A 47,514-nucleotide genomic window follows, 5' to 3' on the forward strand; every position below is an offset into this window, starting at 1 on the left:
TGCCTGGGCAATCACCAACCGTGGCGAGACGTACCGGGAGATGGAGCGGTATGACGAGGCGCTGGCCGATTTCAGCCGTGCGATCGAGCTCGACCCTGAAGCCGTTTGGACCATCGCCAACCGTGGCATGACGTACCGGTTGATGGAGCGGTATGACGAGGCGCTGGCCGATTTCAGCCGTGCGATCGAGCTCGACCCTGAAGCCGTTTGGACCATCACCAACCGTGGCATGACGTACCGGTTGATGGAGCGGTATGACGAGGCTTTGGCTGACTTCAGCCGTGCGATCGAGCTCGACCCTGAAGCCGTTTGGACCATCGCCAACCGTGGTGTGACGTACCGGTTGATGGAGCGGTATGACGAGGCGCTGGCCGATTTCAGCCGTGCCGTCGAGCTCGACCCCGCTAGTGCCTGGACCATCAACAGCCGTGGTGTGACGTACCGGTTGATGGAGCGGTATGACGAGGCTTTGGCTGACTTCAGCCATGCGGTCGAGCTCGACCCCGCTTATGTTTCGGCCATCACCAACCGTGGCATGACGCGCCGGGAGATGGAGCGGTATGACGAGGCGCTGGCCGACTTCAACCGCGCCATCCAAGTTAAGCCCAAAGCCGTCTGGGCTATTGTTGGACGTGGTGAGACTCATCTAGCCGTGGAGCGCTATGGCGAAGCGCTCGCTGACTTCAGCCGTGCGATCGAGCTCGACCCTGAAGCCGTCTGGGCCATCGCCAACCGTGGTGTGACGTACCGGTTGATGGAGCGGTATGACGAGGCGCTGGCCGATTTCAGCCGTGCGATCGAGCACGACTCCGCTGATGCCTGGATCATCACCAACCGTGGCATGACGTACGGGGAGATGGAGCGGTATGACGAGGCGCTGGCCGATTTCAGCCGTGCGATCGAGCTCGACCCTGAAGCCGTTTGGACCATCGCCAACCGTGGTGTGACGTACCGGTTGATGGAGCGGTATGACGAGGCGCTGGCCGATTTCAGCCGTGCGATCGAGCACGACTCCGCTGATGCCTGGATCATCACCAACCGTGGCATGACGTACGGGGAGATGGAGCGGTATGACGAGGCGCTGGCCGACTTCAACCGCGCCATCCAAGTTAAGCCCAAAGCCGTCTGGGCTATTGTTGGACGTGGTGAGACTCATCTAGCCGTGGAGCGCTATGACGAAGCGCTCGCTGACTTCAGTCGTGCGATCGAGCACGACCCTGAAGCCGTCTGGGCCATCGCCAACCGTGGTGTGACGTACCGGTTGATGGAGCGGTATGACGAGGCGCTAGCCGACTTCGATCATGCCATCCAACTCAATCCTGACCGGGCACAGTTCTTCGCCGGCCGAGCTGAAATCCAACAGGCGATGGAGTGTTATCGCGAGGCGCTGGCCGACTGCAACCGTGCCATCCAACTCGACCCGACCGATGAAGATTTCCAAGAGATGCGGGAACGACTTTTAGGCGATTTGCGCAAAAATTGAGGCGCGCTGCCGCACCGGGCAGTGCCCTGCTGATGGATAAGCTCTCATGCTTGCCTCGATCATGCATGTCTGGGCCTCACAACAGAACTGCGACGTGTCAGGGCGACGCCAGCCAGGGCCACGGCCATGCCACCTAGCGAAAGAAGAGTAGGCACTTCAGCGAGCACCAACCAGCCAAGAACCACGGCAACGATCGGGAGGAGGTAGGTCACGGTCGAAGCGAGCACGGGGCCGTCATCTTGGATGATCCTGTAATTAAGCACGTACGCCGCTCCAGTACCCAGGATGCCAAGAATGGCAATGGCGACCAGTACTTCCAGACGGGGCTTGGTCGCCTGCAGGCCCTCGAACGGCAGTGCCAGCACCATGAGGCTTGAGGCTGCGATCAGTTGGCTGGCTGCAAGCACCAACGGGGGGAACCCTCGATTGACGAGGAAACGGTCCATGTACAGGTAGCTGATCGCATAGCACAGAGAGGCGCCGAGACAGGCCAGGCCACCCAACGAGACAACCTGGTTGCCCGAGGACCATGGAGCAAAGATTAGTAGCGTACCCACAAAGCCCGTAAGCAGGCCGAGAAGTCGAGTTGTACCGAGCTTCCGATCATGACCTGAGGCATAAGCAAGCAGCATGGTCCACAAGGGTGTGGTGCAGTTGATGATGCCCGCCACCGAGGATGAGACTGTCTGCTCACCTAAGGCGAACAGCCAGTAGGGAGCCGCATTGGCAAAGAGGGCAGCTATGGCAAGATGACCCCAGAGTCTCCGCCCAGATGCCAGTCTTTGCCGTTGGCCATAGATGATCGCTGCAAGCACGATCGTTCCCAAAAGCAGTCTGGTCAGCGTGATCTGCGTGGGAGAGAGGCCTCCCAGAGCGATTTTGATCCATAGGAAGCCTGACCCCCACAGCAGGGCAAGCGCCACCACACGTGCGACGCCCCCAACGCCGACACGAGTCATTCGACCGGTACGTCGTAGAGCAAGCCAGACATGTCCGCCCGCATGACGAACCGGGTCACCTCGTAAGCCTTCCCTTGCTCGTCAACGCTGGTGTGCAGCACATCGATTACCGGTACGCCCGGGGGTACTCGCATATGTCGCGCCTCGTCTGCTCGTGGCATTCGCGCATTGATCTCCTCACGGATGCGGGCCATAACGTGGCCCTGGTCTTCCAACACTCCATGGATGCCGTACTGATGAGGGACCTCTTCTTGTAGTAGTCCCGTGCCCTTAGCGATTGCCCATGGGATGTAGGTGGTCACTCGCTGGACGGGGTCATCGTCCGCCCAGAAGATGTTTTCGCGTTGTAGAACAGACTTGGTCTTGTCGGAGACGTCGAGCCGGTTTGCCACCTCGATCGTCGGTGTGGCGCGTTCGATGCCCAACACCTCGAAGCGGCCCGTCTTACCCTGCTTGGCGCATTCCAGCAAGAAGGGCGATAGTCCAGTCGCGCGGTACTTCGGCGAGTAGCGGTCGTTGCCCAGCCGGATAAGGGTTTGAGGCCGGCGCACGTAGGCGCCCCGACCGTGTTCGGCGATCACAAGCCCTGCGTCGATCAGGATCCTGACCGCCTCTCGCGCCGTGTTGCGTGCAGTGCCGTACTGTGCGGCCAAATCTCGTTCGGACGGCAGCTTGGCGCCCGGTGCCATGTCGCCAGAGTCGATGGCCTGGCGAAGCTCATCCGCGATCCGCTTACTCGGCGGGCGGCGCACATTCCCAGGTTCCTCGTGATCGACCATCAAGGGTCCCCTCGCGGTTACGCAGAGCCATTTGCCCTGGCTTACGCCACTTAGCTTACTGGCTTAGACCACTGTTGCCGAACTTCTGCGTCGAAGCACTTGACCAACTGGCTTGAGCCAGTTCTAATCAAACATAAGCAACTGGCTCAAGCCAGTTGAGGCACAGCCGGAAGATCTGGGAAGGCGGCACGAGCCGCACGCCGACGGGCTGGAGCACACGTCACTCGACAACTGCATAAAGGGCCACCGCCTCCCACCGAAAAAGGCGGTCCATGCAGGGGAAACGCCCCTGCCGTCGATCTCTGCTTCAGGAGACGACATGAGTTTCTTCGCTCACACCCTCGCCGACGCCGACCACCTGAGTCAGACCGACCTGGAGGATTTCCCGTCCTTCATGGAGCCGGACCAGGCCACGGCGTTCCTGAGCGAGGTCAACACCATCCGCAACCAAAAGTTAGCTCATCCGCCCTGATGGTCGCAGGCAGGGTTCGACTCCCTGCCGGGGCGCTTCGGCCTTTGGAGATGCCGAGGTCACCCGCCACCACCAACCGAAGGAATCCACATGACCGCGCACCTGACGTTCACACACCCCGACGTGTTCAGCCGAGGCGTCCGTGAAGGCTGGGCGGACCCGCAATCCGACCCTGCGCGGATCGACTGGACCACCCGCCAGACCGCCGCCGCGATCCCGTACATGGTGATCGACGGTCGCCCGGTCAACCCGTGCGAACAGACGGGCATCCGCTACGGCCGCAACGAGCTTGGCCACTGGGGCGAACAGTTAGCGGCCGACGCCATCGTCACCGCCGACACCGAGGCCGGCCGCTGGCTGGTCATGGTCGAGCGCTCGGACGGTCACGGCTGGGCCGTCCCCGGCGGCTACGTGGAGCCCGGAGAAGACCCGGAGTCAGCGGCGGTTCGCGAGCTGGAAGAAGAGACCGGCCTGAACCTGGAGAGCGCGTCGCGCCAGGTACTTCCGGCGCGGTACGTGCCCGATCCCCGCGCCAGCGATGAGGCGTGGATGGTTACCGTGCCCGTCACGTTCGACCTCGGCATCATGCCCCACGCCGAGCTACCCGCCGTGGTGGGCGCCGATGATGCCAAGCGCGCCGTCTGGGTCCGCGCCGACAGCTACGACGCCCTGGCCTCCGACCTCAGCGCCGTCTATGGCGGCGAGGTGTTTCGCGCCCATAAGGCCATGCTGCGTGACTTGCTCGGCTGACCTCCGTGCTACCGCCCCGATGGTCGCAGGCAGGGTTCGACTCCCTGGCGGGGCACTCCGGTCGTCGTGCCGGCAATCCAGCGAGGGGAGTTGCCCACATGCAGCCCGTCAAGAGCGTCGGCCGGTTCCTGCCGACGCTGTTCCTGATCTGCATCGTCTTCTACATCTTCACCGACCCGCAGGGCGCCGCCGTGGCGTTCAAGTGGGCCTTCGAGACCGCCGCGGCCGGTGCGCAGCACTTCGCCGAGTTCATCGGCGCCGTGGCCAAGTGACCACCTCACCTACCCGGGGGCGGCCCGCATCCGCCAAGACATGAGCCGCCCCCTTCTCGACTCCCGAAGGAGTAGCACCATCATGGTTCGTTCCGATGTTCCGATCCACCCGTCGCGCATGCTGTCCGACCATCTGGCTGTGGCGTGGCGGCTCACCGACCCGCCGGCCATCGAGTGCGCTTACGACCCCGACCTGCACACCGCCGACTCGGAGGGTGTCGAGTCGGAGCAAGAGCGCGCGGCTCGCGTGGAGGTGGCCCGGCAGGTGTGCCTCACCTGCCCGTTGCTGCTGCGCTGCGCCCGCTACGCCGCCGAGGTTCGTCCCGTGAGCGGTGTGTGGGCCGGCCGCGACACCGCCGAGGCCGGCACCGACCCCGTACGGGAAGGGCTGGTCAGCCACACCATCACGGTTGAGCGGCTGGACCCGGTCACCGCCCACGAGATCGGCCGGCCCGAGGCCGCCTGCCAGCTCACGGTAGTGGAGCGCTACGACGGTCGCATCGGCAAGATCTGCGCCGTCCAGGCCGACCTGTGGGGTCCGGTCACCATCGAACAGTGCGCCCGGGGCATTGCCCGCACTTACGGCGCGCACTACGTGCCCGTCACACCGGCGCTCGTTGGACAGGCGGTGGCGTGATGACCAGCCAAGTTGCTGTCTTCGCCGCTGTGTTCGCGGCGCTGTATGCCGCGCACAGCTTCGGTGACCATTGGGTGCAGACCCACCGTCAGGCGTGCGCCAAGGCCGCGCCCGACCGCTCGGGACGGCTGGCCTGCGCTGGGCACGTCGCCACGCTGACGTTGACCAAGGCCGCCGCCGTGGGCGTGGTCATCGTGGTGACCGGGCTGCCGCTGTCGCCATTGGCGCTCTTGCTGGGGCTGGCCGTGGATGCCGTCTCGCACTACTGGGCCGACCGCCGTGTCACTCTTGCCCGTCTCGCCGAGGTCATCGGCAAGGGCGACTTCTACCGGATGGGTGCGCCCCGCCCCGGCGCCGACGACGCCCCACATCTCGGCACCGGCGCCTACGCCCTGGACCAGTCCTGGCACCACCTGTGGCTGTTCATCGCCGCCCTGATTATCGCTTCCTGAACGGAGGAACACTGCGATGTCTCGCATCCGCGCTGCTTTCTGGGACCCCGCCGGCGAGCGCCACGGCATCCCCACCTACCCATGGCGGTTGGCGCCGCCGCACCTGCTCACGCTGCGACAGCTCAGCGCCGAAGGGCTGCGGCCCGGCGGTCAGGGCGTGCAGGCGCAGGTGTTGTGGCGCTCGCGTCGCTACGGCGCGCCCGGCGTGCGCGCCGCCTACCTGTATGACGTGCGGTTCGCGCTGCCCAAGCGCACCGCCACCGCGCGTCAGCGCGTCGCCCTCGGCAAGGCTAACGCCGCCCGCCGCACCTGCCCCGAGTGCCTGCGCGATGTCGGCTACGTGCTGCCGCGCCACCTCGGCACCTGCCTGGACTGCGCTGAGGAGGTCGCCGCATGACCGCGCCCGAGAGGTACGCCCCCGGTAGCAAGGTCCGCTATCACGGTTCCCTCACCGACCAGCACGGCGAGTACGTCATCCTCGACCTCTGCGAATGCGGCGCCTGCGAAGAGGCCGACGATTGGGCAGCGTTCACCCGCGTGCCCCGCCAGCCCCGTTACGTCCTGGCTACCAGGCACGGCGAGCGTGAGCACCTTGCCCATGTCCGTCACGCGAGCGTGACGCCGTGAACGGCCTCATGTCCCATCCGCTCGCCGAGGCTGCTGCCGCGCCTCGGCTGTCGGTGGTGTCCGCTGCGCCCGTGCTGGTGTCCGACCCGGCCGGCCTGTTCGCCGAGCTGGCACTCCTGGCCCTGCCGCTCGGCGAGTACGTGGTGTGCGGCAGCGCCGCCCTGTACGTGCGTGGCCTGCGCGCCCGGATGGGAGACCTGGACGTGGTGGCGCGCGGCCCGGCATGGGCCAAGGTGCTTTCGCTCGGCGTGCCGCCGAGCGTGGCCTTGTCCGGTCATGGCCTGGTCGTCAACCACCCGCGCGCCGCCATCGAGTTCGTCGATCGGTGGACGCCCGGTTGGCCGACCGACTACCTGATCGCCTCCGCCGACCTGATCGACGGCATCCCGTTCATGCGTCTGGGCGATGTCCTGGCCTGGAAACAGCGCGCCCGCCGCGCCAAGGATTTGCCCGACATCGCCGCCGTGCACCGGCTCCGCCGGCTGTGGAACGACGACCCCACCCCCGCCCGTACCGACAAGACCGATTGGAGGAAAGCAGCATGAACATCGCCACCCCGAACCCCGAGCCCGGACCGGAGGACTTCTCCCGCACCCTGGCCGAGATCGAACACCACCTGGCCGACCAGGCGCCCGCTCACCCGCCGCCCGACACCCCGCCGCCTGATGACCTGGACGCCGCGGGGGAGACCCGGCGCGTACGGCAGTTGCGCGCCGAGGTCGCCGAGGCCCGCCATCTGGCCGCCCTGCAAATCGACGACACGCCGCTTCTGCTGGACACGGCCAAGGTGCGCAAGCGCCGTAGGAAGGCCCACGAGGCGGCCCGGCTTCACCTGCTCGGGCAGGATCCGGCCATGCGCGCCTGGCAGGCCGGCCGGATGCGGCGCACCCTGGTGACCGCGCTCATGGTCGCTTTGGTGTTGGCGCTGGCCTGGTCCACCGCCGGCGTGCAGCACTTCGCCGCCGAGGGCGCCGAGGCGTGGTCACCCTCGTGGATGTTCGCGTGGCTGGTCGAGCCGTTCATGTCGATCGCCTTGCTGGGCGTCGTCGGGGCTCGCGCCTACCTCGGCACCCAGGGCCGGCCGCTCAACGACCGCAAGCTGATCCGCATCGAGTACCTGTTCCTCGCTCTGACCCTCGGCATGAACGCCTGGCCTTACCTGCCGTGGGCGCTGGAGGAGGGACAGCACTTCTCTGTCTCCCGGTTGGTGCTGCACGTGCTGGGGCCGATCGTGGCGGTCGCGATCGTCATCGCGCTGCCGATCATCTTGGCCGCGTTCTCCCAACTGGACTACACCCGCGCCGATGACGGGCTTACCGGCCTTTCGTACAGCACGAACACCGGTGATCGGGTAAGGCGGACCGCCGCCGAGGTGGCCCCGCTGATCGAACGCGCGCAGGTGCTCATCACGGCCGGAGACCTGCCCCCGCACCCGAGCGCCTACAAGATTCAGCGGGCGCTGCGCTGCGGCATGGACGACGCCCGCGCCGTCCGCGACGCGCTCGCTCCCGAGGCCGCATGACCGCCCGCCCATTGAACCTCCACCGACCGACACCCGACAAGGCAAAGGGAATCCGCCCCGTGAACAGACAGATCACTTTGACCCGGCACGTCGCCGCGCTGCTGTCGTGGCTGAACACCGCGAACCCGCCCACCGAGCACGAGATCGCCATGCGCATCATGAAGATCGGCGAAGAGTTCGGTGAGGTGGTTGCGGCTTACATCGGCGTGACCGGCCAGAACCCGCGCAAGGGCGTCAGCGCCACCCGCGCCGAGCTGACCGGCGAACTGTGCGACGTCATCATCGCGGCCATGACCGCGCTGGCCACCGTCGCCGGCGACGTCGAGCAGGCCGACCGGGTCCTGCACGAGCACCTGACCGCCCGTCACCCGCGGCTGCCGGCCCTGGTCCGCGCCGGCGCCGCCTGACAAAGGAGACACGCCCATGTTCACCTTCGCGTTCATCGTCACCCTGCTCTGCCTGGCCGTACCGGTGGCCATCTACCTGCGGATGCTCATCACCGGCCCGGCCGAACGCGCCCGCATCCACACCCACATGGCCGCCCACCGGCGCGGCCCCGAGCAGGACACGGCCCCCAGTCGCCAAACCGAAGCCGTGCCCTGCCACCCCATCGCCCAAGAAGCATCCGAGGTGTCTTCATCATGACCGAGCGCCCGACCGACTTCGACACTCTCACCGACCCGCCGCCGCCCGAACACCCCGACACCGCCCCCGGCGCCGACGTCGGGCAGGGTGCGCAGGTGGTGAACCTGGACACGGCCCGCGCCGACCTGCTGCCATACGGGACGCTGCTGCCCCCCACCCCCGGCCTGCTCGATGACCCGCGACAGGCCGTCCGTGACACCTCTTATGAGGTCGAACTGGACGCCCCCCCGGACGAGGCCGACGACGCCGGGACGGCACCGGTTCCGGTGGATCCGCCCGCGCCCGTCCTGCTGGAGTCCGAGCAGGGCGACAAGCGCCGCCCGATCATCCCGCCCGGTCTTCGCCGGGGCAGTCTGCCCGGCACCGTCCGCAAGACGGCAGAGCGGGTGGCGTACGTGGCCGGCTTCCACGCCGCCCGCGCCCCCTGGTACACCGTCCAAGCGCTGTGGTGGGCGATCGTCGGTGTGTTCCGGCTGATCGGCCGGCAACTGCGCTGGTGGTGGGTCATCGAGCAGTACACGCTGTTGCAGAACAGCGCCAGTGACAACGACCCGGCGATGTGGCTCAAGCTGCACCGGGAAGGCAAGGCCACCCGCCGTTGGCGCGGTATCGCCCTGTTCTTCGAGGTCATCGCCCTCGGCATCGTGGTCCTGATCGCCGTGGGCGCCGACCTTGCGCCCCTGTGGTGGGCGGGTATCACCGCGGCGCTGGTGCCGGTGCTGGCCCTCTACGGGCGTCCGGCCGGACGGCAGATCATCCCGACCGCCGTGGTCAGCAACCGCTACCGGCTGCTGAACAGTGATGTCGTGCTCCGGGCGTACTACGCCGCCGGCCTCGGTCACCCGGACAAGTCCAACCAGCAGGTCAAGTTCGGCTCCCGGATGTCGCGCGACAACGCCGGGATCGGCTCCGAGGTGCTGGTGGACCTGCCTTACGGGAAGACGTTCGAGGATGCGGTCAAGGCCCGCGGCGCCATCGCCTCCGGCCTGGACGTCACCGTCCAGCAGGTCTACCTGACCCGCGATGCCACCTCCAACCGGCGGCACATGCTGTTCGTGGCCGACCGTGACCCGCTCGCGGTCCCCGCCGGCCGCACGCCGCTGCTGGACGGCAAGCCGCGCAACATCTGGCAGCCTGCCCCGTTCGGGCTGGACGAGCGCGGTCGCAAGGTCGAGCTGCTGCTGTTGTGGATCTCGATTCTGGTCGGTGCGCAGCCACGTAAGGGCAAGACGTTCGCGGCCCGATTGCTGGCCCTGTACGCGGCGATGGACCCGTACGTAAGGCTTACCGTGGTCGATGGTAAGGACAGCCCGGACTGGCGCAAGTTCGCGCTGATCGCGCACCGCATCATCTTCGGCACCATGCCCAACCGCGACGGTGACCCCGTCGAGATGCTGTTGGACGCGCTGCGGGAGATCAAGGCGCACATTCAGCAGGTCAACCAGTTCCTTTCCACGCTGCCCGTCACCGAATGCCCGGACGGCAAGCTGACCGAGGAACTGTCGCGCAAGTACCCCAACCTGCGGGTGTGGGTCTTGGTGATGGAGGAGTTCCAGGTCTACTACGAGCTGGACGACCAGGAGACGAACAAGGAGATCGCCTCCCTGCTCAGCTTCATCATGGCGGTCGGCCCGTCCGCCGGCGTCATCATCCTGTCCAGCTCCCAGAAGCCCGGCGGGGTCGGCGCCGGTGACGTGCAGCGGTTGTTCAACCGCTACCGCGACAACCACGCCGTGCGCTTCGCGCTCAAATGCGGTAACCGCAACGTCTCCGACGCCATCCTCGGCGGTGACGCCTACTCCGAGGGATTCGACGCATCCTCGCTGCCGATCGGCAAGCAGTATCGCGGAGTCGGCTACCTGTACGGCGCATCGGACGACACCCCGACCGTGCGGACCTACCTGGCCGACGCCGCCGACGCCGAGAAGATCCTGACCACCGCTCGCGCCCTGCGTGAGCGCGCCGGGACGCTGACCGGTTACGCCGCCGGGCAGGTCATGGCCCGCGATGTGCGGGACGTGCTGGCCGACGCCCTGTCGGTCTTCCAGGGCAGTGAGACCGGCCAGCCCTGGACGGTGCTGGCCGCCCGGCTGGCCGAGCGCATCCCCGAGCACTACGCCGACCTGAATTCCGATGCCATCTCCGCTCAGCTTCGTGCCCTCGGCGTGCCGAGCGTGGACGTCAAGCGGGACGGCAAAGCACTCAAGGGAGCCAAGAAGACGGCCATCACCGCCGCCATCGACCGCCGCCAAAACAGCGCCGGATAGCCCCGCCAGCGCGCCCGGCGGACCCCGCTCGACGGGTTCGCCGGGTCGCGGAACGCCCGCGACCGGTCGCGGTGGCGCGACCCGCCCCGCGACCGTCTAAACACCGCCTGACCAGCCCGAATATCCGCAGGTCGCGGGTAGCGGGCTTGGCTTCCCACGCCCTGATACCGGCTCTGGAGACCTGCCATGACCCCTCTGGCCGCGACCGCGACCACCCACCTCGCGACCACCGTCGCAACCCCGACCCTGGCCTCATTCCTTGCTGTGCTGGCCCTGCTGTGGCTGCTCGGCTACGCCGCCGTCTGCGCCGCCGACCCCTTCGGCTGCTGCCGTCGCTGCAAAGGGCCCGGCAAGACGCTCAAGCCCAACGGGCGCGTCAAGCGCTGGTGCCGCCGCTGCGACGGCACCGGCCTACGTCTGCGCATCGGCCGGCGCCTGTTCAACTACCTGCGCCGGCTGCACCGCGACGCCGCCCGCTGACCGCCGCGCCTCACTCCTCCGATACCGCGAGGCCGGCCACCCGCCCATCCCGGACATCGGCCAGCGCTTGGAGATATCCGGTTTCGACCGCGCGCTGCACGATGTTGGAGATCGGCTCGGGCATGTCCATCCAGCCGCCCCACGCCGAGCACAGATTCGCGGTCGCCTCCCGCGCCTGCCGCGCGTCGCTCGCATCCTCACGCGGACCCTCGCGCAGCACGTTCACCGACCACTCCCACGCCGCCAGGTCAGCGCTGCTGTAGCTCTCCTCAGCCATACGCCTGACGGTACGCGCCGGCACCTGCCCGCGCCCCTGCATCACCACCATTCCAACCGAATTCCCGAAGGGAAACCGCCATGTCCGGCGAGACCACCATCACCATCATCGGCAACCTGACCGCCGACCCCGACATGCATTACACCCAGACCGGCGCCGCGGTGGCGAGCTTCACCGTCGCCTCCAGCGCCCGCACCTACAACAAGCAGGTCGAGCAGTGGCAGGACGGCGAAGTCCTGTTCATGCGCTGCTCGGCATGGCGCGACCTCGGCGAGCACGTCGCCGAATCGCTCACCCGCGGCACCCGCGTCATCGCCTCCGGACGGCTCCGCCAGCGCACGTTCGACACCAGCGACGGCGACAAGCGCACCGTCATGGAGATGACCGTGGACGAGATCGGCCCCTCGCTGCGGTTCGCCACCGCCCGACCCGTCAAGGCCGCCCGCGACAACGGCCAGCACACCAACAACGGCAACAGCAACGGAGCCGCGCCGCGCGGTGGGTTCGACGACCCGTGGGCCTCCCAGTCCGCCCCCGCCGGCGCGCCCGGTGACGAGCCGCCGTTCTAACCCTCCTCCCGCATCCGCCTCGGAGCGGCGCCGCCGTCACGCCGTGACCCGCCGCTCCGAGGCACCACCCCCGCCAACCTGGAAGGACTCGCACATCCCATGCCAGCAACCACCGCGACCACGAAGCCCGCCGATGACCAGGCGTCGCTGTTCGCCCTCACCGCCTCGGACGGTGCCGAGGGCGCGGTGTCGGGCGTGCGGTTCATCGCCGCCGACCCGACCGCCAGTGACGCCGCGCTGATCGGTGACGGCTACGGCTGGCTGGCCGCCGCGCTGCCCGCCCCGCGACCGCCCACCTGCCCGGCCTGCCACCGCCCGACCGTGCTGCCCGCCGCCGCGCCGGTGCTGTGGACCTGCCCGCGCTGCCACCCCACGGAGACCCGATGACCACCACACCCACCACCTGCTACGTGCGCGAGCACGACGGACACCGCATGACCGTCCACAGCCCCGCCGGGTTCGAGCCGGCCGCGTTCGCCCGGTTCACCGCCGCCGAACCGATGCTCGGGCTGGACGTGGAGACCAGCGCCATCGACGACAAAGGCCCGCGCCAGTTCGACCCCGCGTTCACGGTCCGGCTGGTCCAGTTCGGCTCACCTACCGAGGCGTGGGTCCTGGACCCGACCGACCCCGACCAGCATGCCGCGATTCGGACGACGCTGGCCGACCCCGCACGCCGGTTCGTCACCCACACCACCTACGACCCGCTCGCGGTCTGGGCCGCATTCGGCATCGCGCTCGGGCAGCGCGTCATCGACACGCACCTGATCTCCAAGCTGATCGACCCCGACGAACGCGCGGGCCATGGACTCAAGGAGCTGACCGGCCGCCACCTGGACGACGGGCTCCAGCACGCCGAGGCCGCGTTGCACGCCCGGATGCGCGCCCTGGCGCCGACCGGACACCGCGCCGGCAACTCCTGGCGCACCTGGGGATGGAACCACCTACCCACCTCCGAAGAGGCATACGTCGTCTACGCCGGGCTGGACGCCGTCTACGTGCGCCTCCTGCTGCCGGTGCTGCTACGGCACTGCCTGGACTTCACCCACCTGGTACGGATGGAGCAATGGTTGGCCGCCCGCGCCACCGCCATCACCATCCGCGGCCTGCTGCTGGACCGCCCCTACACCACCGCCCTACTGGAGGAGATCCAGCGTGAGCACCACACCGCCGAGACCCGCATCCAACAGGCCCTCGGCTTCCCCGGCGGCTCACCCCGCTTCGCCACCTGGCTGGACGGCCACCTGTCCGAGGCCGGCGTCAGCGCCGCCGATCTGCCGCGCACCCCGACCGGCCGCCTGAAGGTCACCGCCGACACCCTCACCACCCTGACCGACCAGCACGCCACCGCGCTGCCTGAGCAGGTGCGCGAACTGCTGGCCGCCCGGCGAGTGATGGCCGCCACCTCCAACCTGATCGCCAACCTGACCGCGTTCCTGCGCGCCGCCGACCCCGCCGGCCGCGTGCATCCGCAGATCAACACCCTGCGCGCCAAGACCGCCCGTATGAGTGTCACCGGCCCGGCGTTGCAGACGCTCAAGAAACATGACCCGCGGCTACGGCACTGCTTCCGCGCCGACGCCGGCCACGTGCTCATCTCCTGCGACTTCTCCCAAGTAGAGGTCAGAGTGGCCGCTGCCCTGTCCGGTGACCCGACCCTGAAACGAGTGATCGCCTCCGGGACCGACATCCACGACGCCACCGCCGCCCTGATGTACGGCGACGCCTACACGCCCGAACAGCGCACCATCTCCAAGCGCTGCACCTTCGGCACCCTGTACGGCGGTGGCGCCACCGCGCTGGCCGGCCAGACCGGCGTCACACCTGAGGTGGCCCGGCAGGTCATCGACCGCTGGCAGTCCACCTACCCGCGCGTGATCGCCTACACCAAACAACTGGCCGGCCAAAGCGTGGTGACCACGCCGAGCGGCCGGCGCATCCCCGCCGACCCCGCCCGCGGCTACGCCAACGGCAACTACATGGTCCAATCCACCGCCCGTGACCTGCTGCTGGCCGCCGTCTACACCTTCGCCACCACCCACCCCGAGGCCAAGCTGTGGCTATTCGTCCATGACGAAGTCATCATCCAAGCCCCCGAACGCGACGCCGAACACCTGTGCGCCGCCCTTCGGCAGGCCATGACCACCACCTTCCAGGGCGTGCCGATCGTGGCCGACGCCGACATCCTCGGCACCCACTGGGGCCACCTCCCCGACCCAACCACCGCCGAGGCGCACCAGGAGGCGGCATGACCACCACGGGCACGGCTCCCATGCCGACCAATCGCGATTCGTCGCGTGCCGCCGGCGCAACGCGACGCGTCGCCTACGACGTCCAGCCCGACGCGTCGCGTACGGCGGCCGCTCTACACGACGCGTCGCGTTCCACCACGGCGCAACACGACGCCTCACCTCCAGGCAACGACGCGCAACGGCTCTGCGCCTGGTGCTCAGGCCCGATCCCCGCCACCGCCCGGCGAGATGCGGTGTGCTGCTCGGTGCGCTGCCGACAGGCGCGCCACCGCTTCACCCGCACCGTGGGCGCCGGCGCCGCTGAAGGCGTCGCGACTGGCCACCCGCTACGGCTGGCCTACGCCGACCCGCCCTATCCAGGTAACGCGCGCCTGTACCGCGGACATCGCGACTACGCCGGCGAGGTTGACCATGAGGCGCTGATTGGGCGCCTGATGGCCTACGACGGATGGGCGCTGTCCACCTCAGCCGCCGCTTTGCCGGCGGTGCTGGCGCTGTGCCCGCCCGAGGTGCGTGTCGCAGCCTGGCACCGCGGCGAACGGCCCACCGTCAGCCGATGGCCGCTGAGCGCCTGGGAACCGGTCATCTATACCGGAGGCCGCCCTTCCGACCCGTCGCGCCGACCAGGTGCGCGACGGGTGGACTCCCTGGTGCACGGCGTTTCGGCGATGACCACCTTGCCGGGCAGGGTCATCGGTGCCAAACCGGCCGCCTTCTGTCGGTGGCTGTTCGACCTGCTCGGCGCCGTACCCGGTGACAGCTTCGATGACCTGTTCCCCGGCTCTGGTGCCGTCAGCCGCGCCTGGGCTGTCTTCGCCGGCGCCCCTGTCCCGTCGCCTGCGGCCGAAAGCGACGCGTCGCCTGCAGCTGGACACGACGGGTCGTCTCCGCCGGCGCGCACGACGCCTGACCCCGTCCCCCAATTGGTGGCTCTACCAGCTATCCGACAAGGCCACCAGTTGGGGGGAAGCCGGTCCCGATCAAGCATGTGACCTGATCAAAGGAGAGGTTTCAACATGACCGACCTGCTCACCGCCACCGGCGCCGCCCGACGTGGCTGGCGCGTCTTCCCGCTCACCCCGCGCGGCAAGTACCCCGCCCGCGGCTTCACCGATTGGGAGCGCAACGCCACCACTGACCCCGACCGACTGGCCGCCTGGTGGCGACACGCGCCCTTCAACGTGGGCATCGCCTGTGGACCCTCTGACCTGTTGGTCATCGACTTGGACCTGCCCAAACCCGGCGAGCACCCGCCCGCCGCATGGGCACAACGTGGCATCGCATCCGGTGAGCAGGTCTTCCGCCATCTGTGCGCTGAGCACGGCCAGCCCTACCCCGACGACACCCGCACCGTGACGACCCGCCGCGGCGGCCTGCACCTGTACTTCAGCGCCCCGCCTGGCAGGCATCTCGGCAACACCTCGGGAGCGCGCGGCAAGGGGCTGGGTTGGCTCATCGACACCCGCGGCGCCGGCGGCTACGTCGTCGCGCCGGGCAGTTACGTGGCCGCCCGCGACGGCACCGGCCCCTACACCCTCACCCGCGATCAACCGCCCGCCCCGCTACCCGACTGGCTGACCGCCGCACTCATCCCGCCACCGCCGCAACCCGCATCGACGACCTCGGTCGCCGAGCTGCTGGCCGGCCTGCCCGCCCGGCGACTGTCCACCTACGGCCACGCGGCCCTGACCGGCGAGATCGAGCGCGTCACCACCGCGCCGGACGGAGGCCGCAACCGCGCGTTGAACCTGGCCGCCTGGAAACTCGGCAAGCTCATCGCCCGCGGCGCGCTACCCCGCGATCTGGTCGAACACGCCCTGCAAGCCGCCGCCGAGACCGCCAACGGCCACAGCCGCGACCCGCGCCCGCCCCACGCTCTGGCCGCCGTCATCAGCTACGGCATCAACGCCGGCATACACGCCGCATGAACCCGACCACCAGGGAGACACCATGCCCCAACCACATCCGCCCACCGGCGCCGCCCTACTCAACCAGCTCCACGCCGCCCTGACCCGGTACGTGATCCTGCCCCGCGTCGAGGCCGCCGACGCGGTCACACTGTGGATCGCCACGACCCACGCTCAACCCGCGCTCGCGCACGCGCCGCGCCTGGTCATCCGCGGCCCGGAAAAGCGATGCGGCAAGTCCCGCCTACTCGACATCGTGGAGGCCACCTGCCACGACCCGTTCATCACCGTCAACTCCAGCTCGGCGGCCATCTACCGCTCCATCTCCGACGACCCGCCGACCATCCTGGTCGATGAGGCCGACACCATTTTCGGCGCCAAAGCAGACGGCCACGAAGACCTACGCGGCCTGCTCAACGCCGGCCACCAGCGCAACCGGCCCGCAAAACGGTACGACGCCAACGCCAACCGAGTGGAATCCATCCCGACCTTCGCCATGGCCGCACTCGCCGGCATCGGCTCCATGCCCGACACCATCGAAGACCGCGCCGTCGTCATCCGCATGCGCCGCCGCGCCCCCGGCGAAAGCGCCGCCCCCTACCGGCACAAACGCGACCGCCTACCCCTGCGCCGTCTGGCCGCCGAACTGGCCGCCTGGCTCCGCCCCGACCTGGCCACCCTGGAGGAAGCCGAACCCGCCATGCCCGTCGAAGACCGCGCCGCTGACACCTGGGAACCCCTGGTCATCATCGCCGACCATGCCGGCGGCACCTGGCCCGACCGCGCCCGAGCCGCCGCCCTGGCCTTGACCGCCGAGGCCGACGACAACGGCCACACCTCACCACGCCTACGTCTGCTCACCGACTGCCGCACCGCGTTCGGCGAACAGACCGCCCTGCCCACCGCCGTCCTGCTGGAACGGCTCAAGGCCGACCCCGACAGCGAATGGGCCGAACACGGACCCGCCGGCCTGACCGCGATGAAGTTCGGCAGCCTGCTGCGCGAATACGACATCCGCTCGACCACGATCCGCTTCCCGCCCCCGACCGGTCAGGCCAAGGGCTACCAGCGCGCGGATTTCGCCGACGCCTGGGCGCGCTACTGCCCGGCTCCCGACCCCGCCCCGGACGGCGACAGACCGCCCCACGAGCCCGCCCGAGACGGCGACGTCGTGCCAATCGCCAGGGGAAGCCGTACCAGCCGTACCAGCCTCAATTCCGCAGGTCAAAGCGGTACGGCTTACATCCCTGGTACGGCTTAAGCCGTACCACCAAAAAAGCCGTACCAGCCCTGACCAGCAAAAACGAGGCTGGTACGGCTGGTACGGCTACCCCCCTCAAACCGGCCCCCGCGCACCCGCCACGGCCCCGGCAAAGCCGCTAACACGACGCCCAAGCCCCCCGTTCCCACACCGATTCACCCGCCTGGAAGGAACGCGCCAACATGGCCGCTACCGTCACCCGCCTGCACGCGATGCTCACCGTCGCCGAGGTCTGCACCGAACTCCAGATCTCCCGATCCACCTTCTACGACTGGCGCCAGAAAGGCCGCGCCCCCCGCTGCATCGCCCTGCCCAACGGCTCACTCCGCGTACGCCGCACCGACCTCGAAAGATGGCTCAACGCCCGAGAGGACGCGGCCTGATGGAGAACACCACCTACCGCGTTCGCGTTCACAAGACCGAGGTCCGCAAGAACGTCGCGGGCAAGGTCACCTCCTACCGCGTCCAATGGTCCACGGATGGCAAGCCGTGGAAACGGACCTTTCAGAAGAGTGCGCAGGCAGATGCTTACCGAAGCAAGCTGCTCACCGCTGCTCGGGAGGGCGAGCCTTTCAGCCTGGTCACTGGCGAGCCGGTGAAGTGGAGCCGCGTTGAGCGGCCAGAGATGACCTGGTACGACTTCGCTTGCAAGTTCGCTGACTTCAAGTGGAAAGCTGCCTCGGCGAAGTATCGCCAAGACATCGCCCGCGCCCTCACCGCAGCCACACCGGCCATGCTCACCAACAGCAAGGACAAGCCGTCTGACCTTGACCTCCGAACCGCCATGCGCCGATGGGGGTTCAACACCAAACAGCGCGCCGGCGCGTCTGAAGAAGTGGCTGAGGTGCTGGCGTGGCTGGCCAAGAACACCCGTCCCATATCCGCGCTGACCGAGGCGGCCACCGTCCGTGCCTTGCTCGACGCCGCCACCTCACGCCTGAACGGGAAGACCGCCGCCACAAGCACGATTCGCCGGCACAAGACCATTCTGCAGAACGCAATGGACTACGCCGTAGAGCTGAAGCTCTTGGATTCCAATCCGATCAAGGCTCTGAAGTGGAAGCCGCCGAGGGTCACCTACGAAGTGGACAGGCGTAGTGTCGTCAATCACTCTCAAGCGCGCCGTCTTCTTGCCGCGGTGGAAGCACAACAGCCCAGCGGGAAGCGACTTGTCGCGTTCTTCGCCGTCATCTACTACGCGGGACTACGTCCCGAGGAAGTTGTACGGCTCGGCGAGGACAACATCATCCTTCCCGACTTGGTAAGGAATCCCGAAACGGGAGAGCTCCAGGAACCGGCAGACGAGTGGGGTGAGCTCCGCTTCGCTGGCGCCGCGCCGTTCGCCGGCCGTGAGTGGACGGACGACGGCAGGCTGCGGGAAGAACGCGCCCTCAAGCACCGTGCCGAAGGCGAAGCGCGCGTCGTTCCCTGTCCTCCCGCTCTTGTCCGGATTTTCCGCGCGCACCTTGTGGAGTTCGGCACCGGCCCCGGAGGGCGGTTGTTCACCGGGGTCCGCGGTGGCGAGCTGGCCGGCATCACGTGCCGGCGCGTGTGGGCCAAGGCAAGAGAACAGGCCCTGACCACAAAGGAGGCACAGTCACCGCTGGCCAAGCGCATCTACGACCTGCGCCATGCCTGTGTCTCGACGTGGCTCAACGCCGGCGTACCAGCCACACAGGTAGCCGAATGGGCAGGTCACAGCGTGGATGTCCTGCTCAGGATCTACGCCAAATGCGTCGTTGGCCAAGATGAGGCCGCTAAGCGGCGCATCACCGAGGCGTTGAAGGATCTCGACCCTCCCGCCTTGGCTTGACGCCTCAATCGGACCTCGAAAATCGATATCCAATTCTTGTGAAGGAATTGCGCATCTATGATCGGGGTCTGCTAGGGTAGATCGCAGGCAAAGTGATCTCAGGAGGGACTGTTCGTGACCACCCCCACCCCCGCATGGACTCTCAAGCCCGGGCAGCAGATCGAGCGCAAGACGCTGCACGAGCGTTTCGGTGGCCGCACTCAGGGCGGCATCGGTCCGTCCAGCCGCAGCGACAACGTCTTCGTCTTCACCGACCCGATTGCCGGCGAAAAGCACGGGTACTTCGACGGCTGGATGCCCGACGGCCTGTTCCACTACAGCGGCGAAGGCCAGTACGGCGACCAGCGGATGATGTCCGGGAACGCCAGCATTCTCAACCACAAGCAGAACGAGAAGGCGCTGCGCGTCTTCCAGGGCGCCCGCGGTACCGTCACCTACCTCGGCGAGTTCGAGGTGGACGACAAGGAGCCCTGGTACGAGGCCGACGCCCCCGAAACCGGCGGTGGCGCCATCCGCCGCGTCATCGTCTTCCGGCTGCGTCCCATCGACGCGGCGGTTCAGCCGCCGCAGACCAGCCTGGCGCGGCTGCTCGACGCCGCCAACGACAACCCGAACGAAGACCAGGTACAGGAGCTCGAACTGGAGCAGCAGCTCACCGAGCGGACTTTCGTCAACCCCGACCGGGAGCCGTACGAGGCCGAGCGGAAGGAGTCCACCCTCGTGCAGGCGCTGGGAGACTACCTGCGCGGCAAGAACCACAAGGTGGGCCGGCATCAAATGCTGCCGAAGGGGGAGACCCGTCCGCTTTTCACCGACCTGTATGACCACGATGCGAAGCTGCTGATCGAGGCCAAGGGCAGCGTCACCCGCGAGAACGTGCGCATGGCTATCGGCCAGCTCGCCGACTACAGCCGCTTCCTGCCCGACGCCACGAGGGCGATTCTGCTGCCCAGCGAGCCGCGCCAGGACCTGATCGAACTGGCCCACAGCCAGGACATCGTCATCGTGTGGCCGACTAAACGCGGGTACGGCGCCAGCCGGCCCGGCTTCGCGCTGTAGAATCGCACTGATCCAACTCGTGTCCGCGCTGAAGAAATTCGATTTACCGTCCCTCCGGACCAAAGCGCAAACACGAAAGATGTCAAATGACAACTGAACGCGCTGTTCTGATCGCTCTTGCAGTGATCATGACTGCCAGCATCGCCACCGCACTGTTTCTCGCAGACGGCTCTACCTGGCCCGCCTCCCTTCTTGGCGGCCTCGCTGCCGGCGGGTGCACATTGTGGGGGCTGCTCGGATGGTTTGGCCGTAAGACGTGAGTTGCACGATCTAGGGCAATTTCCGTCAGGCACGGCGCATGCGTGAGGCTAGGAGGAGGGTGTGACATCACCCTGCAATCCTCCTGGCCTTCATGCAATGCCGAAAGTGCAGCTCATTGCGCGCCGGTCACATGCGCCCCGTCGTGGCACGGCTACTGGGCATGCCCATGACTCGGGTACGGCGTCAGCCGGCCCGGCTTCGCGCTGTAGGTCATACGCGGCTTGCCCGCTCGCTGAAGTCGTGGGTAAGCATTGGGTAGAGCTGCCCGCAAACGATCGGTATCGGCCGTAGACAGCCGGACATGAGAAACCCCCGTCTCCGCGCGGAAGCGCAGGTCAGGCGGGGGTTTTGGCTGTTCTAGAGAAGTAGGGCGGGTGGGACTTGAACCCACGACCCACGGATTATGAGTCCGATGCTCTGACCGGCTGAGCTACCGCCCCTGGATTCAGTTGTCCCCACGTGCGCCGCGCTCCGGGATCACCCCGAGCCTCCGCGCACGCTAAAGGCTAAAGCATGGGACCCCCGCTTGCCGCCAGCCGCGTGGAAGGCGCCCGCACATCATTCCATGCCAGGGCGAGTAGATCGAGCGTTCGGGTCGTACGCTCTGCGCGTACGCCGGGAGCGGCTGGGTAGCGTCGGGGCATGCCCGTGAGACTGATCTACGAGACGCATTCCATCACCGTGGACAACGAGACCGGCATCGCCACGGGATGGCTGCCGGGCGAGCTGTCCAGGACGGGCCGTGGGCTGGCGGCCGAGTTGGGGGTGCGGCGGCGCGACGTGGACGTCGTCTACGCGTCCGATCTGCGCCGGGCCGTGGAGACCGCGGAGATCGCCTTCGGCGACACCAAGGAGATCAGGCTCGACCAGCGCCTCAGGGAGTGCGACTACGGCATCTACAACGGCCGTCCGGTGAGCGAGGTGGCGATGTTGCGCGCCAGGCACATCGACACGCCCTGGCCGGGCGGGCAGAGCTACCAGCACGTCGTGGCCGAGACGGCGGCGTTCCTGGAGGACGTGATGAAGGAATGGCAGGAGTGCACGGTGCTGGTCATCGCGCACTCGGCCAATCGGTGGGCGCTGCGCAACCTGCTCGAAGGAGTACCGCTGGAGGATCAGGTCGACGCGCCGTTCGACTGGCGGCCGGGCTGGGAGCACATCCTGGCCTGAAGAGGCTGAAGAGGCTGAAGAGGGCGGAGAGACCGGAAAGGGCGGGGGCTGGAGAGGCCGGGGAAAGCCGGCGCGGCCGGGAGGCGGGGGTGAACTCCGCCTCCCGGCCGCCGTCAAAAGCTGGTCACGGGCGGTTGACGCCCAGGGTGTAGGAGCCGGAGCCGCTGTAGGCGTGGACGCGGTAGCGGTAGTAGCCCGCGGTCCCGCTGTAGCTGATCGTCTCGTCGGGGTTGGCGGTGATGCCCTGCGCGACGACCGCCCAGGAGGAGCCGTTCCACTTCTGCAGGTACAGGTCGAAGTCGGTGCCGTTGGGGCCGTCCAGGCAGCCGGCGTGCGTGCCGGAGGTCGTGGACTGGTAGTAGGAGCCGTTCGGCTGGTAGACGCTCTGGCCGGAGGTCAGCGAGCCGCTGTAGGTCGAGCTGTAGCCCTGGCAGCCGGTCGGGGGCTCCTGGCCACCGCTGGTGACCAGGGTGAGGCCGCCCGCGGAGAGGATCTCGCCCACCGGCTGGAAGTACGTGGTGCCGCCGCTGGTGCAGTTGCCGGAGCCGCCGGAGGTCATGCCCTGGGCCTGGTCGCCGGAGATGAACGAGCCGCCGGAGTCGCCGCCCTCGGCGCAGACGTTGGTCCGGGTGAGGCCGGAGACGGTGCCTTCGGGGTAGTTGACCGTGGAGTTGAGCGCCTGGACGGTGCCGCAGTGCCACTGGGTGGTGGAGCCGGAGCGGCAGATGGAGCCGCCGGGCTGGGTGACGGTGGAGCCGCGGACCGGCAGGATGCCCGAGCCGTAGGCGTTGACCACGCCGGGGGCGGTCCAGTTGGCGTTGGTCGAGATCCAGGAGTAGTCGTTGCCGGGGAACGACGAGATCTGGAACGACCCCTGCGCGACCTGGTTGTAGCCCGTGGTGGCGTTGCCGACGTTGCCGCAGTGGCCGGCGCTGGTGAAGCCGAGCTGGGTGCCGCGCCTGGCGGCGAAGCCGACGGAGCAGCGGTAGCCGAGCGCCGAGTTGTAGTAGGCGTCGCCGCCGCGGATGTCGTAGAAGAGGCGCGGCTGCTCGGCCGACTGCTCGACCTTCACCGCCGCGGCGTCCACGCCGCTGGCCTCGACCCACGCGCGGGCGGCTTCAAGATCGGTGGCCCAGGCGATGACGGCGTTGTCCTGGGGCGAGATGGACCAGGCGTGCACCGAGGAGGGGGCCGCCGCGCGGTCCAGGCCGTCCTTGACGGCGGTGAGCTGCGCCATCGTACGGGCGAGCACCCTGGCCTGGGCGCCCGAGCGGGTGATGGCGGCCTTGTCGGCGGCGTCGACGGTGGCCACGACGAGCACGCTCTCCGGGCCCTCGTACCAGGCGCCGGCGTAGCGGTCGCCGAGTTGCTTGCGCAGGCCGGGGGCGGCGTTGTTGCCACGGGCCTCGTTGGCGAGGCGGTTGACGGCCTGGTCCTTGCTGATGCCGAGGTCGCGCTGGAGGGAGTCGATCATCCCTGACGGCGGCTTGGCGGCGACGGCCGGGGTGGGCGTCATGAGTAACGCGCCGATCGCGATGGCGATCAGCGCAGGGGTCCGGAGCATCCTTGTCTCCTTGTGGCTGGGGGGTGCCGTCAACGTAACGGCGGCCAGGGGGCGCGAGGAGATACCGTTTCGCCCCTATCGTCGTGTTATGGGGTGGTGGTGCCGAAGCTGGGATTGCGCACCAGCCAGTCCCGGTAGACAGGGCTTCGCCGTACGGACTCGGCGTGGGCTCGTTTGGCCTGGGAGACGACCCAGGGGCCGTCGGGGGTGGACGGGTGGCGGCCGAGCAGGTGCCGCCAGCGCAACGGCGCGCCCGCGAACGGCACCATCACCAGCCCCGGCGCGGGCTGGTGGGTGGCCTGGCAGAGCACCACGGCGCGGCCGACCTGCGCGAGGTGCGCGCAGGTCGCGACGTCCGTCTCGTAGATCGTTCCGGGGGTGAAGCCGGATCGCGCGCAGGCCATCGCGAAGCAGTCGGTGAAGCAGCCGTCGGCCGGCGTGACCGCCCACTGCTCGTCGGCCAGGTCGGCCAGCTCCAGCTCCTTCTCCTTGGCGTTCGGGTGGCTCTCGCCGACGAGCGCGAAGACGGGGTCGAGGCTGATCGTTTCCCACAGCAGCGTGCCGGTGGGGGTGCCGCTGTCGCCGCAGGCGTCGGTCAGCACGTAGTCGAGGCGGCCCAGCTCGGCCATGGCGGTGAGCTCGTGGGAGGACCAGCTCGTGTAGGTGGTGACCGGCCGCTCGGCGGCGAGCCGGTGGACGAGGCCGCCGAGGATCGGGCCGTTGGTGGCGCCGATGCGGAAGCCGGGGGAGGGGGAGTGGGCGAATCGTACGGCTTCGTTCTGGAGTTCCTGGGCCGCGGGCAGGAGCACCCGGGCGCGGGCGAGCACCAGTTCGCCGAGCCGGGTGGGCCTGGCGCCGTGCCGATCGCGCTCGAACAGGGCGCCGCCGAGCACCCTCTCGATGCGCTTGAGCTGTGCGGTCAGGGCCGGCTGGGCCAGCCCGAGGAGGGACGCGGCCTTGCTCACACTTCCCGCGTCCGCGACCGCGCGGACGATCCTGAGGTGCCTGAGCTCGAGGTCCATAACGGGAAGGTAAGGCGGCCATCTCTTCTCGACAATGGTCTTATGTCAGGAAATATGACAGATATTGTCGAGGGCCTTATGGGGTAGGGGCTACCTCATGACGACGATGGGCATCGACCCCAGGGAACTCCCTGACGACGACCTGATGCGCGAGCTGCGGCAACTCCACCTGACGCGTACCGACACCTTGCTGCACGGCTCCGACGACGCGCTCGCGACGCACACCTTGCGGACGAACGAGCTCGAAGGCGAATATTTGCGCCGCAACCCCGAGCGTGACGTGGATCCGGGCAGGCTCAGAGAGGGAGCGAGGCAGCGGTGATGACCGACCACCATGATGTGCACGATGTGCAGGCCCTGTCCGACGTGGACATCCACGTCTACGAGGCGCTCGCCTCCCTGGTCGTGGAAGGTCGCGGCGCCGGACTCGGCGAGCTGGTCCACTCGACCGGCCTGACCGAGGACGAGGTACGGCGGAGCCTGGCCACGCTGCTGGACCAGGGCCATGTGCTGCCCGAGGGAGACGGGTTCGCGCTCGGGCCGCACACGTTCGAGGTCGAATACTGACGGCGGGACGTCAGACCTCCAGCACCAGCTTGCCCACGAAGTCGCCGCTCTCCATCAGCACATGCGCCTTGGCCGCGTCGGCCAGCGGGAAGACCCGGTCGACGTGGGCGGCCAGCTTCCCGGAGGCGACGAGCGAGGCCACCTGCTCCAGGGCGGCGTGGTCCGGTTCGACGGCGAAGTGGCCCCACCGGAGGCCCGATCGCCGGTATTCCTCGACGGCCTCGGCGTACATGCCCGCGCCCCCGATGAAGGCGCCGCCGGGACGCAGCACCCTCAGCGACCTGCGGGGGTAGTCCCGGCCCACCATGTCGAGCACGACGTCGACGTCCGAGACCACCTCCGCGAAGTCCACGCTGGTGTAGTCGATCATCTCGTCCGCGCCCAGGCTCCGTACGAAGTCGTGCTTGGACGCCCTGGCGGTGCCGATCACGTAGGCACCGCGCAGCTTCGCGAGCTGGACGGCCAGGTGCCCGACGCCGCCCGCCGCGCCGTGGACGAGCACCCGGTGCCCCGGCAGGACCTCGGCGATGTCCTCGAACGCCTGCCACGCGCTCAGCACCGACATCGGCAGGGCTGCGGCCTGAACGTGGTCGAGGCCGGCCGGTTTGCGGGCCAGCTGGCGCGGCCGGGCGACGACGTACTCGGCGTAGGCCCCGGCCGGGTCCGGGAAGTTCAGCATGCCGAACACCTCGTCACCCGGCCTGAACCGGCCGACGTGCTCCCCGGCCTCCTCCACCACCCCGGACACGTCCCAGCCGAGGATCAGCGGCGGCTCGGTGTAGTGGGGTGGGAAGGGCGTGCGCCGGATCCGCCAGTCGGGCGGGTTGATGCCCACGGCCCGCACCCGGACCAGCACCTCATGCCTCGTGAGCGCAGGCCGTTCGACCTCCGCGAGTTCAAGCACGTCGGGCTCGCCAAAAGCCCGCTGAATGATCGCACGCATGCGACATCTCCTTGTTTCGGTGGATATCGCAATGCTTGCCGGAGACGGTATCTCTTGGAAAGAAGGCACCTTTCTGGTACTCAGGTACCTGATGGATACCAACTTCCCGGATCTCCGGCAGTACGGCGGGGCCAACGCGTTCTTCGAGGCGTGCAAGCCCCGCATCGTGTTCGACATCTTCACCAACAAGTGGACCGGGCTGGCCATCGGCGCGCTGCTCGGCGGCCCCCGCCGGTTCAACGAACTGCGCAGGATGCTCGACGGCATCACCCAGAAGATGCTGTCGCAGACCCTCCGCGCGCTCGAACGCGACGGGCTGGCGACCCGCACCGTCTACCCGACGATCCCGCCACGGGTCGACTACGAGCTCACGGACCTGGGCAGGAGCGCCACCGTCATGCTCGGCGTGATCACCGGGTGGTCGGACGAGCACGCCGACGAGGTGATCGCCGCCCGGCGGGCCTACGACGAGCGGGCCGCGCGACCCGTGGAACCCGTCAGATCCGGTTGAACCGGGCCCACAGCACGAACGCGCCGCCGAAGACGGCCCTGGCCCACCCGTGCCGAGCAGCACGGATAGGTCTCCGCGTCTGACGGGATTTCCGGACTCCTGACGTACTGTCAGAGGGTGGATGTCGCAGACCTGACCCCCGCACAGGCGCGCAGGCGCTTCCGCGAGGGCGAGAGGGTGCCGACCGCGGGCTGGTGCAGGGGCTGGACGCAGGCCAACCTGATCGCCGTGCCGAGACAACTCGGCTACGAGCTGCTGCTGTTCGCCCACCGCAACGCGCGCGCCTGCCCGCTGCTCGACGTGGGCGAGCCCGGGGCGTGGAGCACTGGCCTGTTCACCGGCGACCTGCGCACCGACCTGCCCGGTTACCGGCTCTACCGCGACGGGCGGCCGGTCGCCGACCTCGGCGACGTGGTGGAGGAGTGGCGCGAGGACCTGGTGCCGTTCCTCATCGGCTGCAGCTTCACCTTCGAGCGGGCGCTGCTCGGCGCGGGGGTGCCGGTCCGGCATCTGGAGTCGGGGACGAACGTGCCGATGTACCGGACGAACGTCCCGTGCGCGCCGACCACGACCCTGTCGGGGCCGCTCGTCGTGTCGATGCGGCCGGTCCCCGAGGCGCTGGTCGAGACGGCGATCGAGGTCAGCGGTCGCTACCCGATGGTGCACGGCGCGCCCGTGCACATCGGCGACCCGGCCGCGCTCGGCATCGCCGACCTGGCCCGGCCCGACTTCGGCGACCCCGTCGAAGTGCGGCCGGGGGAGGTGCCGCTGTTCTGGGCGTGCGGGGTGACGCCGCAGGCCGTGATCATGGCGAGCGGCGTCGACTACGCGATCGGCCACCTGCCGGGTCACATGGCGATCCTCGACGTGCGCGACGAGAGATACCGGGTGGGCTAGGTCAGCCCCGCCGCCGTGAGCTGCTCGTCCAGCGGCGCCGCCCCGCGCCGCCCGTCGATCTCCAGATGGGGTACGGCCGGCGGCTCGTCCACCCGGATCGCCTTCAGGAACGCCTCGAACGCCGCCAGCTTGCCGGCATCACGCTCGAACCCCCTGGTGATCAGCCGCTCGCGCAGCGTCGGGCCGTCGGAGCGCACCCACACCAGGTGCACCGGCGAGCCGCCCAGTTCCTCGACCCACCGCTGCCATCTGTCCACCGAGTGGACCTGGCCGGTGAACGGGCCGTCCAGCATGACCGGGCAGCCGTGCTCCCTGATCTGCCGCGCGGTCCGGGTCAGCCCGGCGTACTCGTGCCGCTTGACGTGCTCGTCGTACCACGGGCCCTCGCGCTCGCCGGGCAGGCGGCCGTGGCCCCGCAGGACGGCCGCCACGAAGTCGCCGTAGACGGTGTCCTTGTCGAGCAGGGCGGGCACCGGCAGGAGGCGGGTGAGCAGCGCGGCAGCCACTGTGGACTTGCCCGCGCCCGGCGGCCCGCTGATCACCCAGACAGCGCTCATGCGATCAGTCTGCCCGCCCGCCGCCACGGACCGGGCATGCGCCGGAGAGCGGCCTCAGACGTCGACGCCGGTGAGCCAGCGCAGCGGGTTGTCGCGGGTGACGACCCGGATGGTGTCCTCGTCGACGCCGACCTCCCGCAGGCGCGGCAGCAGCGCGTGGAAGAGCTGCGCGTACCCCGGTCCGCCGTACTTCTGGGTCTGCGCGATCCGGCTGAGCCCGGTGCCGACCAGCAGGCGCTCGGTGTGCCCGTCCTCGATGAGGCCGAGCGCGATCCGGGCGGCCTCGTCGGGGCCGGCGGCGAGCGTGGTCAGGCTCACGTACGCGCCCGACTCGGCGATCTTGCGAGCCGTGGGCAGGTCGGGGCCGGTGTGCCGGACGCTGACACGCGAGGCGGGCAGGCCCTGGGCGAGCAGGATCTCCAGCATGCCCAGGCTGTCCTGGCCGTGGGTGGCGACCGGCAGTCGCGTGGCGAGGGAGGCGCGGGCGGCGGCGATCAGGGCGTTCTGCTCGGCGGGGGTGCAGCGGGCGTCCCAGCAGCCGACCTCGCCGATCACGCCGGGGAACACGCCGGTGCCGTCGATGCCGTCCAGGATGTCGCTCAGCAGCAGCCCGGTGAGCGTCTCCACGTCGGCCTGGCGGGTTCGCGTGAACGGTTCGGTGAACAGGCCGGTCGCGGCGATGACCGGCACGCGGCCGGCGGCGGCGATGCGGGCCAGGGTGTCGGGGTCCCGGCCCATGCCGATGCAGGTCAGATCGACGATCAGGTTGAGCTGGTCGGACTGGCGCAGATCCCGGAGCTCCGCGATGACGGTGTGCTCCTCGTCGAGCCACCGGTACGGGTCGGAGTCGATGCCGACCGCCCAGCGCATGTCGTCGCGCAGGTGCTCATGGGGGAGAACGGCACCGGTGATGGCGGCCGCGCGGATGGGGCCGGTGACGGTGCGAAGCATGACCTCGGGCATAACAGACATTAACCGACGATTGCCGGAACATAGTGGTTCAGTCAGGATGTTTTACCCTTGAGTGGTTTTTGGGTCATTGTCCGGGGTTTCGACTGACCCTTGTCGCTCCCGTCGTATCCTTGGGGACACACCGACCGTCCGGGGGGACAGTGCCGATCCGTGACTCCGACACCGGAGATTCCGATGTGGTCAAGGACGAGGCCGCACGTCGCTCCGCCATGCCCGCACGTCGTTCCGGGCTGCACGGCTGGCTGGACGGCATCAGGTCCAACCGCACCGGCGCGCTCACGCTCAAGATCATCATTGGTGTGATCGGGGGTGTCATGGTGGTCGGGGGGCTCATCATGGTGCCCTTCCCCGGCCCCGGCTGGCTGGTCGTGTTCGCCGGTCTGGCGGTCCTGTCCACGGAGTTCCACTGGGCCCACCGGGTGCTCGAGTTCGGCAAGCGGGTGCTGCACGCCTGGACCGAGTGGTACAAGAAGCAGGGCTGGACGATCCGCATCATCGTGCTGATCATCACGGCCGTGGCGGCGATCGCGATCGTCTACCTGGGCTGCAAGACGGTCGGGATCGACCTGGTGATGCTGGCCAACAGGTTCATCTGACCCGTCCCATACCTGATCCCTATGATCGGCGCTCTTCGCCGGGTCTCGCGCCTATTCTGCGGGCGTGCTCGCCCATATCGCCATCGCGCTGTCCATGACGCTGCTCGCCCCCGCCGCCACGGCCGGCACGGTGCCGCTCCCCGGCGTGAGGGTGAGCTACACCGAGCAGACCGGTGATCCCGTACGGCTCAGCGCGTACGGACTCGGCACGAAGAGCACCTACCTGCGGGCCAGGACCGGAGCCGCGTTCACCCGGCAGCCCGCCCTGGCCGAGGCCGCGGTCTCACCCGACGGGCGCACGGTCGCCGGAGTGCCCGGCACCTACCGGGCCGGCTTCGACGCGCTCCTGCTCACCGACCGGGCCACCGGCGCGACCCGGCGGGTCCGCACCGTCGCCAAGCCGCTGACCGCCTCCTACGTCTCGTGGACCCGCGACAGCAAACAGGTCGTGCTGACCGTCGAGCGGAAGGTCGCCGGCCGGTGGCAGGCGGCCGGTTTCACCGTGGTCGACGTGGCGGCGGGCACCGCCCGCACCGTGCGCCTGTCCGGCCTCGACCGCGGCGCGAGCTTCTGGTGGAGCCCGGACGGCAAGCTGGTCGCGCGCCACAACGGCGGCCTGCGCACCCACCGCGCCACCGACGGCGCGGTCATCGGCGCCCATCCCTCGATCGGCCTGCCGACCGGCCCGGAGGACTCCTACTCGCCGTCGGGCAGGCGGCTGGCCGTGTGGTGCCCCGCGCGCTTCAGGGAAGGGCTCTGCCTGGCGGACCCGGCCACCGGCCGGATCGCGCGGCGGGTCGCCGTGCAGCCGGTGGCGTTGTTCGGCTGGTGGGACGAGAACCACGTCATCGCGGTCATGACCCACCGCGGCGACTACCGCCTGGCGGTGCTCGGCCTGGACGGCAAGGTGACGCGGGTGCTCGCCCCGATCCCGCGCCGGACGTGGACGGCGAGCCTCTGGCTGGGCTTCACGCGGGCCTGAGCCTCACGGATCTCACAGATAGAGGCCGGTGCCGTGGTCGGTCTCCTGGGTGGCGACCGCGTGCAGATCGCGCTCGCGCATCACGAGGTAGACCTGCGCGTGCAACTCCACCTCGAACTGCTCCTCGGGGTTGAGCAGCACCTTGTCGCCGACCTTGACCGAGCGCACGTTGGACCCGACGCCGCAGATCTCGCCCCAGGCCAGCCGGTTGGCGAGCTTGACCGTGGCGGGAATGACGATCCCGGATCCGCTCCGCCGCTCCTCGGACGCCTGGTCCAGCTTGATCATGACCCTGTCGTGCAGCATCTGAATCTCGAACTTGGGCTCTAGCACGTGCCAAGTTTACGTTCCGTGAGAGGGGCCCCCGACGCTCGCCGGCGTCGCAAGGTGCACTTTCCGCCTGGTATCTCCACGGATCGCGGCACAGGTTCACGACATGAGATGGTGTGCTCCATGCACGACGTGGAAGCCCGGGTCCTCAACGCCATCGACGACTCCGACACCGTCAACCTGCTGGCCGAGACGGTCAAGGTGCCCAGCGTCACCGGCACCGACGCCGAGTCGGAGCTGCAGCACACCTTCGCCCGCCTGCTGACCGAGGCCGATCTGGACGTGGACGTCTGGAAGCTCGACCTCGACGAGCTCCGAGCCCGCGACGGTTTCCCCGGCACCGAGGCGCCCAGGGCCGAGGGCTACGGCGTGGTGGGCGTCAGCGAGGGCGAGGGGATCCCGGCGCTGGCGCTGCAGGGCCACGTCGACGTCGTGCCGACCGGCGACCTGGCCAAGTGGCAGGGCAGCGACCCGTTCGCCGCCAGGATCATCGGCGACACCCTGCACGGCCGGGGCGCCTGCGACATGAAGGCCGGGCTGGTGGCCAACCTGGCCGTGATCCGCGCGATCCGGAAGGCCGGTGTGCGGCTGGCCAGGCCGCTGGCCCTGCACTGCGTGGTCAGCGAGGAGGACGGCGGGCTCGGGGCGTTCGCGACGCTCGCCAGGGGCCACACCGCGCAGGCCGCCGTCATCACCGAGCCGACCAGCGGCGCCGTCATCACGGCCAACGCCGGGGCGCTGACGTTCCGGCTGGAGATCTCCGGGCGGGCCGCGCACGGCGCCACCCGGTACGAAGGGGTCAACGCCATCGAGGTGTTCTGGCCCGTGTTCGAGGCGATCCGGCGGCTGGAGGCCGAGCGCAACCGCGACGCCCCGGCCGCGTTCGCCGCCAACCCGCTCCCGTACCCGATCGAGGTCGGCACCGTGCGGGCGGGCGACTGGGCGAGCACCGTGCCCGACCTGCTCGTCGCCGAGGGGCGGCTGGGCGTCCGCCTCGACGAGGATCCCGCCGAGGCGCGGGCGGCGTTCGAGGAGGCGGTGCTCGGCGCGGCCGGTCCGTGGCTGCGCGCGAACCCCCCGGTCGTCACCTGGCCGGGCGGCCAGTTCGCCAGCGGGCGGCTGCCCGAGGCGCATCCGCTGCTCAGCGAGGTCAACCGGGCGGTCGCCGACACCTCGGGCGGGTCGCCACGGGAGACGGCCGCGCCGTACGGCAGCGACCTGCGCCTCTACGCGGCGGGCGGCATCCCGACGCTGCACTACGGGCCCGGAGACGTACGGTTCGCGCACGCCCCCCGGGAGCAGGTGGCGCTGGCCGAGTTGCGTGACGTCACACGCGCGCTGGCCGTGCTCGTGGTGCGCCGCTGCGGAACCCTCTGAGAGGGACGCCGCTCAGGACGCGACGCTCACCCGGCGGCGCGACTCGGGGACGATGAGCGGGGTGCCGGTCTGCGGGTCGGGGATGATCTCGCACCGCAGGTCGAAGACCTGGCTCACCAGCTCCGGCGTGACGATGTCCGACGGGTCGCCCTGCGCGACGATGCGTCCCTCGCGCATGACGATCAGGTGGGTGGCGTAGCGGCACGCCTGGTTGAGGTCGTGCAGCACGGCCACCATCGTGCGGCCCGTCTCGTGCAGCTCGGCGCACAGGTCGAGCACCTCGATCTGGTGGGCGATGTCGAGGAACGTCGTCGGCTCGTCCAGCAGCAGGATGGACGTCTCCTGGGCGAGCGCCATCGCCAGCCACACCCGCTGCCGCTGCCCGCCCGACAGCTCGTCCACGATCCGGTCGGCCAGCACCGCCACGTCGGTGGCGCGCATCGCGCCGGCCACGGCCGTCTCGTCCGCCCGCGACCACTGCCGCATCAGCCGCTGGTGCGGGTAGCGGCCGCGCCCCACCAGGTCGGCCACCGTGATGCCGTCGGGCACGATCGAGCTCTGCGGCAGCAGCCCGAGCCGGCGCGCGACCTCCTTCGACGGCAGCGAGGTGATCAGGCTGCCGTCCAGGTGCACGGCCCCCTTCCTGGGCCGCAGCATCCGGGCCAGGGCGCGCAGCAGGGTGGACTTGCCGCACGCGTTGGGGCCGATGATCACGGTGAACGACGAGTCGGGGATCGCCACGTCCAACTGCTCGGCCACGACGCGCTGGTCGTAGGCGAGGGTCAGGCCGGCGCCGGACAGGCGCGTGGCCGAGGGGACGGCGAGCTCGGAACGGGCCATCAGTGGCGGTCCTTTCGCAGCAGCAGGGCGAGGTACGTGCCGCCGATCGCGGCGGTGAGCACGCCGACGGGCAGTTGGGCAGGGGCGATCACGCGCTGGGCGGCCAGGTCGGCGGCCGTCAGCAGCACGGCGCCGACGAGCGCCGAGGAGGCCATCGTGACGCCGGGGGAGCGGGTCAGGCGACGGGCCAGCTGGGGAGCGGCCAGCGCGACGAAGGCGACCGGGCCCGCGGCGGCCGTGGCCACGCCGCACAGCAGCACCCCGGCCACGATGGCCACCGCCCGCACGGCCTCCACCCGGATGCCCATCGCGCGGGCCGAGTCGTCGCCCATCTCGATCATCCGCAGCGGCCTGGACACGTACGCGCAGGCGGGCAGCAGCACGGCCAGCGCCACGGTCAGCGGAAGGACGTAGGACCAGTCGCGCCCGCCGAGGCTGCCGGTGAGCCAGGCGCCGGCGGTCGCGGCGTCGTTGATGTTGGCCCTGGTCAGCAGGTAGTTGTTGGCGGAGATGAGCAACGCGTTGGCGCCGATGCCGACGAGCACCAGCCGGTAGCCCTGCACGCCGCGCCGGAACGCCGCCAGGTAGACCAGCACCGCGGTCACCACGCAGCCGGTCATCGAGCCGACGGCGATCTGCGCGGCGGAGCCGCCGGCGACCACGACGAGGATGCCGCCGGTGGACGCCCCGGCGGAGAAGCCGATGAAGTCGGGGCTGCCGAGCGGGTTTCTGGTCAGACTCTGGAAGATCGCCCCGCTGAGCCCGAACGCCGCGCCGACCAGCAGGCCGGTGAGGACCCTGGGCGCGCGCAGCTTGTTCACGATGAGCTCGGCGACGGGCGGGCCGTCGCCGAGCAGCGCGGCCAGTACGTCGGGCACGGGCACGGTGAACTCGCCGGTCGAGATGGCCAGCACGGCCACGGCGAAGGCGGTCAGCACGAGCAGCACCCCGACGAGCAGGGCACGGGGCGCGAGCCGCAGCGACCAGCCGCCCAGGCGGACGGCCCGGGGCCGCCGCTCGGACACCGGCGGGACGGGACGATGCGCGGTCACAGGGCGGCCAGCCTTCTGCGCCTGGCCAGCAGGATGAAGATCGGGGCGCCGACCATCGCGCACATGATGCCCACCTGCACCTCGCCGGGCCGGGCGATGAGCCGCCCGGCCACGTCGGCGGCCAGCAGCAGCACCGGTGCGGCGAGCGCCGAGTAGGGCAGCACCCACCGCTGGTCCTGACCCACCAGGGCGCGCACCGCGTGGGGGACGGCGAGGCCCACGAACCACAGCGGCCCGGCGGCGGCCGTGGCCGCTCCGCACAGCAGCGTCACCGCGACCCCGGTGAGGACCCGGGTGCGGGTGACGGCCACGCCGAGCGCCTTGCCCGCGTCGTCGCCCAGCGACAGCATGTTGAGCGGCCTGGACAGCAGCAGCCCCAGCACGATGCCGGCGGCCATGAAAGGCGCCAGCCGCACCAGCACGTCGGCGCTCTGCGCGGCCAGCGAGCCGGTCAGCCAGAACCTCATCCGGTCGAACGTCTGCGGGTCCATCCGCAGGACCGCCGAGGACATCGCGGTGAAGACCATGCCCACCGCGACGCCGGCGAGCGTCAGCCGTACCGGACCCGCGCCCGAGCGGCCCGCGGCGCCCAGCGAGTAGACGATGACGGACGCCAGCGCGGCCCCGCCGAAGGCGAACCAGACGTAGACGGCCGGATCGGTGAGCCCGAGCAGCGCCAGCGCGAACGTGACGCCCAGTGCCGCGCCCTCGTTGATGCCCAGCAGCCCGGGGTCGGCCAGCGGGTTGCGCGTCAGGCTCTGCATGAGCGCGCCGGCCAGTCCGAGCGAGGCCCCAACCCCGATGCCCAGCAGTGTGCGGGGGATGCGCAACTCGCGGATCACGGTGTGGTCGCTGGATCCGTCGGGCGAGGTCAGCGCGTCGATCACCACGGACAGAGGGACCGAGCGGGCCCCCAGCGCGACGCTGGCCATCGCCATCAGCACCAGCAGGCCGAGGGCGATCACGAGCCCGCCGGCCAGCGCGGCCGAGCGCCCGCGGCGCGGCGCCGGCGCCTCGCGTTCGTCGGCGGTCCGGGCCACCGGGGCGGCCGGCTCCGTATCCTCAGCCGGGCGCACCCGACCCCCTTCCGTAGCGGTCAAATTAAGGTAAGGCTAATCTAAAGCCTTGATACCAAGGCAAGCCTAACCTTAGGAGCTGTACATGTCGCGACCAGGACTGGCGCGTAGGGGATTTCTGACGGCCGCGGGTGTCGCGGCGGCACTGACGCTGGCCGCCTGCGGATCGGGTTCCGGGACCGAGGCCACGGGCGACACGCCCGCCTCGCAGCCGGCCTCCGCGTCCACCTCCTGGACGTTCACCGACGACCGCGGCAAGAAGCTGGAGCAGGCCAAGGCGCCCACGAAGATCGTCGCCCAGGTCAGCTCCGCCGCCGCGCTGTGGGACTTCGGGGTCCGCCCGATCGCGGTGTTCGGCCCGCACAAGCTGTCGGACGGCAGCAAGGACCCGCAGGTGGGCAACGTCGACATCACCAAGGTCACCGGCCTCGGCAACGTGTGGGACGAGTTCAACGTGGAGCAGTACATCGGGCTCCAGCCCGACCTGCTGGTCAGCAGCATGTACGACAAGGGCACCCTCTGGTACGTCCCGGAGAAGTCCAAGGACACGATCGAGCAGGTCGCCCCGACCGCCGGCATCATGCTGACCGGCCAGACCGCCACCCAGGTGATCGGCAGGTACGAGGAGCTCGCCAAGTCACTCGGCGCCGACATGCAGGGCGTGCCCGAGGCCAAGGCGCGCCTTGAGGCCGCCACCAAGGAACTGGCCCAGTTCAAGGACCTCAAGGTCCTCATGATGTCCGGCGGCCCCGACCAGATGTGGGTCGTCAACCCGCCGGAGTACCCGGACATCCGCCTGCTCACCGACAACGGCCTGAACGTCATCACGCCGTCCAAGGTGGACGACGGCGGCTTCTTCCAGACCCTGAGCTGGGAGAACGCCGACATGTACGAGGCCGACGTGATCCTGTACGACACCCGCACCCAGGCGCTCAAGCCCGCGGAGATGATGAAGAAGCCGACCTTCGCCAAGCTGCCCGCCGTCAAGGCCGGCCAGCTCTACCCGTGGAAGGCCGAGGCGCCCTTCAGCTACCAGGGCTACGCCGACTTCGTCGAGCAGCTCGTGGCCGACCTGAAGAAGGCTAATAAGCTCCTGTGACCTCGATGATCTCGGCCAGGGGAAACTCCAGGTAGTCGCCCGCCTCCTCGCACCAGGCGTCGAGGGCGCCGCCCTTGAGCTCCCCGTGGCTGATCGTGGCGGTAAGTCCGTCGGTCAGCGTGATGCCCGCGCGGACACCGCGGTCGACGACGAAGCCGAGCAGCGACTGCTGCGCGGTCGGCAGCCGGGTCGCCATCCGGCCGATGACGGCCCAGGTGCGGCCGCTGTGCTCGGCCGCCTTGCCGGCGGCGACCAGGCGGCGGGCGTGCTCGTGCGGGTCGGGGGCCGGATCCGCGAGCACGTGCCGCAGCGCGTCGTGGTCGGCGAAGTCGGCCAGCTCGGCCACCTGCCCGCCGGGCAGCAGGATGAGCTTGCCGTTCGGCGGCTCCTCGATGCGGGTGCGGCGGATCGCGATCTCACCCGTGTCGGCGACCGGCACCGGCGAGTAGCCGTTGTCCCGCAGCGCCGCCAGGGTGCGCTCGGCGGGTGCCGAGCTCACCAGCACCGTGGGCGCGAGCAGCCGCAGGCCGAGCCGGGTCAGCCGCCGGTGACCGGCGATCTCGGCGAGCAGCGTGGGGTCGGAGGCCTGGACCACGCAGCCCACCGTGGTCACCGTGACCTCGCCGTGCCGGCGGGCCACGTCGCGCACCATGTACTCGAGCGGCTGCGGGATGGTGCCCACCCCGGCCAGCTCCTCCAGTAGCGCGCCGGCCTCGTAACCGTGGTCGAGGGCGCCGCGCACGCTCTCGGTGGTGAACCTCCACACCGATGCGGCGCCGCGCGACTCGCGTTCGGCCACCCGGTCGAGCAGCGCCGCCAGCTCCGTCGACGGCGGGCCCGTCACCACGGCGGTCAGGTCGGGGCCGAACAGGGCGCTGCGGCGCACGCTGGCCAGCGCCCGGGTCGACGCCTCCACCAGCAGCGGATCGTGCTCGACCAGTGGCACCGAGGCGTCGTTCTCGTCGCCCGCGCCGGCGGCCAGCCCGGCGAGCGCCCGGCCGAGGTCGGTCAGCGAGTCGTTGGCCAGCAGCCCGAGCAGGCGGGCCTCGTCGAGCACCGCCGAGGCGCAGGTGGCCAGCAGGGCCTGGTCGAGCAGCGGCGCGTGCCAGTGCACGTCGCGGACGAGCCCGTTCCGGTCGGCGAAGGCCGTGCCGGCGGGCAGATGGGCGAGCGTGGTCAGCACGGCCCGGCGGATCCGGGCCACGGCGGCGCCCGCCTGGTCGTCGCCCAGCACGGTGCCGTACTTGCCGTCGATCCGGCGCAGCGACGAGCGCTCCATGCGCCACCAGGCCGACAGCAGCACCCGCAGCCGCGCCGAGCCCTCGTCGAGCCGCCAGCGGTCGAAGCGCTCGGTGGGCACCATGCCGCCGGACTTCTCGTCGAGCGCGAGCAGCCGGGCCACCGCGCAGATCTCCAGCAGCAGCCGGGTCTCGTCCTCGTCGCAGCCGGTCTCCTTGGCGATGCGGCGCACCTCGCGTACGCCCACGCCGCCGGTCTTGAGCAGCGGCAGCGGCGCCTTGGAGGTGTTGTCGAGCAGCGCCGCGCACCGCTCGACCACGTGCGGCGCGGCCAGTGTCATCAGGTGGTCGACCTCTTCGGGGTCGATCGGGATGGTGGCGACCTCGGACGCCCCGGGCGTGAACGGCGGGTGGTAGCCAGGGCCGCGCAGGCAGAGCGCGACCTCGCGCGGCATCTCGGCCACGTGCCAGCTGGGCCGGTAGAGCAGGCCGTGGTCGGCCGACCATTTCTCGGGCGTGCCCGGCATCACGAACCGGCCGCCGTCGACGTCGCGGACGGGACCGTCCCAGGCGAAACCGTCGAGCAGCTCGCGGGTGCCCTCGGGGGCGTGGCTCAGCAGCGCGGCCAGCCGCTCGGGATCGCCGAGCACCTCGCTCACCCGGGCGATCGTGCGGCGCTTGTTGCCGGGAGGGGCCAGGCCGAGGCTGCGGGCCAGCGTGCGGAGGGTGTCGGTGCTGATCGTCCAGGAGTTGAGGTAGTGGTCGAGCGGCTCGCCCAGGCCGAGCGGCGCGGTCCACCAGCGCGACACCGCGTCCGCCAGGCGCACCGCCCCCTCGGCGTCGGGCCAGGCGAGCGCGTGGTCGTAGAGGCGTTCGAGCCAGGGGGTCACCTCTTCGACGGGCACACCGAGGAAGGCCGCCAGCCGCTCGGGGGTGGCGTGGCGCACGACCAGGCAGGCCTGGGCCAGCTCCAGGCAGGGGAGTGGCAGCCCGCGCAGGGCCTCCATCACGGCGAAGCCGTTGCCCAGCCGCTGGGCGAGGGTGTCGAGCCGCCGCGGCCACGGCGCCGCGATGGCGTCGGGCCGGTTGGCCAGGATGCGGCCGAGCCCGTCTTCGTCAAGTGTTCGCAGCCAGCCGAGCAGGTGATCATCCATCGGTCAGCACTCTCAGGGGTCGCACGCGGGACTCACCGTGAGCCATAGCCAACCACGGTAATGCAGATCACCTTCTGTCAGCAGAGGACTGCCCAGACGATCTTTCCCTGAGGTGCGAGCGCGGACCAGCCCCACCGGCGGCTGACCGACTCGACGATGTGCAGCCCGAGACCGCCGGTGTCGAGCGGCCCCGGATAGCGCAACGCCGGGACCGAGGACGCCGGGTCGGTGAACGCGCTGGTGACGAGCGTGCCGCGGCGTATGAGCGACATGTGCACGGGACGCGCGCCGGGAGGCTCGGACTCGCGCAGCCCGTGGCGGAGGGCGTTGGTCGCGAGCTCGGAGACCACGAGCTCCATGGTGTCGGTGAGTTCCTCGAGTTTCCAGCCGGCCAGCGCGGCGGCCGCGAAGCAGCGGGCGGCGTGCACGGAGGAGGGGACGGGCGGCAGGACGAACGTGGCGCTGGCGGACGGGCCGGGGACCAGTAAGTCGCGCGCCGCCTCAGGCCACCAGCCGACAGGAGGCCACCAGTCGAACGTGGTCCATTGGCAGGACGCCAGTGTGGATTGCACGGTGATCATTCTGCGACAAACTCTCGTGCAGGTGCAAGAGCGAATGCACGTGCAGCCAGTCCTTGCAGGCGCTACCGTTGCCATCAAATGGTCAAACTACGAGAAAGGGGATCTTGTCCACGGCTGATGATCTTTCGGCCGTGAAGTGACAGACTGTGTGTCAAGGAAACAACCAAGGAGCAGCGCGTGTCCCTCGATCCGCCCGGTTCTGGTTCGACCGTGAGGCGCATCATGCTCGGCGCCAGCCTTCGGCGTCTGCGTGAGGCCAGCGAGCTCACCCGCGACCAGGCCGGATTCCACATCCGGGCGTCCGAGTCCAAGATCAGCCGGATGGAGCTCGGTCGGGTCGGGTTCAAGACACGTGATGTGGAAGACCTGCTCACCCTGTACGGCGTCGTCGATGATGCCGAGCGCCGTGCCCTGCTGGAAATGGTCCGCGAGGCCAACACCCCCGGGTGGTGGCACAAGTACTCGGCCGTGCTTCCCTCGTGGTTCACCACGTACGTGGGGCTGGAGGAGGCCGCGAACGTGATCCGCACCTATGAGGTGCAGTTCGTTCCCGGTCTGCTGCAGACGGCGGCCTACGCGCGGGCGGTCTACCAGCTCGGCAACCCTGATGCCACTCCTGAGGAGATCGAGCGCCGCGTGCATCTGCGTATGCAGCGGCAAGAACGCTTCACGCAGAAGGACGGCCCGCGGTTGTGGGCGGTCATCGACGAGGCGACCCTCAAGCGGATCATCGGCGGGCGGGAGGTCATGTCCGAGCAGCTCCAGCATCTGCTGGAAGTGGCTGCCCTTCCCAATATCACCGTGCAGGTGATGCCCTTCAGGTTCGGCATGCACGCCGCTGAAGGGGGTGCGTTCAGCATCTTGCGGTTTCCCGAGTCCGATTTGTCGGACGTTGTCTACGTTGAGCAGCTCTGGGGTGCCCTGTATCTGGACAAGCGTGAGGACATCGACCCGTACCTCACGGCTATGGCGCAGTTATGCGTGGAGAGCACCACGCCAGGGGGCACCGTCGAGCTCATCGGCGGTCTTCTCAGAAAGATGTAGATGAAGCAGACCTACAACGGCATGCCCGCGGCCGACCTGAAGCAGGTCGCCTGGCGCAAGAGCCGCTACAGCAACTCTCAGGGCAACTGCGTGGAGCTCGCGAAGCTCCCTGATGGCGGGATCGCGGTGCGCAACTCGCGCTTCCCCGACGGCCCCGCGCTGATCTACACCCGTGACGAGATCCGGGCCTTGGTGCTCGGAGTGAAGGACGGAGAGTTCGACGGCCTCCTGGTGTAACGACGAGTTAACCTCCGGCGCGTCCGCTTAACGAGGGCGCGCCGGGGGTGTAACTCCCCGGTCTCGCCGTCCGGACATGATCGGTTTCATGCTTGACCAGATGACGCTCTATCCGATCGCCGACGACGTGCTCTTCGCGACCGGCGGCAAGGTCGTGATACGCACCTACGGCGTCGCGCCCGCTGCCTCCGGGGGCTCCACGGACTCGGTCGCCTACCGCACGTGGGTGACCGGGGTCCTTGACCAGCCGCGCTACTGGCACTGGGGGCACTTCGAGGACGCCGCCTCCGGGCACCGCCGGGTGCTGGAATGGCTCACCGGAAGGGGCCCGCAACCCGCCCAGGCGCTCGCCTGACCCCGTGTCGCGCCGCGAAGTAGAGCATCGCTCGGTCAAGAAGGGTCGTGCGAAGGGCGACCCGCCTTTCCGGCGAGGGCGGCTTCCGGCCGGCGAACTCCCCGCGCCCGTCTGGCGCCACGGGACGTGAGCGGTTAGCGTCGGGCCACGGAGGTGGCCATGACGGACCCGTACCTCTACAACGGGCAGCGCCCCGACGACCACGTCGCGTCCTGCCCCGACTGCAGCGCTGCGATCACCCTCGCCGACCGGCCCGGCCTCGACTCCGGCCTCCCGCCGCCGCCCACGCTGCGCGAGGCCGTGCTCTCCATGGCGCGGCGGATCCGCGGCCCCGCCTCCTCGGCGGCCGCCGCCGTGGCCGTGCCGTACGCCGAGCAGGTCGCGCTCATGGACGAGCTGCTGGGCGAGCTGAGCGAGCGCCAGTGGGACGCGCCGGTCGTCAGGCACGGCACCGTACGCGCCCTGGTGGAGCACCTGACCGGCAACGACGCGCTGGTGGCCACGTTCATGGGGGTGCCCGCCACGGCCGGCGCGCCGATGCGCCGGCGCTGGCGCCAGCAGGCCGGGTCGCTCCTGCAACAGGTCTCCGGCAGCACCGACGTGCTCCTCGGCACCGAGCTCAGACTGGCCGGCACCCGGCCGGCCCGCGGCTCGCTGCGCCACGCGATGATCCAGCGGACGTTCGAGACCTGGACCCACGCCGACGACATCAGGGCCGTCACCGACCGGCCCGCCGCCGTCCCGCGCGACGAGCACGTACGGATGATCGCCGAGTTCGGGCTGGCCCTGCTGCCGAGGGCGGTCGGTGGCCCGCGCCGCGACGTCTCCGCCACCGTGGTGCTCACCGGACCGGGCGGCGGCACCTGGACGGTCCCGCTCTCGCCGTCCTCCGACCACGTGGCCGTGCTGCTGTCGGCCGACGCCGTCGCCTTCTGCAGGCTGATGGCCGGCCGCCGGCCGCCCGACTCCTTCCCGTACGCCGCCGAGGGCGACCCCGCGCTGGCCCGCGAGCTGGTGCGCGCCGCCGCCACCCTGGGCTGCGACTGATGACCGCCGACGCCGAACTGAGCGCCCGCCTGATCGCGGGCGACCTCGACGCGCTGGCCACCGCCTACGACGAGCACGGCCCCTACGTGTACGGCGTGGCCGTCAGGGTCACCGGCAGCCAGGCCTACGCCGAGGAGGTCACCCAGAGCGTCTTCGTCGCCCTGTGGGAGCGGCCCGTCTCCTACGACCCCCGGCTGGGCTCGCTGCGCGGCTGGCTGGTGAGCCGGGCCCTGCACGAGTCGGCGCTGCGCGTCAGGGTCGGCTGACCGGCGCGTTCCAGGTCACGATGACCGGCTCGGCGTGCTCGAAGCCGAGCCGCGAGTAGGTGCCGGTCTCCAGCTTGAAGAAGCGGCCCTCCTCGGGCGGCAGGCCCAGCCAGCGTGCCGCGACCACCCGCAGCAGATGGCCGTGCGCCACCAGCGCCACCCGGCCCGGCGCCCGCCGCGCCCGCGCGATCACCCGGTCGGCCCGCGCCCCGACCTGGGCGGCGCTCTCGCCGGGATGCTCGGCGTCGCCGGGCGGCACGCCGTCGCGCCACAGGTACCAGCCGGGGCGCGTCTCGCGGATCCCGGGCGTGGTCAACCCCTCGTGGCCGCCGTAGTCCCACTCCCACAGGTCGGCGTCGACCTCGTACCCCGGGAGTCCGGCCAGCTCCGCCGTACGGCGTGCGCGCCGCGCGGGTGAGGACAGCACGAGATCGAACGCGCACTCCTTGACCAGCGGCGCGAGCGCCCGTGCCTGCTCCTCGCCGCGGGCGGTCAGCGGGACGTCGGTGCGGCCGGTGTGCCTGCCCGTCCGGCTCCACTCGGTCTCGCCGTGCCTCAGCAGCAACATCTCGTCCATGCCCTCCATCATCGGGCACGACCGTGGCCCGGCTCCGGGCGGCCGCGCGGTCCCGGTGGCGGCCCGGCTCCGCGCGGCTCCGGCGGACGTCAGCTGGGGATGACGCCGGCGTCGGCCAAGAGAGCCAGGCCCAGGCCGACGCACAGGCACGCCACGGGCCATGCCTTCTGACTGAGGGCGACTATCACGCCGGCCAGGAGCGCTACCAGGGCCGCGACGAGGAGTGGGGTCATAGCGGACGTCCCTGCCCCCGAAAGCGGGTTCTACAGTGCCGGACGAAGAAATTCCCGGTCGAACCCCCGTGCGGATCTCCTCGGCGGAGGGCTCAGAGAGCGGGACCGGCGCTCATGCCGTAGCGGGCGTAACGCGCGCCCGTGCTGAACGCCCAGTAGCGGTCGCCGTAGGACCAGTGCCACCACTCGGTGGGGTAGTTGACGAACCCGGCCGACGTCATGGCGACTCCCAGGATGTCGCGGTTGTGGCGGGCCTCGGCCGAGATGCCGGGGAAGGCGGTGTAACACGCCTCGTCGCTCTCCGGCGGGGTGGCGTTGACCTCCGTCCCCATCGGGAGCTCGACGCCGGAGACGGTGCACAGGGTCAGGTCCACCGCGCCGCCGGAGACGTGCGGGGCCACTTCGGGCGGGGAGACGTACCTGCTGGCCTCCAACTGGGCCCGCCGCTCGTCCCAGTCCGGATGGGCCGCCCGGTGCGCGGCCACGGAGCCGGCGAAGTAGCGGTGCTGCAGGGCCGCCGGGCGGAATCCCTCCACGACCACCAGGCGCAGCCGACGAGGCAGCCGGGTCTGCGCGGCGACCAGGCGATCGGCCACGCTCAGCCGCACACGCGCGTACGCGCCTTCCGGATCGGCGAGCCGCCGGTCGACCCGGAGGGACTCCAGAGCGCGCAGATCCACCAAGGGTTCGTCGCACTCCTTCACCGGCACCTCGGCGATCCGCGGGTCGGACAGGAGCACGATCTCCGGCATACGGGCCTCCATGATGTCTGTTGGCGTTCCATGTGAAAACGCCGACGCCCATGATGCCCCGCGCCGCTCCAAAAGCGCTGTAAGCGCTCTTTCAGAAGTCACCCGCCGAGCTCGTGCGCTTCGCGCGCCTCGTGCAGCCGGAAGATCTCCATCGCCTCGTCCAAGGTCGTCTTGGCGGCGGCGTCCTCGCCGAGCGCCTTGTGCACCAGGGCCAGGTCGCGCAGGGTACGGGCGCGGAACAGGGCGGTGCGCAGCGTCTCCCACAACGCCAGCGACTCCGTGAGGCGGCTCCTGGCCTGGTAGAGCCGGCCTTCGGCCAGGTCGAGCTCGCCGAGCGTGCGCAGGGTGCACGCCTCACCCCAGCGGTCGGTCAGTGTCCGGCACACGGCGAGCGACTCCTCCATGGCTCCGCGTGCCGCGTCGAACCGGCCGAGCCGCATCCAGGTCTTGCCGAGGGAACGCATGCAGTACGCCTCGATCAGCCGGTCGCCCAGATCGCGGGAGATCGTCAGCGCGTGCTCGCAGTGCTCCTCCGAGCGCGCCAGCTCGCCCCGGGCGCGATGGTACAGGGACATGGAGCGCAGCGTCAGCCCCTCGCCGCGGCGGTTGCCCGCCTCCCGGTACAACGACAGCGCGGCGTCCAGGTCGGCCCGGCAGGCGGGGAAGTCGCCGCGCTCCAGGTGCACGGTGCCGGTCATGCGCTTGACGTGGGCGAGGGCCGCCGGGTCGGCGAGGCCCGCCCACAGCGCGCTCGCCCTGCCCAGGAAGTGCAGCGCCTCGGGCAGGTACCCCTGCTCCCGGCAGGCGGCGCCGAGAGCGGCGAGCGTGGCCGCCTCCCCACGGGCATCCCCCGCGGAGCGGAACAGGGACAGCGCCTGGCCCAGATACTCGCGGGACTCGGCGTACTGGTCACGTTCGTAGTGCAGGTGGCCAAGGCCGCCGAGCAGGGTCGCCTCGCCCAGCGCGTTGTCCATGCGCCGCGCCACCGCCAGCGCGGCCTCGTGCGTACGGTGCCAGGTGGCGAACGGGTTGTCGAAGACGTACTGGCTGCCCTCGAAGGCCACCGAGGACAGCGCGGCGGCCAGCCCCACGGCGATGTCGTCGAGATCCATGGCGGTCGCCAGCTCCACCGCGACGATCAGCGACTCCTCTTCGCCGCGGAACCAGCCATGCGGATCGGCCAGCGCCATCCGCGCCACCTCCGGCTCCACCGGCCGGGCCAGGCCGACGGTGACCCGCAACGGGATCCAGCCGCTGGGCACCGCCTCGCTGAGCCGTTCGAGCAGCCACAACCAGCCGCCGAGCACCCTGCGCACCATCGAGGTACGCTCCGCCTCCGGTTCCTCCGCGTGCGCGCGTTCCCGGGCGAACAGCCGGATCAGGTCGTGCAGCCGGTAGCGGGCCCGGCCGGTCGCGTCGGTGCCCACCACGGCTGCGAGAGAGACGTCCACCAGCTGATCCAGCACCTCCTCGGCCTCGTCCAGGCCGGTCTCCATGGCCGCGGCCGCCACCCATACCGGGACGTACGGCAGGCCGAGCAGGCCCAGGCGGCGCAGCGCGGTCTTGGCCTCGGGCGGCAGCAGGTCGTAACTGAGGGCGATGCCGGCCCGCACCTCCTGGTCTCCGGCGGCCAGCTCGTCCAGCCTGCCCTGCTCGTCGGCCAGCCGGTCGGCCAGCCGGGCCACCGGCCAATGGCGGCGGGACACCAGCCGCGCCCCGGCGATGCGCAGCGCGAGCGGCAGGCCGCCGCACTGCCGTACGATGCGCGCCGCCGCGTCCGGATCGGTGGCGACGCGTTCCGCGCCGGCCACCCGCCCCAGCAGGTGGAGAGCGGCATCGTCGGGTAACAACCCCAGGTCGAGCACGGACGCGCCGGCCAGGCCGGCCAGCCGGTTGCGGGAGGTGACGATCACACCGCAGCCGCGGGCGCCCGGCAGCAGCGGCCGGACCTGCCGCTCGGCGGCGGCGTCCTCCAGCACGATCAGCTTGCGCCGGTCGGCCAGCAGGGTGCGGTAGCGGGCGGCGCACTCCTCCAGGGTGCCGGGCGGCGGCGTGCCGGGCTCCAGGTCGCGCAACAGCCGGCCGAGCACCTCCTGTGGGGTGGGGGGCACCTCCGTGGTGCCGCGCAGCTCGACATGCAGCTGCCCGTCGGGGTAGTGATGCGCGATCTCGTGCGCGGCACGCAGCGCCAGGGCCGACTTGCCGACGCCGCCCGGCCCGAAGATCACGCAGACCGGCATGGTGTCCTGCCCGGTGAGCCGGGCGCGCAGGTCCGCGAGCTCCTCCTCGCGGGCGGTGAAGTCGGGCGGCGGCCAGGGCAGTTGCCGGGGCGGGGGCACCTTCGCCGCGCGCAGCAGCGCGGGATCGGAACGCAGGATGGACTCGTGTACGCGGCGCAGCTCCGGCCCCGGTTCGATGCCCAGCTCCTCGACCAGCACCCGCCGGCCCTGCTGGTAGGTCGCGAGCGCGTCCGCCTGCCGCCCGGCTTGATAGAGCAGCACCATGAGGTCACGGCGCAGCCGCTCGCGTGCCGGATGGGCCGTGACGAGTTTGCTGAGCTCGTCGACCAGGCCGTCATCCTGGCCCATCGCCAGATCGGCCGCGATCCGCTCCTCGAGCGCCGCCAGCCGCAGCTCCTCCAGTCTGGCCGCCTCCGCGCGCAGGTAGGTGTCGCCGATCCCGCCCAGTGCCGGGCCTCGCCACAGCGCCAGGGCCGCCCGGAATGACTGCGCGGCCTCGCGGTGGCCTCCGTCGCGCGCCGCCCGCCGGCCCTGCTCGACGAGCCGTTCGAAGACGTCCTTGTCCAGGCTGTCCGGCGGGACCTCGGCGGCGTAGCCCAGCCGGTGCGAGACGATGACCTCCGGCAAGCCGGCGCCGGCGAACGCGCGGCGCAGCGAGGCGACATAGGTCTGCAGGACCCCGCGCGCGCTCGCCGGCGGGTCGTCCTGCCAGATCGCCTCGATGAGGCGCTCGACGGTGATCACCCGGCAGGGGGCCAGGAGCAGGGTCGCGAGCAGCACCCGTGGCTTGGCTCCCCCGAGCGGGACCTGCCGCCCATCGCTCAGCAGCTCAATCGGACCCAGGAGCCGTAACTCCATGTGGTTCTCCTTAAGGCTCGGCCGAACGATGCGGCCGTCGGCGTCGACGGCCGGGCCACATGGGTGCGGGCGGTCGGGCGAGGAAGAACGCGTTGAGAAGCCGTGGAACGGCGACCCGTGAGGTCTGGTGCGGCAGCCGGACACCGAGGCGGGGGCGGCCCGGCAGAACCGGGCCGACGGGGGCGCACACCAGGATCTGGACGCCGAGGGAACCATGGGCGTTCACGCCTCAGGCCGTTGCCGCGCGCCCGATCCGGAAGATCGCCGCCCGATCAGGGGCTTGCTCCATTGAGGGACATGAGGCCGCTCCCTAACGTTCTCCGACGTTATTGACTCCCGACGATAACGACAAATGATCTGCAGTCAAGAGACTCCCGCGCTCGGCTTCCGCTCCCCTCAGGGCGGCCGGTCCGGGCGGATGAACCGCCGGCTCGGACCGGCCGCCGGACGGCCGTCACATCCGCCGCACAGGGAAAGGCGGAAGACCCCGGGAGTTCCCGGGGTCCTTCGCGGTTTCGCCGGCCGGCGGTGCCGTGCTAGCTGACGGTGGAGGGTTGGGCGGAGAGGAGGGTTTGGGTCCAGCCGGTGTCGTCGACGGTGCCTTGGCCGGTGAGGTCGTTGGCGTTGCCGTCG

Annotated in this window: 54 protein-coding genes and 1 tRNA gene; 37 read left to right on the forward strand and 18 right to left on the reverse strand. The window is 70.0% G+C overall.

What is annotated here, in order from left to right:
- A partial coding sequence (locus tag AB0I38_RS13600) for a tetratricopeptide repeat protein (protein WP_358466585.1) occupies positions 1-1,483 on the forward strand: 1,483 nt, incomplete at its 5' end.
- Between the two features lie 59 nt (positions 1,484-1,542).
- On the opposite strand, the gene AB0I38_RS13605 is transcribed toward AB0I38_RS13600, so the two are convergent.
- Positions 1,543-2,442, reverse strand: a complete 900-nt coding sequence (locus tag AB0I38_RS13605; RefSeq protein ID WP_358466587.1) for a DMT family transporter — start codon at positions 2,440-2,442, stop codon at positions 1,543-1,545.
- Positions 2,439-3,221, reverse strand: a complete 783-nt coding sequence (locus AB0I38_RS13610; RefSeq protein ID WP_358466589.1) for a GntR family transcriptional regulator — start codon at positions 3,219-3,221, stop codon at positions 2,439-2,441. Before AB0I38_RS13610 ends, AB0I38_RS13605 begins: the two co-directional genes overlap by 4 nt.
- Before the next feature lie 319 nt (positions 3,222-3,540).
- Here AB0I38_RS13610 and AB0I38_RS13615 point away from each other — a divergent pair, with 319 nt between their 5' ends.
- The 13 genes from AB0I38_RS13615 (at position 3,541) to AB0I38_RS13675 (ending at position 11,345) form a co-directional block, all read left to right on the forward strand.
- On the forward strand, positions 3,541-3,693 hold the full coding sequence (locus tag AB0I38_RS13615; protein WP_358466591.1) for a hypothetical protein: 153 nt from the start codon (positions 3,541-3,543) through the stop codon (positions 3,691-3,693).
- Positions 3,694-3,783: 90 nt separating this feature from the next.
- Positions 3,784-4,443: an NUDIX domain-containing protein gene (locus tag AB0I38_RS13620; RefSeq protein WP_358466593.1), complete on the forward strand. Its 660-nt coding sequence runs from the start codon at positions 3,784-3,786 to the stop codon at positions 4,441-4,443.
- A 98-nt stretch (positions 4,444-4,541) separates the two neighbouring features.
- A complete protein-coding gene (locus tag AB0I38_RS13625; RefSeq protein WP_358466595.1) occupies positions 4,542-4,715 on the forward strand; it encodes a hypothetical protein in 174 nt (57 codons plus the stop codon).
- Between the two features lie 82 nt (positions 4,716-4,797).
- Positions 4,798-5,352, forward strand: coding sequence for a WhiB family transcriptional regulator (locus AB0I38_RS13630; RefSeq protein WP_358466597.1), 555 nt, complete (start codon positions 4,798-4,800; stop codon positions 5,350-5,352).
- Complete coding sequence (locus AB0I38_RS13635; protein ID WP_358466599.1) at positions 5,352-5,804, forward strand: transcriptional regulator; 453 nt, start codon at positions 5,352-5,354, stop codon at positions 5,802-5,804. Before AB0I38_RS13630 ends, AB0I38_RS13635 begins: the two co-directional genes overlap by 1 nt.
- 16 nt (positions 5,805-5,820) lie before the next feature.
- Positions 5,821-6,201 (forward strand): RRQRL motif-containing zinc-binding protein, encoded by a 381-nt coding sequence (locus AB0I38_RS13640; protein ID WP_358466601.1) that lies wholly within the window; start codon positions 5,821-5,823, stop codon positions 6,199-6,201.
- On the forward strand, positions 6,198-6,431 hold the full coding sequence (locus tag AB0I38_RS13645; RefSeq protein WP_358466603.1) for a hypothetical protein: 234 nt from the start codon (positions 6,198-6,200) through the stop codon (positions 6,429-6,431). Before AB0I38_RS13640 ends, AB0I38_RS13645 begins: the two co-directional genes overlap by 4 nt.
- A complete protein-coding gene (locus tag AB0I38_RS13650) occupies positions 6,428-6,976 on the forward strand; it encodes a hypothetical protein (protein WP_358466605.1) in 549 nt (182 codons plus the stop codon). The genes AB0I38_RS13645 and AB0I38_RS13650 overlap by 4 nt, the downstream gene beginning before the upstream one ends.
- The gene (locus AB0I38_RS13655; RefSeq protein ID WP_358466607.1) at positions 6,973-7,953 is read left to right on the forward strand and encodes a hypothetical protein; all 981 of its coding nucleotides are present in this window, start codon (positions 6,973-6,975) and stop codon (positions 7,951-7,953) included. The genes AB0I38_RS13650 and AB0I38_RS13655 overlap by 4 nt, the downstream gene beginning before the upstream one ends.
- A gap of 59 nt (positions 7,954-8,012) precedes the next feature.
- Positions 8,013-8,360 (forward strand): MazG-like family protein, encoded by a 348-nt coding sequence (locus tag AB0I38_RS13660; protein ID WP_358466609.1) that lies wholly within the window; start codon positions 8,013-8,015, stop codon positions 8,358-8,360.
- Between the two features lie 16 nt (positions 8,361-8,376).
- Positions 8,377-8,598, forward strand: coding sequence for a hypothetical protein (locus AB0I38_RS13665; RefSeq protein ID WP_358466611.1), 222 nt, complete (start codon positions 8,377-8,379; stop codon positions 8,596-8,598).
- The gene (locus tag AB0I38_RS13670) at positions 8,595-10,865 is read left to right on the forward strand and encodes a hypothetical protein (protein WP_358466613.1); all 2,271 of its coding nucleotides are present in this window, start codon (positions 8,595-8,597) and stop codon (positions 10,863-10,865) included. The genes AB0I38_RS13665 and AB0I38_RS13670 overlap by 4 nt, the downstream gene beginning before the upstream one ends.
- A gap of 186 nt (positions 10,866-11,051) precedes the next feature.
- Positions 11,052-11,345, forward strand: coding sequence for a hypothetical protein (locus AB0I38_RS13675; protein WP_358466615.1), 294 nt, complete (start codon positions 11,052-11,054; stop codon positions 11,343-11,345).
- 10 nt (positions 11,346-11,355) lie between these two features.
- Here AB0I38_RS13675 and AB0I38_RS13680 read toward each other — a convergent pair whose 3' ends face one another.
- Positions 11,356-11,622, reverse strand: coding sequence for a hypothetical protein (locus tag AB0I38_RS13680; protein WP_358466617.1), 267 nt, complete (start codon positions 11,620-11,622; stop codon positions 11,356-11,358).
- An 80-nt stretch (positions 11,623-11,702) separates the two neighbouring features.
- On the opposite strand from AB0I38_RS13680, the gene AB0I38_RS13685 reads away from it, so the two are divergent.
- From AB0I38_RS13685 to AB0I38_RS13725, 9 genes are all read left to right on the forward strand, one after another.
- Positions 11,703-12,191: a single-stranded DNA-binding protein gene (locus tag AB0I38_RS13685; RefSeq protein ID WP_358466619.1), complete on the forward strand. Its 489-nt coding sequence runs from the start codon at positions 11,703-11,705 to the stop codon at positions 12,189-12,191.
- Positions 12,192-12,290: 99 nt separating this feature from the next.
- Positions 12,291-12,578: a hypothetical protein gene (locus tag AB0I38_RS13690; protein ID WP_358466621.1), complete on the forward strand. Its 288-nt coding sequence runs from the start codon at positions 12,291-12,293 to the stop codon at positions 12,576-12,578.
- Positions 12,575-14,443, forward strand: coding sequence for a DNA polymerase (locus AB0I38_RS13695; protein WP_358466623.1), 1,869 nt, complete (start codon positions 12,575-12,577; stop codon positions 14,441-14,443). Before AB0I38_RS13690 ends, AB0I38_RS13695 begins: the two co-directional genes overlap by 4 nt.
- A complete protein-coding gene (locus AB0I38_RS13700; protein ID WP_358466625.1) occupies positions 14,440-15,435 on the forward strand; it encodes a hypothetical protein in 996 nt (331 codons plus the stop codon). The genes AB0I38_RS13695 and AB0I38_RS13700 overlap by 4 nt, the downstream gene beginning before the upstream one ends.
- A 24-nt stretch (positions 15,436-15,459) precedes the next feature.
- On the forward strand, positions 15,460-16,371 hold the full coding sequence (locus AB0I38_RS13705) for a bifunctional DNA primase/polymerase (RefSeq protein ID WP_358466627.1): 912 nt from the start codon (positions 15,460-15,462) through the stop codon (positions 16,369-16,371).
- A gap of 22 nt (positions 16,372-16,393) precedes the next feature.
- On the forward strand, positions 16,394-17,611 hold the full coding sequence (locus AB0I38_RS13710; protein ID WP_358466629.1) for a DUF3631 domain-containing protein: 1,218 nt from the start codon (positions 16,394-16,396) through the stop codon (positions 17,609-17,611).
- 182 nt (positions 17,612-17,793) lie between these two features.
- Positions 17,794-17,994 (forward strand): helix-turn-helix transcriptional regulator, encoded by a 201-nt coding sequence (locus tag AB0I38_RS13715; protein WP_358466631.1) that lies wholly within the window; start codon positions 17,794-17,796, stop codon positions 17,992-17,994.
- Positions 17,994-19,424: a tyrosine-type recombinase/integrase gene (locus tag AB0I38_RS13720; protein ID WP_358466633.1), complete on the forward strand. Its 1,431-nt coding sequence runs from the start codon at positions 17,994-17,996 to the stop codon at positions 19,422-19,424. The genes AB0I38_RS13715 and AB0I38_RS13720 overlap by 1 nt, the downstream gene beginning before the upstream one ends.
- A 114-nt stretch (positions 19,425-19,538) precedes the next feature.
- Positions 19,539-20,483, forward strand: coding sequence for a restriction endonuclease (locus tag AB0I38_RS13725; protein ID WP_358466635.1), 945 nt, complete (start codon positions 19,539-19,541; stop codon positions 20,481-20,483).
- A gap of 627 nt (positions 20,484-21,110) precedes the next feature.
- On the opposite strand, the gene AB0I38_RS13730 is transcribed toward AB0I38_RS13725, so the two are convergent.
- A tRNA-Ile gene (locus AB0I38_RS13730) sits at positions 21,111-21,184 on the reverse strand.
- Positions 21,185-21,386: 202 nt separating this feature from the next.
- On the opposite strand from AB0I38_RS13730, the gene AB0I38_RS13735 reads away from it, so the two are divergent.
- Entirely contained in the window at positions 21,387-21,914 is a 528-nt protein-coding gene (locus AB0I38_RS13735) for a histidine phosphatase family protein (protein WP_358466637.1), read from the forward strand.
- 124 nt (positions 21,915-22,038) lie between these two features.
- On the opposite strand, the gene AB0I38_RS13740 is transcribed toward AB0I38_RS13735, so the two are convergent.
- On the reverse strand, positions 22,039-23,478 hold the full coding sequence (locus tag AB0I38_RS13740) for a S1 family peptidase (protein ID WP_358466639.1): 1,440 nt from the start codon (positions 23,476-23,478) through the stop codon (positions 22,039-22,041).
- A gap of 86 nt (positions 23,479-23,564) precedes the next feature.
- Positions 23,565-24,500, reverse strand: coding sequence for a LysR family transcriptional regulator (locus tag AB0I38_RS13745; protein WP_358466641.1), 936 nt, complete (start codon positions 24,498-24,500; stop codon positions 23,565-23,567).
- A gap of 97 nt (positions 24,501-24,597) precedes the next feature.
- Between AB0I38_RS13745 and AB0I38_RS13750 the strand changes: the two genes are divergently transcribed.
- Together AB0I38_RS13750 and AB0I38_RS13755 are read left to right on the forward strand one after the other, a co-directional pair.
- A complete protein-coding gene (locus AB0I38_RS13750; RefSeq protein ID WP_358466644.1) occupies positions 24,598-24,822 on the forward strand; it encodes a DUF6158 family protein in 225 nt (74 codons plus the stop codon).
- Positions 24,822-25,067, forward strand: coding sequence for a hypothetical protein (locus AB0I38_RS13755; protein WP_358466646.1), 246 nt, complete (start codon positions 24,822-24,824; stop codon positions 25,065-25,067). The genes AB0I38_RS13750 and AB0I38_RS13755 overlap by 1 nt, the downstream gene beginning before the upstream one ends.
- A 10-nt stretch (positions 25,068-25,077) precedes the next feature.
- Here AB0I38_RS13755 and AB0I38_RS13760 read toward each other — a convergent pair whose 3' ends face one another.
- Positions 25,078-26,010 (reverse strand): NADP-dependent oxidoreductase, encoded by a 933-nt coding sequence (locus AB0I38_RS13760; protein ID WP_358466648.1) that lies wholly within the window; start codon positions 26,008-26,010, stop codon positions 25,078-25,080.
- A 91-nt stretch (positions 26,011-26,101) separates the two neighbouring features.
- Here AB0I38_RS13760 and AB0I38_RS13765 point away from each other — a divergent pair, with 91 nt between their 5' ends.
- Positions 26,102-26,521, forward strand: coding sequence for a winged helix-turn-helix transcriptional regulator (locus AB0I38_RS13765; RefSeq protein ID WP_358466650.1), 420 nt, complete (start codon positions 26,102-26,104; stop codon positions 26,519-26,521).
- Positions 26,522-26,638: 117 nt separating this feature from the next.
- Entirely contained in the window at positions 26,639-27,418 is a 780-nt protein-coding gene (locus AB0I38_RS13770) for a putative hydro-lyase (RefSeq protein WP_358466652.1), read from the forward strand.
- Here the strand turns inward: AB0I38_RS13770 and AB0I38_RS13775 are convergent.
- Both AB0I38_RS13775 and AB0I38_RS13780 read right to left on the reverse strand, forming a co-directional pair.
- Positions 27,415-27,975 (reverse strand): AAA family ATPase, encoded by a 561-nt coding sequence (locus AB0I38_RS13775; protein WP_358466654.1) that lies wholly within the window; start codon positions 27,973-27,975, stop codon positions 27,415-27,417. The genes AB0I38_RS13770 and AB0I38_RS13775 overlap by 4 nt on opposite strands.
- Before the next feature lie 54 nt (positions 27,976-28,029).
- Complete coding sequence (locus tag AB0I38_RS13780; protein WP_358466656.1) at positions 28,030-28,926, reverse strand: phosphotriesterase family protein; 897 nt, start codon at positions 28,924-28,926, stop codon at positions 28,030-28,032.
- Positions 28,927-29,087: 161 nt separating this feature from the next.
- Here AB0I38_RS13780 and AB0I38_RS13785 point away from each other — a divergent pair, with 161 nt between their 5' ends.
- Positions 29,088-29,543 (forward strand): TIGR02611 family protein, encoded by a 456-nt coding sequence (locus AB0I38_RS13785; protein WP_358466658.1) that lies wholly within the window; start codon positions 29,088-29,090, stop codon positions 29,541-29,543.
- Between the two features lie 64 nt (positions 29,544-29,607).
- A complete protein-coding gene (locus AB0I38_RS13790) occupies positions 29,608-30,525 on the forward strand; it encodes a TolB family protein (protein WP_358466660.1) in 918 nt (305 codons plus the stop codon).
- Positions 30,526-30,537: 12 nt separating this feature from the next.
- Here AB0I38_RS13790 and AB0I38_RS13795 read toward each other — a convergent pair whose 3' ends face one another.
- Positions 30,538-30,858: a GroES family chaperonin gene (locus AB0I38_RS13795; RefSeq protein ID WP_358466662.1), complete on the reverse strand. Its 321-nt coding sequence runs from the start codon at positions 30,856-30,858 to the stop codon at positions 30,538-30,540.
- A gap of 120 nt (positions 30,859-30,978) precedes the next feature.
- Here AB0I38_RS13795 and AB0I38_RS13800 point away from each other — a divergent pair, with 120 nt between their 5' ends.
- On the forward strand, positions 30,979-32,232 hold the full coding sequence (locus AB0I38_RS13800) for an ArgE/DapE family deacylase (RefSeq protein ID WP_358466664.1): 1,254 nt from the start codon (positions 30,979-30,981) through the stop codon (positions 32,230-32,232).
- Between the two features lie 12 nt (positions 32,233-32,244).
- On the opposite strand, the gene AB0I38_RS13805 is transcribed toward AB0I38_RS13800, so the two are convergent.
- Genes AB0I38_RS13805 through AB0I38_RS13815 form a run of 3 tightly spaced genes read right to left on the reverse strand, consistent with a single transcriptional unit; the run spans position 32,245 to position 35,200 of the window.
- On the reverse strand, positions 32,245-33,072 hold the full coding sequence (locus tag AB0I38_RS13805) for an ABC transporter ATP-binding protein (RefSeq protein ID WP_358466666.1): 828 nt from the start codon (positions 33,070-33,072) through the stop codon (positions 32,245-32,247).
- On the reverse strand, positions 33,072-34,124 hold the full coding sequence (locus tag AB0I38_RS13810; RefSeq protein WP_358466668.1) for a FecCD family ABC transporter permease: 1,053 nt from the start codon (positions 34,122-34,124) through the stop codon (positions 33,072-33,074). The genes AB0I38_RS13805 and AB0I38_RS13810 overlap by 1 nt, the downstream gene beginning before the upstream one ends.
- Complete coding sequence (locus tag AB0I38_RS13815) at positions 34,121-35,200, reverse strand: FecCD family ABC transporter permease (protein ID WP_358466670.1); 1,080 nt, start codon at positions 35,198-35,200, stop codon at positions 34,121-34,123. Before AB0I38_RS13815 ends, AB0I38_RS13810 begins: the two co-directional genes overlap by 4 nt.
- 85 nt (positions 35,201-35,285) lie before the next feature.
- On the opposite strand from AB0I38_RS13815, the gene AB0I38_RS13820 reads away from it, so the two are divergent.
- Positions 35,286-36,299, forward strand: a complete 1,014-nt coding sequence (locus AB0I38_RS13820; protein WP_358466672.1) for an ABC transporter substrate-binding protein — start codon at positions 35,286-35,288, stop codon at positions 36,297-36,299.
- On the opposite strand, the gene AB0I38_RS13825 is transcribed toward AB0I38_RS13820, so the two are convergent.
- Positions 36,283-38,691 (reverse strand): helicase-associated domain-containing protein, encoded by a 2,409-nt coding sequence (locus tag AB0I38_RS13825; protein WP_358466674.1) that lies wholly within the window; start codon positions 38,689-38,691, stop codon positions 36,283-36,285. The two genes, AB0I38_RS13820 and AB0I38_RS13825, sit on opposite strands and share 17 nt — an antisense overlap.
- 77 nt (positions 38,692-38,768) lie before the next feature.
- Positions 38,769-39,272: an ATP-binding protein gene (locus AB0I38_RS13830; RefSeq protein ID WP_358466676.1), complete on the reverse strand. Its 504-nt coding sequence runs from the start codon at positions 39,270-39,272 to the stop codon at positions 38,769-38,771.
- 222 nt (positions 39,273-39,494) lie between these two features.
- Here AB0I38_RS13830 and AB0I38_RS13835 point away from each other — a divergent pair, with 222 nt between their 5' ends.
- From AB0I38_RS13835 to AB0I38_RS13855, 5 genes are all read left to right on the forward strand, one after another.
- Positions 39,495-40,316, forward strand: a complete 822-nt coding sequence (locus AB0I38_RS13835; RefSeq protein ID WP_358467113.1) for a helix-turn-helix domain-containing protein — start codon at positions 39,495-39,497, stop codon at positions 40,314-40,316.
- Positions 40,317-40,553, forward strand: a complete 237-nt coding sequence (locus tag AB0I38_RS13840; RefSeq protein ID WP_189126032.1) for a DUF397 domain-containing protein — start codon at positions 40,317-40,319, stop codon at positions 40,551-40,553.
- A gap of 88 nt (positions 40,554-40,641) precedes the next feature.
- Complete coding sequence (locus AB0I38_RS13845) at positions 40,642-40,908, forward strand: hypothetical protein (RefSeq protein ID WP_358466678.1); 267 nt, start codon at positions 40,642-40,644, stop codon at positions 40,906-40,908.
- Between the two features lie 159 nt (positions 40,909-41,067).
- Positions 41,068-41,955: a maleylpyruvate isomerase N-terminal domain-containing protein gene (locus tag AB0I38_RS13850; RefSeq protein ID WP_358466680.1), complete on the forward strand. Its 888-nt coding sequence runs from the start codon at positions 41,068-41,070 to the stop codon at positions 41,953-41,955.
- Complete coding sequence (locus AB0I38_RS13855) at positions 41,955-42,221, forward strand: sigma factor (RefSeq protein ID WP_358466682.1); 267 nt, start codon at positions 41,955-41,957, stop codon at positions 42,219-42,221. The genes AB0I38_RS13850 and AB0I38_RS13855 overlap by 1 nt, the downstream gene beginning before the upstream one ends.
- Here AB0I38_RS13855 and AB0I38_RS13860 read toward each other — a convergent pair.
- The 3 genes from AB0I38_RS13860 to AB0I38_RS13870 form a co-directional block, all read right to left on the reverse strand.
- Positions 42,208-42,798, reverse strand: coding sequence for a histidine phosphatase family protein (locus AB0I38_RS13860; RefSeq protein ID WP_358466684.1), 591 nt, complete (start codon positions 42,796-42,798; stop codon positions 42,208-42,210). The genes AB0I38_RS13855 and AB0I38_RS13860 overlap by 14 nt on opposite strands.
- Positions 42,799-43,123: 325 nt before the next feature.
- Positions 43,124-43,783 carry a M15 family metallopeptidase gene (locus AB0I38_RS13865; protein ID WP_358466686.1) on the reverse strand — a complete coding sequence of 220 codons (660 nt, stop codon included), beginning with the start codon at positions 43,781-43,783 and terminating at the stop codon, positions 43,124-43,126.
- Positions 43,784-43,881: 98 nt separating this feature from the next.
- Positions 43,882-46,881, reverse strand: coding sequence for an AfsR/SARP family transcriptional regulator (locus AB0I38_RS13870; protein WP_358466688.1), 3,000 nt, complete (start codon positions 46,879-46,881; stop codon positions 43,882-43,884).
- Positions 46,882-47,514 lie beyond the last annotated feature (633 nt).

The organism is Nonomuraea cavernae (assembly GCF_040655715.1).
GTDB lineage: Bacteria > Actinomycetota > Actinomycetes > Streptosporangiales > Streptosporangiaceae > Nonomuraea > Nonomuraea cavernae_A.

Excerpts from the sequence above, each read along its gene's own strand:
- AB0I38_RS13605 (WP_358466587.1), bottom strand. The coding sequence starts at position 2,442 with ATGACTCGTGTCGGCGTTGGGGGCGTCGCACGTGTGGTGGCGCTTGCC.
- AB0I38_RS13610 (WP_358466589.1), bottom strand. The coding sequence starts at position 3,221 with ATGGTCGATCACGAGGAACCTGGGAATGTGCGCCGCCCGCCGAGTAAG.
- AB0I38_RS13615 (WP_358466591.1), top strand. The coding sequence starts at position 3,541 with ATGAGTTTCTTCGCTCACACCCTCGCCGACGCCGACCACCTGAGTCAG.
- AB0I38_RS13620 (WP_358466593.1), top strand. The coding sequence starts at position 3,784 with ATGACCGCGCACCTGACGTTCACACACCCCGACGTGTTCAGCCGAGGC.
- AB0I38_RS13625 (WP_358466595.1), top strand. The coding sequence starts at position 4,542 with ATGCAGCCCGTCAAGAGCGTCGGCCGGTTCCTGCCGACGCTGTTCCTG.
- AB0I38_RS13630 (WP_358466597.1), top strand. The coding sequence starts at position 4,798 with ATGGTTCGTTCCGATGTTCCGATCCACCCGTCGCGCATGCTGTCCGAC.
- AB0I38_RS13635 (WP_358466599.1), top strand. The coding sequence starts at position 5,352 with ATGACCAGCCAAGTTGCTGTCTTCGCCGCTGTGTTCGCGGCGCTGTAT.
- AB0I38_RS13640 (WP_358466601.1), top strand. The coding sequence starts at position 5,821 with ATGTCTCGCATCCGCGCTGCTTTCTGGGACCCCGCCGGCGAGCGCCAC.
- AB0I38_RS13645 (WP_358466603.1), top strand. The coding sequence starts at position 6,198 with ATGACCGCGCCCGAGAGGTACGCCCCCGGTAGCAAGGTCCGCTATCAC.
- AB0I38_RS13655 (WP_358466607.1), top strand. The coding sequence starts at position 6,973 with ATGAACATCGCCACCCCGAACCCCGAGCCCGGACCGGAGGACTTCTCC.
- AB0I38_RS13665 (WP_358466611.1), top strand. The coding sequence starts at position 8,377 with ATGTTCACCTTCGCGTTCATCGTCACCCTGCTCTGCCTGGCCGTACCG.
- AB0I38_RS13670 (WP_358466613.1), top strand. The coding sequence starts at position 8,595 with ATGACCGAGCGCCCGACCGACTTCGACACTCTCACCGACCCGCCGCCG.
- AB0I38_RS13675 (WP_358466615.1), top strand. The coding sequence starts at position 11,052 with ATGACCCCTCTGGCCGCGACCGCGACCACCCACCTCGCGACCACCGTC.
- AB0I38_RS13680 (WP_358466617.1), bottom strand. The coding sequence starts at position 11,622 with ATGGCTGAGGAGAGCTACAGCAGCGCTGACCTGGCGGCGTGGGAGTGG.
- AB0I38_RS13685 (WP_358466619.1), top strand. The coding sequence starts at position 11,703 with ATGTCCGGCGAGACCACCATCACCATCATCGGCAACCTGACCGCCGAC.
- AB0I38_RS13690 (WP_358466621.1), top strand. The coding sequence starts at position 12,291 with ATGCCAGCAACCACCGCGACCACGAAGCCCGCCGATGACCAGGCGTCG.
- AB0I38_RS13695 (WP_358466623.1), top strand. The coding sequence starts at position 12,575 with ATGACCACCACACCCACCACCTGCTACGTGCGCGAGCACGACGGACAC.
- AB0I38_RS13700 (WP_358466625.1), top strand. The coding sequence starts at position 14,440 with ATGACCACCACGGGCACGGCTCCCATGCCGACCAATCGCGATTCGTCG.
- AB0I38_RS13705 (WP_358466627.1), top strand. The coding sequence starts at position 15,460 with ATGACCGACCTGCTCACCGCCACCGGCGCCGCCCGACGTGGCTGGCGC.
- AB0I38_RS13710 (WP_358466629.1), top strand. The coding sequence starts at position 16,394 with ATGCCCCAACCACATCCGCCCACCGGCGCCGCCCTACTCAACCAGCTC.
- AB0I38_RS13715 (WP_358466631.1), top strand. The coding sequence starts at position 17,794 with ATGGCCGCTACCGTCACCCGCCTGCACGCGATGCTCACCGTCGCCGAG.
- AB0I38_RS13720 (WP_358466633.1), top strand. The coding sequence starts at position 17,994 with ATGGAGAACACCACCTACCGCGTTCGCGTTCACAAGACCGAGGTCCGC.
- AB0I38_RS13735 (WP_358466637.1), top strand. The coding sequence starts at position 21,387 with ATGCCCGTGAGACTGATCTACGAGACGCATTCCATCACCGTGGACAAC.
- AB0I38_RS13740 (WP_358466639.1), bottom strand. The coding sequence starts at position 23,478 with ATGCTCCGGACCCCTGCGCTGATCGCCATCGCGATCGGCGCGTTACTC.
- AB0I38_RS13745 (WP_358466641.1), bottom strand. The coding sequence starts at position 24,500 with ATGGACCTCGAGCTCAGGCACCTCAGGATCGTCCGCGCGGTCGCGGAC.
- AB0I38_RS13750 (WP_358466644.1), top strand. The coding sequence starts at position 24,598 with ATGACGACGATGGGCATCGACCCCAGGGAACTCCCTGACGACGACCTG.
- AB0I38_RS13755 (WP_358466646.1), top strand. The coding sequence starts at position 24,822 with ATGACCGACCACCATGATGTGCACGATGTGCAGGCCCTGTCCGACGTG.
- AB0I38_RS13760 (WP_358466648.1), bottom strand. The coding sequence starts at position 26,010 with ATGCGTGCGATCATTCAGCGGGCTTTTGGCGAGCCCGACGTGCTTGAA.
- AB0I38_RS13765 (WP_358466650.1), top strand. The coding sequence starts at position 26,102 with ATGGATACCAACTTCCCGGATCTCCGGCAGTACGGCGGGGCCAACGCG.
- AB0I38_RS13775 (WP_358466654.1), bottom strand. The coding sequence starts at position 27,975 with ATGAGCGCTGTCTGGGTGATCAGCGGGCCGCCGGGCGCGGGCAAGTCC.
- AB0I38_RS13780 (WP_358466656.1), bottom strand. The coding sequence starts at position 28,926 with ATGCTTCGCACCGTCACCGGCCCCATCCGCGCGGCCGCCATCACCGGT.
- AB0I38_RS13800 (WP_358466664.1), top strand. The coding sequence starts at position 30,979 with ATGCACGACGTGGAAGCCCGGGTCCTCAACGCCATCGACGACTCCGAC.
- AB0I38_RS13805 (WP_358466666.1), bottom strand. The coding sequence starts at position 33,072 with ATGGCCCGTTCCGAGCTCGCCGTCCCCTCGGCCACGCGCCTGTCCGGC.
- AB0I38_RS13820 (WP_358466672.1), top strand. The coding sequence starts at position 35,286 with ATGTCGCGACCAGGACTGGCGCGTAGGGGATTTCTGACGGCCGCGGGT.
- AB0I38_RS13825 (WP_358466674.1), bottom strand. The coding sequence starts at position 38,691 with ATGGATGATCACCTGCTCGGCTGGCTGCGAACACTTGACGAAGACGGG.
- AB0I38_RS13830 (WP_358466676.1), bottom strand. The coding sequence starts at position 39,272 with ATGATCACCGTGCAATCCACACTGGCGTCCTGCCAATGGACCACGTTC.
- AB0I38_RS13835 (WP_358467113.1), top strand. The coding sequence starts at position 39,495 with ATGCTCGGCGCCAGCCTTCGGCGTCTGCGTGAGGCCAGCGAGCTCACC.
- AB0I38_RS13840 (WP_189126032.1), top strand. The coding sequence starts at position 40,317 with ATGAAGCAGACCTACAACGGCATGCCCGCGGCCGACCTGAAGCAGGTC.
- AB0I38_RS13845 (WP_358466678.1), top strand. The coding sequence starts at position 40,642 with ATGCTTGACCAGATGACGCTCTATCCGATCGCCGACGACGTGCTCTTC.
- AB0I38_RS13850 (WP_358466680.1), top strand. The coding sequence starts at position 41,068 with ATGACGGACCCGTACCTCTACAACGGGCAGCGCCCCGACGACCACGTC.
- AB0I38_RS13855 (WP_358466682.1), top strand. The coding sequence starts at position 41,955 with ATGACCGCCGACGCCGAACTGAGCGCCCGCCTGATCGCGGGCGACCTC.
- AB0I38_RS13860 (WP_358466684.1), bottom strand. The coding sequence starts at position 42,798 with ATGGACGAGATGTTGCTGCTGAGGCACGGCGAGACCGAGTGGAGCCGG.
- AB0I38_RS13865 (WP_358466686.1), bottom strand. The coding sequence starts at position 43,783 with ATGCCGGAGATCGTGCTCCTGTCCGACCCGCGGATCGCCGAGGTGCCG.
- AB0I38_RS13870 (WP_358466688.1), bottom strand. The coding sequence starts at position 46,881 with ATGGAGTTACGGCTCCTGGGTCCGATTGAGCTGCTGAGCGATGGGCGG.